Origin of the sequence: Streptomyces sp. DI166, from assembly GCF_900091315.1 — a bacterium.
In the GTDB taxonomy this organism is placed as follows: Bacteria; Actinomycetota; Actinomycetes; order Streptomycetales; family Streptomycetaceae; genus Streptomyces; species Streptomyces fuscus.
In genome coordinates, this window is the sequence record NZ_FLSP01000047.1 from 1 (window position 1) to 56570 (window position 56570).

The window sequence follows — 56570 nt, forward strand, 5'->3', positions numbered from 1 at the left end:
ATGCGTCAGGAGGTCTACCGGGACGACCGCCCGGCGTCGGACTGGGCCGGACAGCCGTCGGGGCGGGTCTTCGTCCATCTGGTGACGCCGCCGCAGTGGCGCCGGATCACCGGCGAGGAGCCGCCGCCGTCGCCCGTGGACCGGGCGGCGTACACGCGGGCGGGGCTGCCCTGGTTCGACTACTACGACGACGAGGCCCAGGATCTCGACCCCACCGGCACGCTGGAGGCGGTCGAACCGGTCGGCGAGTGGCTCGGCGACGACCACGAGCCCTGGGAGGCTCCCGCTCCGGGCCAGGTCGAGCACCTCAAGGGGCAGCCGGTCGAGGACGGCGACTGGTAGCGGCGGCGCCCGCGGTTGCACCGGGCCGGTGAGCCACGCCAGGGTGGCAGGCGCCGGACTACGGACGACCTGAGGGTGTGGGCATGGGCAGTGGGGGCGTGAGCAGGCGCCGGTTCGTCGGCGCCGTCGCGGGAGGCGCCGCCGCGGCGGCCCTCGCGGGATGCCAGGACCCGCCGCCTCCGCCGCCCCCGGTGCGGGGCACTGCGACACCGGGCCCTTCCCGGGAGGCCACGCCGGGTCCCCGCGCGCTGTACCTCGGCACGTACACCTCCGCCGAGGGCGGCGGCGAGGGTATCGGGGTCGCCTCGTACGACGTGCGGACCGGCCGGGTCACCGGTTCCGGCACGATCTCGGGCGTCGGCGATCCGTCGTTTCTGGCGGTGCACCCGGACGGGCGCACGCTGTACACGGTGAACGAGCGCGAGGACGGAGCCGTGACCGCCGTTCGCCTCGCCGACCGCAAGGTGCTGGGCAGCCGGAGCACCGGCGGGTCGGCGCCGTGTCATCTGTCGGTGCATCCGAGCGGGCGCTGGCTGTTCAGCGCCAACTACGGCACCGGCAGTGTGGCCGTGCACCCGGTCGCGGCCTCGGGCGCGCTGGGCGAGCGCACGGACCTGGTCACGCACTCCTCCCCCGCGCCGGGCCCGGGCCGGCGGGGTCCGCACGCCCACCAGGTGATCACCAGCCCGGACGGCGGCCATGTCCTCGCCGTCGACCTGGGCACGGACACCGTGTACACCTACCGTCTCGACGAGACCGGGGGCACGCTCAGGGAGGTCTCCCGGGCCCGTACGCGGCCGGGCGCGGGGCCACGCCATCTGACCTTCCATCCGGGCGGCCGGTACGCCTATCTCGCCAACGAGGCCGACAACACCGTGGCGGTCTGCGCCTACGACCCCGGCAGCGGCCGGGTCACCGTCGGCGAGGCGCGGTCCACGGGCACCGGGCCGGGCACCAGTTACCCGGCGCAGATCGTGGTGACGGCCAACGGGCGGTACGCGTTCCTCGCCAACCGGGGCCACAACAGCCTGTCCAGGTACGCGGTGGAGGCGGACGGGGCCCGGCTCGGGCTGCTGGGCACCGTGCCGGTGGGCGGGGACTTCCCGCGGCAGATCGCCCTGTCGCCGGACGGCGGGCTGCTCTTCGCGGCGAACCAGCGGTCCGGCGACGTGACGGTCTTCCACGTCGACGAGGACAAGGGTGAACTGCGGCGCGCGGGCGCCCCGTTCGCCTCACCCGTCGCGGTCTGCGCGCTGCCGCTGTAGGGGCCGCGGGCAGGTGGCCGCGGCGGCCTGGCCGAGCAGGACGTGCATGCGCTCGGTGAGTTGCGCGACGTCGTCGGCCGGGCGGTGGAAGGGCAGACGTACGTCGCCGTGGGCGCGGGCGCGTTCGATGCGCAGGGTCAGTCCGTGCCGGTCGACGGCGAGGGGCTGGACGCGGACGGCGCCGTGCAGGCTGTCCGGTTCGACCAGCCGGGTCAGCCGCTCGACGGCGTCGGGGTGGCAGTCGGCGAGGTGGGTGAGCAGGCGGGCCTCGGCGAGGGCCAGCGGGTCGGGGCGGGCGGCGGCGAACTCGTCCAGCTCGACGATGAGCGCGCCGCTCGGCCGGCGCAGTACGACCCGGGTGGCCCGGAAGACGAGGTGGCCGTCCTCGGGGGCGAACCATCCGGCGAGCCACAGCCGGGCCCGGATGCGGTTGCGGACGGGGACGGGCGCGACGTCGGCGAACTCCAGCACGGCGGACGGCTCTCCGCGCGGGGCGCAGATTGCGGCCGCGGCCAGCACGCTGTCCTCGGGTACGGCGAGCAGTATCCGGCCGTCGTCGGTCACGGAGTGCGCGCCGACGAACTCCTCCCGGGTGCCCTCCGCGGTCACCGCGCAGGACCACGCGGTGGCGAGCACCGACCGGGCGCGTTCCGCCGCGGCCGGAGCGGCCGTCCAGCTCTGGCTGTCACCCATTCCCGAACCTCCTTAGGTAAGCCTTGCCTAACCTATCGAAGATCGGGGCGCGCGCCAACCACCCCACGCGATCGTGCGCGGAGTCACTCTCCGACGACCCCCAGCAGCGCGCGTGCGCACAGGTCGCGGACCTGGTCCCGGGTCAGGTCCTCGGTACCGCTCAGCCATTCCAGGCAGACGGCGGTGGTGAAGGCCAGCCAGCCGCGCACCGCGAGACGGATGTCGGGGCGGGCCTCGCAGACCGGGCCGAACTCCGGGTCGGCGGCCATGGCCGCGAGGATCTGCCGCTCCTGGGCGGCGAGCGCGCGCTGGTAGACCTCGCGCACGGCGGGGTCGCCGGACGCCTCGGCGCGATGGAAGGCGCGGAAGCCGTGCGCCTGCTCCTCGGCCCAGGCCAGGTAGGTGTCGAGGCTCGCGGTGAGCTGCTCGCGGACCGGGACGCCGGGCACGGCCGCCGTCATCCGCAGCATGCGCGCGCTCTCCCGCTCGACGACGGCGGCGAAGAAGTCCCGCTTGGTCGGGAAGTAGTGGTACAGCAGTCCGCGCGACACCCCGGCGATCTCGGCGACCTGCTCGATCCACACCTCGTCGTACGGGCTCTCCGAGAACAGCCGCGCCCCGACGGCGAGAAGCTGCTCCCTGCGCTCCTCGGTGCTGAGCCGACGCCTGGTGCGCGCGCCGCTCTGGTTCGCGCTCATGCCCGCACCTTACTTGACGCGGGTTCAACAACCGGATCACACTGAGGCCGCGCGCTATTGAACCGACGTACAACAGACCCAATCTGCCGGAGGATCAAGGGAGATCGCGCCATGGCGGAGACGACGACCCGGTCCGCGTCGCCCAAGGGGTTCCGCAGCGCCGACCAGGGCTGGCCCGCACTGCACCGCATCCCGCACCCGCCGCGCCGGCTCCCGCTGCTCGGCGATGTGCTGGGCGCCAACCGGTCCCGGCCGCTCCAGGACTCCATGCGCCTGGGCCGCCAACTGGGGCCGATCTTCCGGCGCAAGGCGCTCGGCAAGGAGTTCGTGTTCGTGTGGGGCGCGGCGCTGGCCGCCGATCTCGCGGACGAGACACGGTTCGCCAAGCACGTCGGCCTCGGCATCGCGAACCTGCGGCCCGTGGCCGGGGACGCGCTGTTCACCGCGTACAACCACGAGCCGAACTGGCAGCTCGCGCACGACGTCCTGGCGCCCGGATTCAGCCGGGAGGCCATGGCGGGGTACCACCCGATGATGCTGGACGTGGCCGGGCGGCTGACCGACCACTGGGACCGGGCGGCACTGGCCGGTCAGCCGGTGGACGTGCCCGGCGACATGACCAAGCTGACCCTGGAGACCATCGCGCGCACCGGGTTCGGACACGACTTCGGCTCCTTCGAGCGGTCCCGCCCGCACCCCTTCGTGACCGCGATGGTCGGCACCCTCGCCTACGCCCAGCGGCTCAACACCGTCCCGGCGCCCTTCCTGCTCAGCTCCGCCGCGCGCCGCAACGACGCCGACATCGCCTACCTCAACCGCACGGTCGACGACCTGGTGCGCAGACGCCGGGGCGGTTCCGGCGGGAGCGGGGACCTGCTCGACCGGATGCTGGAGACCGCCCACCCCGAGACCGGGGAGCGCCTCTCCCTCGAAAACGTCCGCCGCCAGGTCATCACCTTCCTGGTCGCGGGCCACGAGACGACCTCCGGCGCGCTGTCCTTCGCGCTGTACTACCTCGCCCGGCATCCGGAGGTCGCCGCCCGGGCCCGCGCCGAGGTGGACCAGGTGTGGGGCGACACCGAACGGCCCGGCTACGACCAGGTGGCCAAGCTGCGGTACGTACGCCGTGTGCTGGACGAGTCCCTGCGGCTGTGGCCGACGGCGCCCGCCTTCGCGCGGGAGGCGCTGGAGGACACCGTGCTGGCCGGGGAGCACCCGATGCGGCGCGGCGCCTGGGCGTTGGTCCTCACCCCGCTGCTGCACCGCGACCCGGCGGCCTGGGGCCCGGACGCCGAGCGCTTCGACCCCGACCGCTTCGACCCCAAGGCGGTACGGTCCCGTCCCCCGCACACCTTCAAGCCCTTCGGCACCGGCGCCCGCGCCTGCATCGGCCGCCAGTTCGCCCTGCACGAGGCGACGCTGGTCCTGGGTCTGCTGCTGCGGCGCTACACCCTGCGCCCGGACCCCGAATACCGGCTCCGGGTGACGGAGCGGCTGACCCTGATGCCGGACGGGCTGCGGATGGGGGTGGAGCGGAGGGCGGTCGGAGCGGAGGCACGGTGTCCGGTCAGTGGCGTGGAGGGCTGACGTTCACTCCTTCGCGTCCCAGTGCGCGGGCCGTTCCAGCGACCCCGGCAGCCCGGTGCCCGCGCTCCCCCGTGCCGCGTTCACCTGCGGCTGGGTGAGGAAGAGGGCGTCCGTCAGGTCGGCGTCGGTCAGATCCGCGTCCCTCAGGTCCGCGCCCAGCAGGTCCGCGCCTCGCAAGTCCGCTCCGGTCAGGTCGGCCGCGATGAGGTAGGTGCCGCGGAGGCTGATGCCGCGCAGGTCGGCGCCCTTGAGGCGGGCGCCCATCAGATCGGCGCCGCGGCGGTCCTTGCGGCGGCCGCGCAGGCCTGCCCGGGTCAGTTCGCTGGCCCGGAGCAGCAGCTCGCCCACCTGCTGCCGGTGCGGGCCCACGTCCAGGGCGGACAGCTCGTCCGGAGTGCCTGCCGCCAGGTCCTCCGTCGCGCGCAGCAGGCGGCGCAGGTCGGCGTGGACGGGGCGGGCGGCGGGGAGGGTCAGGGCCTGGGTGAGGTACCAGAGCAGTTCGTGGAGCTGGCGGACGGCCGGGAACACGTCGAACATGCGCCGGGCGTGCTCGGCGGAACCGGTGCGCCAGTCCTCTCCGCCGAACGTCGCCTGCGAGACCCGCTGACCCGCGCCGAAGCAGTCGTAGACCGTGCAGCCGGACCAGCCCCGCTCCCGCAGCCGGTCGTGGATGCCGCAGCGGTGGTCGTCCCGGAGGTTGCGGCAGGGCGTCCCGGCCCGCTTGTCGACGGGGAAGTCGGCGGACTTGGCGAACGGCAGGGCGACACAGCACAGCCCGAAGCAGTTCGCGCAGTCGCCGCGCAGGCCGGCCGGATCAAGGGACAGTTCTCGCATGCCGACCAGCCTACGGGCGTCCGCCGTGCTGTCCGGCCAGGTCAGGCAGGTCGAGCCCGGCCGGCCGCGCGGGGTCGGCGAGGATGCACATACCGGTGATCCGGCCGTCGGCGACGGTGAGCGCGGTGACCGACATCGGCTTGTCATCGGGCGCGTTGACCATCCCCAGCTCACCGTTGACCAGCACGAACCGCGCGTAGGGCGCGAACGCGCGGAACAGCAGCGCCTGTTCGGCCACGGCCGCGCCCCGCGCACCTGCTTCGACGCCGCCGCCCCGCGGACCAGCGAAGCGGGCGAGCGAGCATGCGGTGGGCGACGGCGTTCAGATGGTCGCGGTGCTCCTAGAAGCGTTCGGCGAGTATCGCCCCGCCGCCGCCCTCGTCACCGCTCATCGGGCGAACACCTCGAAGGCGACCGCGGGCTTGCCGTCAAACCGCTCCCCCGTCGCCGTCGCGGTCTCGGTGAGGAAGCGGCGGGCGTACGTCTCCGGGTCCTCGTCGGTCAACGCCTCGATGTAGGTGCGGTGTTCGAGCAGGGAGTGCACCGCCCGCTCCAGTCCGGCGGTGGCGTCCACGGCGTGAGTGGGCGAGCTGGAACCGGCCACGGCGACCCAGCGGACACCGTTCCAGGGCTCCAGGCCCTGCTCGGTCAGTTCGGGGAAGATCCACCGGTTCCCGGCGTCGGCGGCCGCGTCCAGCGTGGCGCGGCCCACCGCCACATGGTCGGGCGTGTTCCAGGCGACGCCGCCCCAGGTGTCCCGGTGGTTGAGGGTGATGACCAGTTCGGGCCGGTGGCGGCGGATCGCGGCGGCGATGTCCCGGCGCAGGGCCGTGCCGTACTCGATCACCCCGTCCTTGTGGTCGAGGAACTCCACCACCGACACCCCGACCACCGCCGCGCTCGCCCGCTGCTCCCGCTCCCGCAGCACGGCGCAACGCTCGGGGTCGAGGGTGTCGATGCCGGCCTCGCCGCGGGTCGCCAGGACGTACGCGATCTCGCGTCCCTGGTCGGTCCACGCGGCGACGGCCGCCGAGCAGCCGTACTCCAGGTCGTCCGGGTGGGCCACCACGGCGAGGGCGCGCTGCCAGTCCTCGGGCATGGGGCGGAGTCGAGTGATCATCGGGTCTGCCATGCCCGCAGACTAGTCAGCGGCGCCCCGCGATTCCTCACATTTCGTCACGCATCAGCGCCAGCAGCCGGTCCAGGACCCGGGGTCCGCCCGCGCGCACGCCGTCGTGCTCGAACTCGTCGGTGACCCAGGTGCGCAGGCCACGAATGGTGCGGGCGGTGCGCAGGGAGTGGGCGGTGTCGACGTACATGTCGTCGTGGTAGATCGCCGCCGCGACCGGCACCTCGTTGGCGGCGAGCCGCGCGGGGTCGTACAGCGGTGTCCAGTCCGTGCGGGAGGCGAGCAGTTCGGCGGTCTCGCGCAGCGGGCGCAGCGCCGGGTCGCACTCGAACATCCAGGGGTGGATGGTCTCCCCGGTCAGCAGCACCGGCCCGTCCCCGGCGAGCGCCTTGGCCGCGTCGAACTGCGGGAACTCGGCGCGCACCCGCTCGGCGGACCAGTTGGTGGGGCGGGCGTCCTGGGCGTAGATCGCCTCGTGGACGAGGGCGTACAGGGGGTGGCTCGCGTACGACAGCAGGCCCTGCATGTCCTCCTGGAAGGCGTCGGAGAGGGCCGTGCCCTGCGCGGTGCGCACGAAGGCGTGCTCCAGCAGGAAGTGCAGGCGGTGGCTGCCCTCGCCGCCGCCGAGCATGATGCCGGCGGACTGGAACGCCTCGGCGGTGAGCCGGTAGCCGTTCGGGAGCACCACGTCGTGGCCGAGCAGGTGGTCGACGATCCGGCGGACCCGCTCCACGTCCTGCGGGTAGCGCTCGTAGTGGGCGAGGACCTTGCGCTCGATGCGCGGGTAGGCCGCGCGGTAGACGTCGTCGGCGTGCGCGTCGAGCGAGGGCAGGCCGCCGGTGATGACGGCGCCGTTGAGGCCCTCGGGGGCGGTGGACAGGTAGTTCACGGTGCAGAAGCCGCCGAAGCTCTGTCCGAGGACGGTCCAGGGGGCACCGCCGGTGACGGCGGGCCGGATGGCCTCGCAGTCCCGGACGATGGAGTCGGCGCGGAAGCGGGTGAGGTAGTCGGCCTGCTCGGCGGGGCCGCCGCGCAGCGGCAGTGTCTGGCGGTTGGCGGGTGTGGAGTGGCCGGTGCCGCGCTGGTCGAGCAGGAGCACCCGGTACTCCTTCAGGGCGCGGCCGAGCCAGGCCGGTTTGCCGACGAACCGGTTCGCGCCGAAGCCGGGGCCGCCCTGGAGGTAGACCAGCCACGGCAGGTCCTGGCCCGCCCGGTCACCGGCGACCACCTCGCGGGCGAAGAGTTCGATGGTCTCCCCCGCCGGGTCGTCGTGGTCGAGGGGCACGGTGAAGCGGCGGTCGGTCAGGACGACGCCGGGCTGGCGATAGGTCGCGGTCAACAGGGCTCCCGGGACGGACGGATGGTGCGGGACGCGTCCCAGTTCAGCACATGTCCGTCCGATATCCGATCCCCCGATCATGAATTTGTACTGAACGACCGGTCAGCGGGCGGACAGACTTGAGCGCCGCACCACCAGTTCGGGCTGGAGCACCACCCGGCGGTGCTCGTGCCCGCGCGCTCCGTCCTCGTCCTCCGTCTCCTCCAGCAGCAGCTCGGCGGCGAGGGCGCCCATGGTGACGGCGGGCTGCCGTACGGAGGTCAGCGGGACGGCCGCGGCGGCGGCGAACTCGATGTCGTCGTAGCCGACGATGGCGAGGTCGTCGGGGACGGAGACCCCGGCCGCGTACATGGCCTGGAGCACGCCGAGGGCGAGCAGGTCGTTGGCGCAGAACACGGCGGTCGGCCGCTCGGCGAGACCCAGCAGGCGGGCGCCCGCGTCCCGGCCGGCGGCCACGTCGAGCCGTTCGGTGGGCAGCTCGCGCAGCGCCTCGGGGCCGAGCCCGGCCTCGGCGAGCGCGTTCAGGGCGCCGGTACGGCGGTCACGGACCTGGTTGAGGCTGGGCGGGCCGCTGACGTACGCGATCGAGCGGTGCCCGGCGTCGACCAGGTGCCGCACGGCCAGGGCGCCGCCCGCGACGTCGTCGACGGAGACCGAGCACTCGGTGGTGCCCTCGGCGACCCGGTCGACGAGGACGAAGGGGATGGTGTGCCGCCGGAAGGTCTCGATGTTGCGGCCGGTGGCGTCCGCCGGGGTCAGCAGCACTCCGCGCACCCGCTGCTCGGCGAAGAGCGACAGGTACTCGGCCTCCTCGCTCGCGCTCTGCGCGCTGTTGCAGACCATCACGCCGAGCCCGGCCTCCCGGGCGGCCCGCTCGGCGCCGCGCGCCACGTCCACGAAGAAGGGGTTGCCCATGTCCAGGACGAGCAGCCCCATGATCCGGCTGCGGCCCGCGCGCAGCTGGCGCGCGGACTCACTGCGGACGTAGCCCAGCCGGTCGATCGCCGAGAGCACGCGGGCGCGGGTCTCGGTGGCGACCGTGTCCGGACGGTTGATCACGTTCGACACCGTGCCCACCGAGACTCCGGCGGCGCGGGCGACGTCCTTGATACCCACCGACTGGGCCATCGGGCAGGGACCTCCAGGGATGAAACGAGGGGCGGCGGGCGGGAGGGTCTTCACATTACCGTCACGCCTCCCTGGTACGGCATGGGTCAGACGGGGAGCCGGAAGTCGACGACGCGGAGTGCCGACGGTGTCGTTCCGGTGGATCTCACCTGGTACATCACCGACAGCACATGGTCCTGGGCGACCCGCGTCTCGTCGATCACGACCTCGCCGAAGGCGTTCAGCCCGGCCCCGTCGTACAGCAGGGTCCAGTCGGTGTACCCGGACGCCTTGGAGGCTCCGGCTATCCGGCCGAAGGGGAACACTGCATAGGCGTTGTCGTACTTGTCCAGGACCAGCTTGGTGCGCTGGCTGGAATTGAGCGGGACCGGGATCTCGGTTTTCTGCCAGGTTCCGGAGGCGTTCCTACGGACGTGGAAGGCGCGTCCGTTGGCGGTGCGGTCGGCGACGTAGTTCGTGGTGCACTGGCCGAAGCGGCCCGGGACGTAGGAGATGATCGCGTGCGGGCGGCCCGCGGAGTCGGTGGACTGGCTCTCCTGGTTCATCAGGGAGTGGTCCGGGTTGAGCGGGTCCACGACCAGTCCGGCGTCGGTGACGGCGACCCGGTCGGAGCCGCCGGTGGTGCCGACGACGGTGCCCGCGTTGTTCCGCCAGGTGCGTCCCCGGTCGTCGGAGTAGACGTAGCCGGTGTCGTGGTTGGTGATCCCGCCGCCGTTGCACATCACGGCGCCGTTCTGCTCCCGCCAGGTGAAGAAGGAGTGCAGCCGGCCGTCGCGGTCGTAGTCGATGCCGTGCAGGTACATGTTGCGGGCGGTCGAGGAGCCGTGCTCGCTGCTGTACGTGCCGGTGGAGCTGGTCCACTCCCCCAGCGCGGTCCACGTCGTGCCGTCGTACTCGGCGAGGGCGTTGCGGCCGTTGCCGGAGATCCCCACTCGGTAGCTGAGCTGGAGGCGTCCCTCGGGGGTGGCGATGAACTGCGGGTACGTGAACTGGCTGGTCAGCGCCAGGCCGTCCAGGGTGGACTGCGGTGCGCCGAAGCGGCTCGTGGCCCAGGACAGTCCGCCGGGGTTGTCCATCAGCCCGGCGGCCGACTTGACGTAGGTGAAGCCGTCGCTGTGCGAGTCCATGTTCAGGTGCAGGCGTCCGTCGACGCGGGAGACGCCCATGGAGATCACGTTGTGGGAGTCGTTGTAGCGCAGGGTGTGGCCGACCTTCACCGTCGACCAGGTGCTGGAGCCGAGCGGGCGGCGGCCGACGACGGCGTTGCGGTCGGCGGTGTACCAGACGGCGTACTGGTAGCCCTTGTAGGTCAACAGGCCGTTCTTCTGGAAGGAGTTGTTGTTGACCAGGCCGTCGTAGGAGACGAAGAAGATGGCCTGCGGGTCGAGGGTGGTGGTGCCGGTCGGGGTGACGGACGGCCCGGGATCGGCGGCCCGCGCCGTGCCCGGGGTGGCCACGGCGGCGAGCAGGGCGGTCGCCAGTACGGTGCGTCTTCTCATGGAAAGCGGCTCCGGCTCAGGCTAGGTGGAAGACTTCGGTGAGGGGTTTCATCGATTCGTCCGGGCGGGCGCCGTCCAACTGCTCGAAGAACGACGCCATTTCGGCCTGCCAGCGGGCGTTGACCTCGGTGGCCTCCATACCGGCCAGGGCGGCGGCGAAGTCCTCGGTCTCCAAGTAGCCGACGAGCAGGCCGTCCTCGCGCAGGAAGAGCGAGTAGTTGTGCCAGCCGGTGGCGGAGAGCGCGGCGCGCATCTCCGGCCACACCTCGGCGTGCCGTTCGCGGTACTCGTCGAGCCGGTCCGCCCGGACCTTCAGCACGAAGCACACACGCTGCATCAACAGCCCCCTGGGGATCAGAAGTTGTACTGGTCGATGTTCTTGGCGTCGAACACGGTGGGCTTGCCGAGGCTGATCACGCCGTCCTTGCCGATCGTGTACTCGCCCATGTCCCCGGCGGTGAAGGTCTCGCCCTCCTTGCCGGTGATCTGCCCCGACACCAGCGCCACGGCGGTACGGGCGGCCAGCTCGCCGAGCTTGGCCGGGTCCCACAGCTCGAAGGCCTCGACGGTGCCGTTCTTGACGTACTTGCGCATGTCGTTGGGGGTGCCGAGGCCGGTCAGCTTGACCTTGCCCTTGTACTTGGAGCCCGACAGGTACTGGGCGGCGGCCTTGATGCCGACGGTGGTCGGGGAGATGATGCCCTTCAGGTCCGGGTACTCCTGGAGCAGGCCCTGGGTCTGCTGGAAGGACTGCTGGGCGTCGTCGTTGCCGTAGGCGACCTTGACCAGCTTCATGTCCTTGTACTTGGGATCCTTGAGCTCGTCCTTCATGAACTCGATCCAGGTGTTCTGGTTGGTGGCGGTCTGCGCGGCGGACAGGATCGCTATCTCGCCCTTGTAGCCGATCTGTTCGGCGAGCAGCTGCACCTCGGTGCGGCCCAGGTCCTCGGCGCTGGCCTGCGAGACGAAGGCGTTGCGGCAGTCGGCCTTGGTGTCGGAGTCGTAGGTGACGACCTTGATGTCGTTCTTCATGGCCTGCTTGAGCGCGGTGCACAGGGCGCCGGGGTCCTGCGCGGAGACGGCCATCGCGTCGACCTGCTGCTGGGTGAGCGTGTTGACGTAGCTGACCTGTCCGGCGGTGTCGGTGGCGCTGGAGGTCCCGACCTCCTTGTAGCCGGAGCCCAGTTCCTTCAGTGCCGCTTCGCCGCCCTTGTCGGCGGAGGTGAAGTAGGGGTTGTTGACCGCCTTGGGCAGGAAGCCGACGGTCAGCCCCTTCTTCAGTTCCGCGTTGGGGTCCGCCTTGCCGCCGGCAGCGGCGGAGGCGTCCTCCTTGGCGACGTCCTCCTTGGTGGTGCCGCCGCAGGCGGTGGCGGCGAGGGAGAGCGAGGTGACGAGGGCGAGGGCGACGGAGACCTGCCGGAGGGATGACTTACGCATGGAGGGGTTCCTTTGGACGAAGTGAGCGGGAGCGCAACAGAGAGGGAGTGGGGGCTGGGCCGATGTGCGGCCCGGCCGTACGGGCGCGACCGGCCGCGGACGGCGGTCAGCCGGACGATCGGGCACGCGCGACGGCGAGTTGCCGGGCGACCCGGGGCCCGAGAACGGAGAGCACGAGCAGCACACCGGTGACAAGGATCTGCGTCTGCGCCGAGACGTCCTGAAGACTCATGACGTTCTGCAGCGCGCCCAGCAGGAACACCCCGGCGATCGCGCCGCCGAGCGTTCCCTTGCCACCGTCGAAGTCGATCCCGCCGAGCAGCACGGCGGCCACGACGGACAGTTCCAGCCCGGTCGCGTTGTCGTACCGGGCGGAGGCGTAGTGCAGCGCCCAGAAGATCCCGGTCAGCGACGCCATGAACCCGGTGACGGTGAACAGCATCAGTTTCTGCCGCTTGACCCGGATCCCGGCGAACCGCGCCGCCTCCTCGCTCGCCCCGATCGCGAACAACGACCGCCCGAAGGGCATGGCGTGCAGAACGATCACCGCGATCGAGAGGAGCACGAGGAAGGGCAGGAGCGCGTACGGGATGAACGTGTCGCCAATCCGGCCGGAGGCGAAGTCCAGGTACGGCGTGGGAAAGTCGGTCACCGCGTCGGAGCCGAGCACGATCTGTGCGATGCCCCGGTAGGCGGCCAGCGTGCCGATGGTCACGGCGAGCGACGGCAGCCCCAGCCTGGTCACCAGCAGACCGTTGATCAGTCCGCACACCACACCGAGCAGCAGACAGATCGGAATGATCGTCTCGATCGTCATGCCCTGGTTCCACAGGGCGCCCATCACGGCACCGGACAGACCCGCGGTGGAGGCGACCGAGAGATCGATCTCGCCCGAGACGACCAACAGGGTCATCGGCAGGGCGATCAAGGCGATCGGAAGGGTGTTCCCGATCAGGAACGACAGATTGAGCGCGTTGCCGAAGCCGTCGACGAATCCGAAGGACAGCAGAAGCACGACGATCAGGAGGGCGCCGACCACCGTGTCCCAGCGGACCGCGCGGGTGAGGGAGTCAGGCATGGCGGGCGTTCCTCTTCTTCAGGGCCGAGGCCACGCGCAGCGCGACGATCCGGTCGACCGCGATGGCGAGGATGAGCAGGATGCCGTTGATGGCGAGCACCCAGACGGAGCTGACGCCGAGGGCGGGCAGCACGCTGTTGATCGAGGTCAGCAGCATCGCGCCGAGGGCGGCGCCGTAGACGCTGCCGGAGCCGCCGGTGAAGACGACGCCGCCGACCACGACCGCGCTGACGACGGTGAGTTCGTAACCGCTGCCGGTGCCGGAGTCGACGTTGCCGAACCGGGCGAGGTACATGGCCCCGGCGAGCCCGGTCACCGCTCCGCAGAAGGTGTACGCGGCGAGGATCCGCTTGCGCACGGGGATGCCGGCGAGGCGGGCGGCCTCGGGGTTGGAGCCGAGCGCGTACAGTTCGCGGCCGCTGCCGTAGTGCTTGAGGTAGTAGGCGGTCGCCACCAGGACGGCGAGGGCGATCAGCGCGAGGTACGGCACGGCGGAGACACCGCCGGAGCCGAAGTCGACGAAGCCGTCGGGGAGATCGGCCGCGGTGATCTGGCGGGAGCCGACCCAGATGGAGTCGATGCCGCGGATGATGTACAGCGTGCCGAGGGTGACGACGAGGGCGGGCACCTGGCCGAGGCTGACGAGCAGTCCGTTGAGCAGCCCGAAGCCGACGCCCAGCAGCACGGCGAGGACCACGGCGACGACCGGGTCTCCACCGCCCTGGAGGTACGTACCGGCGGCGAAGGCGGTGATGCCGAGGGTGGAGCCGACCGACAGGTCGACGTTGCGGGTGATGACGACCAGGGACTGGCCGACGGCGACCAGGACCAGGATGGTCGCGTTGAGCAGCAGGTCCTTGATCCCCTGCTCGGTGAGGAACTCGCTGTTGCCGGCCTGGGTGACGGCGATCATCACCAGGAAGACGATCAGGATGGCCAGTTCGCGCATCTTGAACACGCGGTCGACGAGCCGGGTCGCGCCCTCCTTGGGCACCTCGGCGACGGGGGCTTGCTCGGGGGTGGTCACCGTCATGCGGCGGCCCTCCCGGTGGCTGCGGCCATCACGGTTTCCTCGGTGGCTTCGGAGCGGGGGATCTCGGCGGTGAGGCGGCCCTCGTGCATGACGAGGACGCGGTCGGCCATGCCGAGCACCTCGGGCAGGTCGGAGGAGATCATCAGGACGGCGACGCCGTCGGCGGCGAGTTCGGACAGCAGTCGGTGCACCTCGGCCTTGGTGCCGACGTCGATGCCGCGGGTGGGTTCGTCGACGATCAGCACGTCGGGCCGGGTCGCCAGCCATTTGGCGAGCACGACCTTTTGCTGGTTGCCGCCGGAGAGGGTGGAGACGGCGTCGGCGATCCGGGCGTACTTGACCTGGAGCTTGACCGCCCAGTCCAGTGAGCGGCTGCGTTCGGCGCCGCGGTCCATCAGCCCGGCCTTCACCGTCGTGCGCAGTCCGGTGAGACCGATGTTCCGCTCGATGGACATGTCCATCACCAGGCCCTGGGCGCGCCGGTCCTCCGGCACGAGCGCAAGCCCCGCCGCCATGGCGGTCGAGGGAGCACCGTTGACCAGGGCTTTTCCGCCCACGCTCACCTCACCCGCGTCCCAGCGGTCGACCCCGAAAACGGCCCGGGCGACCTCGGTGCGGCCCGCGCCGACCAGTCCGGCCAGGCCCACGATCTCGCCGCGCCGCACCTCGAAGGAGACATCGGTGAAGACGCCCTCGCGGGTCAGCCGGCGCACGCTGAGCGCGACCTCGCCCGGCACGACGTCCTGCTTGGGGTACAGCTCGTCCAGGTCGCGGCCCACCATCCGCCGCACCAGGTCGTCCTCGGTCATCCCCGCCAGCGGTTCACTGGCGATCCAGGCGCCGTCGCGCAGGGTCGTCACCCGCTCGCAGATCTGGAAGATCTCCTCCAGCCGGTGGGAGATGAACAGGACGGCGGCGCCCTGTTCGCGCAGGGTGCGGACGACGTTGAAGAGGCGGGCGACCTCGCTGCCGGTGAGAGCGGCGGTCGGCTCGTCCATGATCAGGACGCGGGCGTCGAAGGAGAGCGCCTTGGCGATCTCCACGATCTGCTGGTCCGCGATGGACAGTCCGCGCGCCGGCCGGTCCGGGTCGAGCTGGACGTCCAGGCGCCGCATCAGGGCGAGTGTGGCGGCGTGGGTGGCCTTGTGGTCGATGCGGCCGAGGGAGCGCCGGGGCCGGCGGCCCATGAAGATGTTCTCGGCGATCGACAGGTCGGGGAAGAGGGTCGGCTCCTGGTAGATCACGGCGATGCCGGCGTCGCGGGCGTCGCCGGGGCCGTGGAAGGCGACGGGCGCGCCGTCGAGCAGCACCTGGCCGGAGTCCGGCCGGTGTACTCCGGCGAGGGTCTTGATGAGGGTCGACTTGCCCGCGCCGTTCTCTCCGGCGAGGGCGTGCACCTCCCCGGGGAACAGCTCCAGGGAGACGTCCCGCAGGGCGCGGACCGCGCCGAAGGACTTCGAAACGTCCCTGAGCGCCAGGACCGGGGCCGGACCCGTGGTGGACGGGTGGGTCATGGGGGCTCCTCGACGACGTCGGCGGGACGGCCCTCGCGACGTCGTGAAAGGTTTCAACTCGGTTGCCGGGGACGTTAGGCACGGGCCCCATGTCACGTCAATGGGTCCGTATCGAAAAACTTTCGAGGTTTGAAGGTCACGGCGGAGTCACGAGCGATCACCTGCGCCACGGGGCTTGACACCCCTTCGGAGGGCTCATAGCTTCCCGTCTTGAATCGTTTCACAGCGATGCGTTTCTGAAGACTTTCCGAACCGACGTCACAGGAGCCCGAAGTGACCGAGCTCGCCGCGGTGAAGGCCGCGCTCAAGACCCAGGCCGTCGAGACGCCGTCGTGGGCGTACGGGAACTCCGGGACCCGGTTCAAGGTGTTCGCCCAGCAGGGAGTCCCCCGGACCCCGCGGGAGAAGCTGGAGGACGCGGCCCAGGTCCACGCCTTCACCGGGGTGGCGCCGACGGTGGCGCTGCACATCCCCTGGGACAAGGTCGACGACTACGCGGCGCTGGCCAAGTTCGCCGAAGAGTGGGGGGTGAAGCTGGGCGCGATCAACTCCAACACCTTCCAGGACGACGACTACAAGCTGGGCAGCATCTGCCACCCGGACGCCGCCGTGCGCCGCAAGGCCGTGGACCATCTCCTGGAGTGCGTCGACATCATGGACGCGACCGGCTCCCGGGACCTGAAGCTGTGGTTCGCCGACGGTACGAACTATCCCGGCCAGGACGACATACGCGCCCGGCAGGACCGGCTGGCCGAAGGGCTCGCCGAGGTGTACGAGCGGCTCGGGGACGGGCAGCGGATGCTGCTGGAGTACAAGTTCTTCGAGCCGGCCTTCTACACCACGGACGTCCCGGACTGGGGCACGGCGTACGCGCACTGTCTGAAGCTCGGGCCAAAGGCGCAGGTCGTGGTCGACACGGGGCACCACGCGCCGGGCACGAACATCGAGTTCATCGTCGCCACGCTGCTGCGGGAGGGGAAGCTCGGGGGGTTCGACTTCAACTCGCGGTTCTACGCCGACGACGACCTGATGGTCGGTGCCGCCGACCCCTTCCAGTTGTTCCGGATCATGTACGAGGTGGTCCGGGGCGGGGGGTTCACGCCGGACGTGGCGTTCATGCTCGATCAGTGCCACAACATCGAGGCGAAGATCCCGGCGATCATCCGGTCGGTCATGAATGTGCAGGAGGCCACGGCGAAGGCGCTGCTGGTGGATCGGGCGGCGCTTGCTGCTGCGCAGGCCGCGGGGGATGTGCTGGGCGCCAACGCCGTGGTGATGGATGCCTTCAATACGGATGTGCGGCCGCTGCTTCGGGACGTGCGGGAGGAGATGGGGCTGGACCCCGAGCCTCTTGCCGCGTATGCCCGGTCCGGGTGGGCGGAGCGGATTGTGGCCGAGCGGGTGGGTGGGGAGCAGGCAGGGTGGGGGGCGTGAGCGTCTGCCGGGATTGTTTCGTGGAGGGGTGCGGGCCGCGTGTGGCCGGTCGCGCCCACGCGGCGGAGCCGCACATCGACACGGCCCCGCGCCCCTGAACACCTTCACCTCGCTTCTCCGTAAGGAACTCCTCGCTATGTCAACCCACCCTGAAGCCGCCGCCCTCCTCGCCCGTTCCCACCGTCTCGGTGCCGACCCCCGCAACACCAACTACGCCGGCGGCAACGCCTCCGCCAAAGGCACCGCCACCGACCCCGTCACCGGGGGTGATGTGGAGCTGATGTGGGTCAAGGGGTCGGGAGGCGACCTCGGCACTCTCACCGAGAGCGGACTCGCCGTACTGCGGCTGGACCGTATGCGGGCGCTGGTCGACGTCTATCCCGGTGTCGATCGCGAGGACGAGATGGTCGCCGCGTTCGACTACTGCCTGCACGGCAAGGGCGGGGCCGCGCCCTCCATCGACACCGCCATGCACGGGCTGGTCGAGGCCGCTCACGTCGATCATCTGCACCCGGACTCGGGCATCGCGCTCGCCTGTGCCGCCGACGGGGAGAAGCTGACCGCCGAGTGCTTCGGGGACACCGTGGTGTGGGTGCCGTGGCGGCGGCCCGGGTTCCAGCTCGGGCTGGACATCGCGGCGGTGAAGGCGGCCAACCCGCAGGCCATCGGGTGCGTGCTCGGCGGGCACGGCATCACCGCCTGGGGCGACACCTCCGAGGAGTGCGAGCGCAACTCCCTGCACATCATCCGCACCGCCGAGAAGTTCCTCGCGGAGAAGGGCAGGGCCGAGCCCTGCGGACCCGTCATCGAGGGGTACGGGGCACTCGGTGAGGCCGAGCGCAGGGAGCGGGCCGCCGCGCTCGCACCGTACGTACGTGCCCTGGCCTCGCAGGACCGGGCCCAGGTCGGACACTTCACCGACGCCGAGGTCGTACTGGACTTCCTCGCGCGCGCCGAGCACCCGCGACTTGCCGCGCTGGGTACCTCGTGCCCCGACCACTTCCTGCGCACCAAGGTCCGGCCGCTCGTCCTCGACCTGCCGCCGACCGCCCCGCTCGACGACGCGATCGCCCGGCTGAAGGAACTGCACGCCGAGTACCGCGAGGAGTACGCCGCCTACTACGCGCGGCACGCCCTGCCCGACTCCCCCGCGATGCGCGGCGCCGACCCGGCGATCGTGCTGATTCCCGGGGTGGGCATGTTCTCCTTCGGCAAGGACAAGCAGACCGCGCGGGTCGCGGGCGAGTTCTACGTCAACGCCATCAACGTGATGCGCGGAGCCGAGGCGGTGTCGACGTACGCGCCCATCGAGGAATCGGAGAAGTTCCGCATCGAGTACTGGGCGCTGGAGGAGGCCAAGCTCCAGCGGATGCCGAAGCCGAAGCCGCTCGCCACGCGGGTCGCGCTGGTGACCGGGGCGGGCAGCGGGATCGGCAGGGCCATCGCGCACAGGCTTGTCGCCGAGGGGGCCTGTGTGGTCGTGGCCGATCTCAACGGGGACAACGCATCGGCCGTTGCCGAGGAGTTGGGCGGGCCGGACAAGGCCGTGGCCGTGACCGTCGACGTGACGGACGAGGCGCAGATCGCCGACGCCTTCAAGGCCGCCGTGCTCGCCTTCGGCGGCGTCGACCTGGTGGTCAACAACGCGGGGATCTCCATCTCCAAGCCGCTGCTGGAGACTTCTGCGCGCGACTGGGACCTTCAGCACGACATCATGGCGCGCGGTTCCTTCCTGGTCTCACGGGAGGCGGCGCGCGTGATGATCGCCCAGGAGCTGGGCGGCGACATCGTGTACATCGCCTCCAAGAACGCCGTCTTCGCCGGGCCGAACAACATCGCCTACTCCGCGACCAAGGCCGACCAGGCGCATCAAGTGCGGCTGCTCGCCGCCGAGTTGGGGGAGCACGGTATCCGGGTCAACGGGGTGAACCCGGACGGTGTGGTGCGCGGCTCCGGGATCTTCGCCGGTGGCTGGGGCGCCCAGCGGGCGGCCGTGTACGGGGTGGAGGAGGAGAAGCTGGGCGAGTTCTACGCCCAGCGCACCATCCTCAAGCGCGAGGTGCTGCCCGAGCATGTCGCGGCTGCCGTCTTCGCCCTGACCGGCGGGGACCTCACCCACACCACCGGGCTGCACATCCCCGTCGACGCCGGCGTCGCCGCCGCCTTCCTGCGGTGAGCGGGTCCGTGAGCCGGTCCGTGAGGAGGTATGCCGCCGTCGACCTCGGCGCGTCCAGTGGGCGGGTCATGGTCGGCCGGGTCGGCCCGGACAGTCTGGAGCTGACCGAGGCGCACCGGTTCCCGAACCGTCCGGTGCGCCTGCCGGAGGGGCTGCGCTGGGATGTCCTCGGGCTGTACGCGGGTGTGCTGGACGGACTGAGGGCGGCGGGCCAGGTGGACTCCGTCGGCATCGACAGCTGGGCCGTGGACTACGGCCTGCTGGACGCCGACGGGGCGCTGCTGGGCAATCCGGTGCACTACCGCGACACCCGTACGGAGGGTGTGGCGGAGAAGGTGTGGGCGAGCGTGCCCGCCGAGGAGCTGTACGCGGCGACCGGGTTGCAGTACGCGCCCTTCAACACCCTGTACCAGCTCAGGGCCGAGCGACTCACCGGTGCGCACCGGCTGTTGCTGATCCCGGATCTGCTGACGTACTGGCTGACCGGTGAGCAGGGCACGGAGCTGACCAACGCCTCGACCACCCAGCTCATCGACCCCCGCACCCGCGACTGGGCGTCGGACCTGGCCCAACGGCTGGGCGTCGACCTGGAGTTGTTCGCACCTCTGCGCAGGCCGGGTGAGGCGGCCGGGTTCCTGCGTCCCGAAGTCCTGGAGGAGACCGCGCTCAAGGGGCCCGTCCCCGTGACCGCCGTCGGTTCGCACGACACGGCGTCCGCGGTGGCCGCGGTCCCGGCCGCCGCCGGTGAGCGCTTCGCGTACATCTGCACCGGCACCTGGTCGCTGGCCGGTCTCGAACTGCACGCTCCGGTACTGACCGATGAGAGCCGGGCCGCCAACTTCACCAACGAACTGGGACTGGACGGTACGGTCCGGTACCTGCGCAACATCATGGGCCTGTGGCTGCTCCAGGAGTGCGTACGGGCCTGGGGCGACCCCGACCTGGGCGCGCTGCTGCTGGAGGCGTCCAAGGTGCCGGCGCTCAGGTCGGTGGTGGACGCGGGTGACGCGGCGTTCCTGGCGCCGGGCCGGATGCCGGAGCGGATCGCCGAGGCGTGCCGGGTCTCGGGGCAGCCGGTGCCCGAGTCGCCCGCCGAGATCACGCGGTGCATCCTCGACTCCCTCGCCCTGGCCCACCGGCGTGCCGTGGCGGACGCCCAGCGGCTCGCCGACCAGCCGGTGGACGTGGTGTACGTGGTCGGCGGCGGCACCCGCAACGCCCTGCTCTGCCAGCTCACCGCCGACGCCTGCGGGCTGCCGGTGGTGGCGGGCCCGACGGAGGCCGCGGCGCTCGGCAACGTCCTGGTGCAGGCCCGGCCGCACGGCCTCGTCCGTGATCTGGCCGACGGGCGGCGCCTGCTCACCCGTACCCAGCCGCTGACCCGCTACGAGCCGCGCGGACGGGCGGACCGGTGGCGGGAGGCGGAGGCCCGGCTCGCCGGGCGGTGAGTGGTCTCGCCGGGGCCGTGGGCCCGCACTACCCTGCAACCGTCCGATGATCGAAGAGAGGGAGCCGCGATGCGTGTCGCACTGTTCCTGACCTGCGTGAACGACACGCTCTATCCGGACACCGGCCGCGCCGTGGTGAGGCTGCTGACCAGGCTGGGGGTCGAGGTCGACTTCCCGATGGCCCAGACCTGCTGCGGGCAGGCGCACTACAACACCGGCTACCGGCACGGCGCGGAGCCCCTGGCCCGGCACTTCTCGGAGGTCTTCGGCGGGTACGAGGCGATCGTCACCCCGTCGGGGTCCTGCGGGGCGATGGTGCGGGAGCTGTATCCGCGGATGGGTGAACGGGCGCGCGCGGAGGGGCGTGGGGAATCCCTCGCGGCCACGCTCGCGCCCGTGGTGCCGAAGACGTACGAGCTGACGGAGTTCCTGGTGGACGTGCTGGGAGTGACGGACGTGGGGGCGTACTACCCGCACAGGGTGACCTACCACCCCACGTGTCACGGGCTGCGCGGCCTCGGACTCGGTGACAGGCCGCTGCAACTCCTGCGGGCCGTCAAGGGATTGGAGCTGGTGGAGCTGCCGGGTGCCGAGGAGTGCTGCGGCTTCGGCGGCACCTTCGCGGTGAAGAACGCCGAGGTGTCGGCGGCGATGGGCGCGGACAAGGTGCGCAACGCCGAATCCACGGGAGCGGAGGTGCTGTGCGCGGCCGACAACTCCTGTCTGACGCACATCGGCGGCACGATCACCCGGCTGCGCACCGGTGTGCGGCCGGTGCACATCGCCGAGATCCTGGCGAGCACAGAGGAGGAACCGGCGCTGTGAGCGGGACATTCGTCGGCATGCCGGCCTTTCCCGAGGCCGCGCGGGAGGCCGTGCACAACCGGACGCTGCGGGGCAATCTGCGTCACGCCACGCACACGATCCGCGCGAAGCGGGCCAAGGCCGTGGCGGAGGTGTCCGACTGGGACGCGCTGCGCGAGGCGGGTGCGCGGATCAAGGACCGTACGCTCCGTCACCTCGACCGCTATCTGGTGCAGTTGGAGGAGTCGGTCACGGCGGCGGGCGGGGTCGTGCACTGGGCCGCCGACGCGGACGAGGCGAACCGGATCGTCGCCGAACTGGTCAAGGCGACCGGGGAGACGGAGGTCGTCAAGGTCAAGTCCATGGCCACGCAGGAGATCGGGCTGAACGAGGCCCTGGAGGCCGAGGGCATCCGCGCCTACGAGACCGATCTCGCCGAGCTGATCGTGCAGTTGGGCAAGGACCGGCCCTCGCACATCCTGGTCCCGGCGATCCACCGCAACCGGGGCGAGATCCGGGACATCTTCGCCCGCGAGATGAGCGAGTGGGGCCGCCCGGCCCCCGAGGGGCTGACCGACACGCCCGCCGAACTCGCCGAAGCGGCCCGTCTGCATCTGCGGGAGAAGTTCCTGCGCGCCAAGGTCGGCGTCTCCGGCGCCAACTTCATGGTCGCCGAGACCGGCACCCTGGTCGTGGTGGAGTCCGAGGGCAACGGCCGTATGTGCCTGACCCTCCCCGAGACGCTGATCTCGGTGGTCGGCATCGAGAAGGTCGTGCCGACCTGGCGGGACCTGGAGGTCTTCCTCCAGACCCTCCCCCGCTCCTCCACGGCCGAGCGTATGAACCCGTACACCTCGATGTGGACCGGCACCACGGACGGCGACGGCCCGCGCGCCTTCCATCTGGTCCTGCTCGACAACGGCCGCACCGACACGCTCGCCGACGAGGTCGGCCGCCAGGCCCTGCGCTGCATCCGCTGCTCGGCCTGTCTCAATGTGTGCCCGGTGTACGAGCGGGCGGGCGGCCATGCCTACGGCTCGGTCTACCCGGGCCCGATCGGCGCCATCCTCAGCCCCCAACTCCGGGGCACGGCAAGCGAGATCGACGCCTCCCTGCCGTACGCGTCCTCCTTGTGCGGGGCCTGCTACGAGGTGTGCCCGGTCGCCATCGACATCCCCGAGGTGCTGGTGCATCTGCGGGAGCGGGTCGTGCAGGGCGGGCCGGTGATCCGGGGCGGCAACAAGGTCGTGCTCAAGCCGGCCAAGGGGCACGCGGCGGAGCGGGCGGCCATGCGGGCGGCGGGCTGGGCGCTGGCCCGCCCCGGCGCCCTGCGCACCGGCCAGCGGCTCGCCTCACGCACGCGGCGACTGCATCCGCGCACCCTGCCCGGCCCCGGCAAGGCGTGGACCGGTACCCGGGATCTGCCCGCGGTGCCGTCGGAGCCGTTCCGGGACTGGTGGCAGCGTACGCACGGCGGAAAGGACGGCGCCAAGTGAGCAGCAGGGAACGGATCCTGGGCCGGGTGCGGCGCGCGCTGGCGGATGGACCGCCGGGTGAGGACACGGCCGTCGAGCGCGGGTATCTGCGGCAGCACGGCGACCTGGGTACGGCGCAGACGGTGGATCTGCTGGCGGAGAATCTGGCGGACTACCGGGCCATCGTGCACCGGACGGACACGGAGGAACTGCCGTATCTGGTCGCGCGGTTGCTCGCCGAGCGCGGCTCGCAGTCCGTGCTCGTGCCCCCTGGGCTGCCGCCGGAGTGGATGTCGGCCGCCGATGCCACGCGGGTGCACGACCGCGAGGTGAACACCGCGCGGGAACTGGACAAGGTCGAAAGCGTGGTGACCGGCTGTGCCGTGGCCATCGCCGAGACCGGCACGATCGTCCTCGACGGCTCCCCCGACCAGGGGCGGCGCCGGATCACCCTCGTCCCCGACCACCACATCTGTGTCGTACGGGTCCCGGAACAGGTGGTCTCGTCCGTGCCGCAGGCCCTCGAACGCCTCGACCCCGCCCGCCCGTTGACCTGGATCTCCGGCCCTTCGGCGACCAGCGACATCGAGCTGGACCGCGTTGAGGGCGTGCACGGGCCGCGCACGCTGGAGGTGGTCCTGGTGACGGCCGGGACGTGACCGTCAAGCGCCCTCGGCCGACGGCCTTGGCGACGGCCCGCACGTAACCGTCAGGCGCCCTTCGGCCGACGGCCTTGGTGACGGCCCGCACGTAACCGTCAGGTGCCCTTCGGCCGACGCGTCGCCTCCCGGCCCAGGATGCCGAACGCCCACCGCTCGTTGAAGCCCGCCACGAAACCGATGGCGCACCAGAAGCCCCAGAAGTCCGTGCCCTTGGCGGCCGATCCGGGGCTGCCCGGGGCCGCGCAGACCTCGGCGGCGGTGGCGGGCACCTCGAACACGGGCACCAGGCCGCCGCTGAGCAGGAAGTACACGGCCAGCGCGAGGATCCAGCCGACGCACACCCGGTACACGCCCTCGTGGCGCATGCCGCGCGCCATCTGCCCCGGCACCACGAACCCGTCCCGCGCGCTGTTCTGACGCCGGGTCAACTGCTCGCCGTTCCCGCGCACTCGGACCAGCACGCTCAGCACGGCGCCGAGCGCGCCGACCCCACCGCACACGAACGCGCCCAGCAGATGCCAGCGGTTGGTGCAGTTGAGGGTGACGCCGAGCGCCCGGAGCAGATCGACGCCCCACAGCAGCGGCACCGTGAGCAGCACCAGGCTGGCGGCCGAGCCGAGGGTGAGACCGACGTTCAGGCCCCGGCTGACGGCGGTCGCGCTGTCCTGCGCGAGCCGTCCGCGCAGGTCGGCGATCTCCTCGTCGAGGTACTCGGTGAGATGCTCGTTCGGCTTGACGTCGTCGATCCGCGGATCGCGCAGCGCGTTGGCGAGCACGCGCTCCACCGTGACGCGCGCCGCGACCCGCGTGTTGCGCTCGAACGCCCGCTGCGAGGCGCCGTACAACAGCTGGAGCTGGAGCTGCTGTTCGGGATAGAGATCGCTGAACTTCGCATACGCCGGGCCGAGTCCGGCCGGTACCACATCGGTGAGTCCCTCGGGGCGCAGCTCGGTGTCCGCCCCCTCGACCGACTCACGCATCTGCTGCCACCACGTGGTGTGGAGGCGTCCCCCGTCGACCGTCATGAGGTAGCTGTACCGCCGCGCCCGGCGGCCTGGAAGGCGGCGCGCCGCACCAGGTCGGTGACGGTTGTCACGGGCGCGTCACCCTGCCCCGTCGATCGAGGTCCGCCGGACCATCCCGTGACAGATCGGCTGAACAAGCGCTTAGATAGGAACGAGTACCCGAGCAGGAGGCCCCGTGTTCACATCTGTCGACGACGTCGCCGCGCGTCTGGCCGAGACCGGCTACCTCGCCTCGCCCGCGGTCGCCACCACCGTCTTCCTCGCCGACCGGCTCGGCAAGCCGCTGCTGGTCGAGGGCCCCGCCGGGGTCGGCAAGACCGAGCTGGCCAAGGCCGTCGCCCAGGTGGCCGGGGCCCGGCTGGTCCGCCTGCAGTGCTACGAGGGCGTCGACGAGTCGCGCGCCCTGTACGAGTGGAACCACGCCAAGCAGCTGCTGCGGATCAGCGCGGGCCGCGACGAGACCTGGGACGAGACCCGCACGGACATCTTCAGCGAGGAGTTCCTGCTCCCCCGCCCGCTGCTCACCGCGATCCGCGGCGACGACCCGAAGGTCCTGCTGATCGACGAGACGGACAAGGCGGACGTCGAGGTCGAGGGCCTGCTGCTGGAGGTGCTCAGCGACTTCCAGGTCACGGTGCCCGAGCTGGGTACGGTCACGGCGACCCGCCGCCCCTTCGTCGTCCTCACCTCCAACGCCAGCCGCGAGCTGTCCGAGGCCCTGCGCCGCCGCTGTCTCTTCCTGCACATCGGCTTCCCCGACGAGGAGCTGGAGCGCCGGATCGTCCGGCTGAAGGTGCCCGGCCTCGACGAGGCGCTGGCCCGCTCGGTGGTCCGGGTGGTGGGCGCGCTGCGTGCCATGGACCTGCGCAAGCTCCCGTCGGTCGCCGAGACCATCGACTGGGCACGCACCCTGATCGCGCTCGGCGCCGACACCCTGGACGAGACGGTCGTACGGGACAGCCTCGGCGTCCTGCTCAAGCATCAGGAGGACGTGCTCAAGGCCACCGCCAAGCTCGATCTGGACGCGCTGTGACCAGCCCGGCCACCGGTGTCACCGGTGTCACGGACGGCACCGGGGTCGCCGACCGGCTGACGTCGCTGGTCGCGGCGCTCCGCGCGCACGGCATCCGGATCGGCACCGGGGAGACCGTGGACGCGGCCGAGGCGGTGGCGGCGCTCGGGCTCACGGACCGGGAGCTGCTGCGTGAGGGCCTGGCGGCGACCCTGCTGCACAGCCCGGCGCAGCGGCCGGTGTTCGACCCGGTCTTCGACCTGTACTTTCCGCGCGGTGTCGGCGCCCCGGAGGGTGAGGCGGCGGGCCGGGACGACCTCCGGGACCGGCTGGCGTCGGCGCTGGCCGCGGACGACCGGGCGCTGATGGGCCGGCTGGCGGTGGAGGCGGTCGACGGGTACGGCGGCTACGGCTCCTCCCCCGGTTCGGACGGCTGGTCGTCGTACCAGACCCTGGACCGCATCCGTCCGCAGACGCTGCTGGCCCGGGTGCGGGACGAGATCCGGGCGCGGGGCGGGAGCGCGGGGTTCGCCGACCGGCTGCTGGAGGACGAGATCCGGCGGCGCATCGAGGCGTTCCGGGCGCTGGTGGTCGCGGAGGCGCGGCGCCGGGTGGCGGAGCGGCGCGGGCGGGACGAGATCGCCCGGCGGGCGGTGGCCCCGACCGCCGACCGCGTGGACTTCCTGTACGCCGGGAAGGCGCAGGTCGCCGAGTTGCGCAGGGCGGTCCAGCCGCTCGCCCGCAAGCTGGCGACCCGGCTCGCGGCCCGTCGGCGGCGTGCCGCGCGGGGCTCGATCGATCTGCGGCGCACCCTGCGCGGTTCGCTGTCCACGGGCGGCGTGCCGATGAAGCCGGTGCTGCGCAGGCGCCGCCCGGCCCGGCCCGAGCTGGTGCTGCTGTGCGATGTGTCGGGCTCGGTGTCGGGGTTCTCGGACTTCACGATGCTGCTGGTGCAGGCGCTGCACGACCAGTTCAGCAAGGTGCGGGTGTTCGCCTTCGTCAACCGGGTCGACGAGGTCACCGGCATGCTGGTGCACGGCCGGGCGGACCCGCAGGGCCTGGGCTCCCGCATCCAGGCGGAGGCCACGCTGACCGGCTGGCACGGCAGCAGTGACTACGGCATGGCGCTGGGCGAGTTCGCCGAGCGGTACGGCGACGCGGTGGGCCCGCGCAGCACGGTGTTCGTGCTCGGTGACGCGCGCACCAACATGAGCGACCCGAACCTCGCGGCCGTCCGGCAGATCCGCGAACGGGCGCGCCGCGTCTACTGGTTGAACCCCGAGCCGATGAGCAGTTGGGGCACGGGCGACTCGGCGGCGCCCGAGTACGCGGCGCTGGTCGAGATGCACGAGTGCCGCAACGCCCGCCAGCTCAGCGAGCTGGTGGCGCGGCTGCTGCCGGTGTGAGCCGGGGCCCTGCGGCTGCTGCCGATGTGAGCCGGGATCCCGCGGCTGCTGCCGGTGTGAGCCGACGTCCCTGAGGGACCCGCGCGTCTTCCTCAGGGCCTTCTCCGGGGCTCCCCGGGATGAATCAGGGTTCGCCCCCGATGCCCCGCGGTGCCCGGATCCCTACTGTCGAAGATGACGAAGGGGGCGGTCATGAAGGCAGTGGTGCAGGAGCGGTACGGCTCGGTGGACGCGCTGGAGTTCCGGGACGTGGAGCGGCCGGAGCCCGGCCCGGGCGAGGTGCTGGTGCGGGTGCGCGCGGCCTCGGTGAACGCCTACGACTGGCACTTCCTGCACGGCGACCCGGTGGTGGCCCGCGCGATGATGGGCTGGCGCGGGCCCAGGGCGCGCATCCGGGGCCGTGATTTCGCGGGCGTGGTCGAGGCGGTGGGCAGCGGCGTCGACGGCCTGGCGCCCGGCGACGAGGTGTACGGGGAAGCGGACGGCGCCTTCGCGGAGTACGTGTGCGCTCCGGGCGACAGCGTGGGCCCGAAGCCGTCCAACCTCACCTTCGAGCAGGCCGCGGCGATACCCCTCGCCGGGAACACGGCACTGATCGGCGTGCGGGACGTCGCGGGCGTCCAGCCGGGGCAGACGCTGCTGATCAACGGGGCTTCCGGGGGCGTCGGCACGTTCGCGGTGCAGCTCGGCAAGGTGTACGGCGCCGAGGTGACGGCGGTGTGCAGCGCGCGCAACGCCGACCGGGCCCGGTCGCTGGGCGCGGACCACGTCCTGGACTACGCCCGCGAGGACTTCACCCGCGGCGGCCGGCGCTATGACGTGGTGCTGGACCTGGTCGGCAACCACTCACTGACGGCGTTCCGGCGCGCGCTCACCCCGTCCGGCACCCTGGTGCTGTCCGGGGGCGGGATCTACGAGGGCGGGAGCGTCCTCGGTCCCATGGGGCTGTTCATCAAGCGGCGGCTGACGGCGCCCTTCGTGCGTCAGCGGCTGCTCGAACTCCCGGCCAGGCAGAGCAGGAAGAATCTGGCCGCCCTGCGGGAGCTGACCGAGTCCGGGCGCATATCGCCGGTCGTCGAGCGGACGTACCCGCTCAGCGAGGCGGCCGAGGCCATCCGGTACGTGGAGGTGGAGCACGCCCGCGCGAAGGTCGTCATCACCGTCTGAGCCTGGCCGTCACTCCTTGGCCTTGGCGTACTCCTTGGCCATCGCGCCCGCGAAGTCGTAGACGATCACCTGCTCGTCGCCCACGACCCAGGCGTCGTGTCCGGGGGAGAGGACGAACACGTCGCCGGGGCCGACCTCGCCCTCACCGCCGTCGTCCATCGTGACGTGCATCCGGCCCTGGACCACATAGCCGTTGTGGTGGACCTCGCAGCTCTCGGTCCCCGCGAGGGGGCCGATGCACTCGGACCAGCGCCAGCCGGGTTCAAACGTGGCCACGGCGAAATCCAGTCCGGTCATATGGACGGCTTCCAGGTGCCCGCGGGGAAAATCGCGCCGCTCGTCCGGCTTGTCGAGCGTCTTCACTTCCATCATCACGGCTCTCCTTCCGGCCGCGCTGTGTGCCCAGGTCTCCATCCTCCGCCTGTCCACTCGGCGCCGCCATACGGGTGACAGGAGGGCAGCGTCCGGCGCGAGCGCGGCGTACCGGTGGCGCATGGAGTGAATCCGTGACCCCTGCATGCGCCCCCTGTCCCGCGGGGAGAATGCGGTCGGCGTTTGACCGGAATCGATCGGAAAGCAGGGCCGCTCGTGTTGTTGCATCTGCCCACGTCCGTGTCCGAGGTCCAGCAGCACATCGCCGAGGGGGCGTTGCCGATCGGCGGCGCGACCTTGGTGTGGGCGTCCTTCCAACGGGACGGCTTCCCCGAGCGGGCCGTCTCCCTGCGCAACCTCCCGGAGGCCAATGTCCTGGAGGCCGAGGCGCTGGGCTCCGCGGTGGTCCTGCAGCGCATCGACGACCGAGTGCCGCTGGTGCTGCGCCGCGCGGCCTCGACGATAGGCACCGGGGCGGTGCGCCGGGCGGCCACCGTCGGCGGCAACATCGTCGGCAGCACACTGCGCTGTCTGCTCCCCGCCGCGCTGGTCCTCAATGCCCGCGCCACGGTCCTGGACTCGGCCGGCGTCTACGAGACGGACCTGACCGAACTCCTGGCCAAGCGCCCCGTCCTGCTCAGCATCAACTGGCAGACCCCGCTGGTCAGCGGCTACTACAAGGAGGACGCCCCGGCCGGCGGGCCGCCGCCCCTGGTCATCGCCACCGCGGTGCACGCCGACGCCGACGGCGCGCACCACCTGCGCCTGGCGGTGCGCGACGGCTACGAGTTCCTGACCGCCACCGCGCCGTGCGCCCCCGGTCTCGACTCGGTCCTGCACACGGTCGAGTCCACCGACATCGGCGGCCTCCCCGCCGTTGTGCGCGCCCGGATCCGCGAGGAGATCACGGACGTGCTCTCACGCACCGACGGCAGCTGACGGGACCGCCCCCGAGGCCTCGATCTCGTGCCGCCACGCGGGCGCCTCGAACGCCTGGGCGTAGAGCAGCGCGCAGGTGGCCAGATGGTCGCGGAACGCGGTGTGCAGCCGGGCCGTGTAGTGCGCGCACAGCCGGTCCGCGGGGGTGCCCGCGGCGGTGGAGTCGATCACGGCGGCGGCGAGCACGGCGGTGCGCAGTGCCTGGGCGGTACCCGTGCCGCTGAGCGGGTCGTACCGGATGGCGCCCGCGCCGACCAGCAGCGTTCCGGGGGCGCTGTCGGTCGGTGGGGTCGCCGGGGCTCGGTGCAGGCGTGGCGCGGCGGGCAGGGCGACCGCGGTGGCGGGCGGTGCCGCGAGCCGTCCGGCCAGCGGGCTCCGCGCGAGGAGACAGCCCAGGTGCCGGGCTGGGTGCTCGACCGGTCCCGGGACCATCGCCTGGAGCAGGGCGGTGCCGTCGCCGAGCGGCATCAGGTGCAGCCAGGCGTCGTCGGTGCGCTCCAGCCGGGCGGTAGTGCTGTCGTCCGCGTCGGCGCAGGGTGCCTCCCCGGCCAGCACATGGCGCCGCCCGGCGGTCCGGTAGGCGTTCTGCGGGGCGGCGGTGACGGTCCAGTGCGCCGAGGCCGGGTCGGTCGGCACGTCGGACGCCACCGCGTCCGGGTACCGGTCCGTGAGCCGGTCGAGCAGTCGCCCGGCGAGGCGGGCGCCGTCCACGACCGCCGCGGGCCGGTGCAGGGGCGGGTCGGCGGCGGTGCCGGCCGTCCAGTGGGCGTGCCGGTGGGTCAGCCGGTGGCTGTCGGCGGTCGGGCTCTCCGGCGGGCCGATCTCCCACAGGGAGTTGAGCAGCGCGAGGGTGTCGTCGCCGAGCAGCAGGAGGCGGGGGCCGCCGGGCGGCCGGGGCCGGAGCCGGACCCGGTGACCTCGCGCCAGCAGCAGCCGGGCGCAGGTCAGTTCGGCGAGTCCGGATCCGGCGACGGTGGCGACGACCGGCCGCCCGGCGGGGCTCACAGGATGAGGTCCGCGATCAGGGCCTCGGTGGTGGCCCGGTGGCGGGTCATCATGCTGCTCAGTTCGGCGCCGTCGAGTGAGCCGATGGTCTCCTGCGCCTGCCGGGCCGCCCGGGCGGCGGCGAGGGTGGCCCGGCCGTCGGCGAGCGCGGTGGCCCCGGACTGCGGCAGCCGGAAGCGGGGCGCGACCCCGCGGGAGGCGAGCAAATGGTTGACCTCGTGCAGGTTGCCCATGGCGCGCCGGGCGTGCTCGATCAGTACGCCCCCGGCGCGGTCGCCCAGCGCGAGGGTCTCCTTCATCGTGCCGAGCAGCACCGCGTAGTTGAGGTCCGCGAGTTCCAGCAGGCGCTGGTCCAGTGTGTCCGGGGTCTTGCCGAACCGGCGCAGGTACTCGTCCTCGGAGAACTCCGCGAGGTGCCCCTTGACCGCCCGGAACCGTTCGTAGTGGTCCACGCCCTCGTCGATGATCAGCTTGACCAGGTGGGCGAGCCGGTCGGACTGGGGGAACAGGTCGGGCCGTCTGACGATGGTGTGGTGGAGGCGGACGTACATGCCGTCGATGCCGTCCAGATCGAGCTGGTCACTGGTCTTCTCCACCCTGATGAACCAGTCCAGTTGCTCGGCGGTGAGCGGCTTCAGCTCGAAGACCTGCCCGGTCTGCTCCTGGATGACCAGGTCCGGGGGCGGCGGGTCGAGCTTGATCGGTCTGCCGAGCACGCCGAGGGCCTCGTTGACCCAGCGCAGGTGGCGCATCTCGTCCACGGCGACCGAGAAGACCTCGGCGGCGGCCGCGTGGAACCGTGCGACGGGCGACTGGGGGTTGGTGCCGGGGGCGAGGACGGTCGGGGCGTTCAGCGAGTAGTGGGCGTAGAGGTACTCCAGGCACAGGGCGTGCTCGACGTCGGCGAGGTGCTCCAGTCGTGCGACGACCTCCTCGCGGGACATCTCCCGCAGCTCGAACGGCACGCCCGGGCCGAGTGCGTCGTCCTCGCGGCCGTTGAGGACGACCGGGAGCACGTTCCAGTTGGTGATCAGTTCGGGGTGGTCGAGTTCCAGGGCGCCCCGCTCGGCGATGTTCGGGGTGTCCAGTGGGGGCGGGGTCGAGCGGTCGGCGCGCTGGAAGTTCAGAGGGCGGAACCGGCCGTCGGGGCTGGCGGAGATGTCGGGTTTGGACGCGGCCCAGTAGTAGCAGCCGCATTCGCGGAAGTCGTACTGCCACGGGGCGCACAGGCTGCGTGTGAGGTCGCCGGGGAGGTAGACCTCGGGGTCGATGACTCCGTCGGGGTCCAGGTAGGCGGCCCGGTCGGCGATGAGGACGGCGGCCTCCACCCGTCCGTCGTCGCCGCGCTGCACGGTGGTGCGGTTCTGCGTCCGCCAGGAGTTGAGGCCGCCGGGCACGATGTTCGCGCCCGGGGACTCGCTGCCCGGGGTGGGGCCGAGCAGGATGGCGATCCTGCCCGGCAGCAGGTCGTGCACCCGGCGCCACAGGGCGAGCCCGGAGCGCTCGGTGGCGTGGAAGACGGGTGCCTGTGCCTCCGTCTGGTCCACGGTGGTCCGTCCGCACACCGCCCACAGGTGCAGCCGCCAGGGGTCGCTCGGGGTGCCCGCGCCCAGGTCGGCTGCCGTGAGGTCCAGTACGGCCGGGTCGCCCTCGGTGACGCCGATCAGCCGCGAACCGCTGCCGTGGTGGAAGTCGAAGAGCAGCCCGGGGAAGAACGCCTTGTCCAGGTTGCGCTGGTCGAATTCGAGGCCGGGGAAGCAGTTGTCCACGCCGCTCTCGGGGCGGGAGCCGGAGGGGTTGCCCCGCACCGCGTAGTCGGCCCGCGCGGTGAGGTTGCGGGGGAAGACCTTCCCCTCGGGTACGGGCAGGTCCACGCTGCCGGGAATCGGGTTGTTCACGGTCGGCTCCTTCGTCCGGGTGGGTCGCGGATACGGTCAGCGGGCCAGTCCGGCCGGGTCACCGGGCAGGTCGGAGGGTGTCGTACGGCGGAAGAACTCGGGTGCGCGCTCGGTGAGTTCGACGTAGGCGCGCAGGCAGAAGGCGAGCCAGCCGCGGATGTAGTCGCAGCCGGGGCGGCCCCGCCGGGCCACCTCGTGGTAGCAGCCGCCGCCGCACAGGTAGCGGGCCCAGCAGGTGCGGCAGGGCTCCGTACGGTCCACGTGACGGGCCGCGAGGTGCTCGGCCCGCGCCGCCCGGTCCGGCCCGCCGGCGACGGAGCCCATGCGGAACCCGGGGTCGTCGACGAGCCGGTGGCAGGCGTACAGGCCGCCCTCGGCGGAGGCGCTGAGGTAACCGGCCCCGGCTCCGCACGGGTAGGGGCGGTGGCCGCCGGTGTGGAGTTCGAGCATCGCGGTCTGGAAGTTGCCGAAGGGGTACGGGCGGCCCGCGGCGAGTGCCGCCAGTGCCGCCTCCCCGCACTCGGTCATCTGCTCCAGGAACCCGGAGAACGCCTCGGCGCCGATCTCGTAGGCCGGGTCGGGGGCGCTGACCACCGCGGCGAAGCCGACCTCGTCGAAGCCGAGGTCGATCCCGTGCTCCAGGATGCCCTTCAGCTTCCCGGTGTACGGGGTCACGCTGACCCGGGCGGAGAGGTGGCGGGGTCGTCCGTGCCGGTTGAGCACGTCGAGTCCGGCGCGCAGTCTGTCGTAGGCGCTGCCGCCGCCGGGGGCGGTGCGCAGTGCGTCGTGTCCGGCGCGGTCGCCGTCGAGGCTGACGGCGACGGTGAAGGGGTGCGCGGCGAACAGCGCGGCGTCCTCGGGCCGGACGGTGGTCAGGTTGGTGGTGAGGGCGAAGCGGACCGGGTGCCCGGTGGCGGCGCCCGCCCGGGTGGCGTGGTCGACGACCTCGTGGACGAGGTCGCGGGCCAGGAGCGGTTCACCGCCCATGAAGCCGACGACGACCGGGGCGCCGGGTGCCGCCTCGGCGAGCAGCCGGTCCACGGCGGCGAAGGCGGTGGCACGGGGCATGGCGCGGGCGGAGCCGCCGAAGCGGCCCTCGTCGGCGTAGCAGTGGCCGCAGCTGAGGTTGCACGCCTGCATCACGTTGAGGGAGAGGGAGGACAGCGGCGGGACCTCGGCCGGGGTGCCGTCGATGCGCGGGGCGGGGACGCCCGCGCCGCCCCACAGGGGCAGTCCCAGTTCGGCGGCGAGGGCGGTCTCCGCCGCCGGGTCGTGGGGCGCCGCGTCGGCGGCCGCCGTCCAGGCCTCCAGCCGGGCGGCGGTGGACTCGGGCAGGTCGTAGATCCGGCTGCCGTCGGCGACGAACAGATGGGCACCGTGGGCGCTGCGGAAGACCCTGGTCTCGGCGGCGAGGCCGGGCGGGCCCGCCGGACCCCGCTCGGGCGGACGCCTACCGATCTGCACAAGGACGGTCACGAGCCCTCCTCCACGCCCGCGCGCACGGACGCGGCCCACGCGGTGAGCAGGTCGTACTGTCGGCGGGTCACATGCATGGGGAAGGCGTCGGACCCGCGGTTGGCGACCGGCATACGGCGGTCGTACCAGGGTTCCTCCAGGGCAGGCGGCCGGACGAACCGCTGGATGAAGTCGGGCTGCTCGCGGATCAGGTCCTCCAGGACCTCCAGGGCGAGGAAGCGGCGGTGCTTGCGTCGCCCGCGTTCGGTGAGCGCGAGGGTGATCCCGGCCAGGGGCACCGGCGCCGGGAAGGTGCGGGCGCGGGCCTCGGCGACCGGGCTGCCCTCCGCCTGGGCGTTGGCGATGTTCTCACCGGTGGCCCGCTGGTTCTGGGCGTCCACGTTGACGGATTCCATGGCCTCCAGGGCCCGTTCGAACAGGTCGCGCACCTCCAGGGCGGTGAGCTGCGGATTCGCGGAGATGTAGGCGGGGTCGCGGACCTCGGCGCGCTTGACGCGGTCGGCGAGGCCGTCGGCCAGGGAGGTGAAGGGTCTGCGGTCGGGGGCGAAGTCGGGCGGGGTGACGACGACCCGGGCCCGCGCGGTGAGATCGCCGATGGTGACACTGACCAGGCCGTCGCAGACGTCGTCCACAAGTCCGAAACTGGTTCCGCCGTCCTCGGCGGACGCTCCGGCAAACAGGCCGGAGGGCGCGGTCCGCGGGTCGAAGCGGACGGCCCGGAACTCGCACCAGCGTGACTCCGGCGAGAGGAACAGCCGCTCGGCGGGAAGCGGGTACCGGTTGGTGCGCTGGAGCAGGTCGGTGGGTCCGTAGACGAGTCCGGCGGCGGGGGTGAAGCGCAGCCGCAGTTCGGGGAAGTCGTCGCTGGGGCGCGGGACTTGGACGGACCCTAGGGGGATGTGGCGGCCGGGGGGTACCAGGGGCCGGGCCGCGCCCTGCGGGGAGCGGCCCTCCAGGGGGCGCCGCCGGTGCTCGTTCCCGGCCACCTCGACGGTGGCGTCGATGCGGTCGTCGTCGGAGCGGGTGCAGTGGTGCGCCTTGAGGTTGGCGACCTCCACCTTCCATGCGACGTCGGCGAGGGTGAGGCCGAAGGCGTCCAGTACCTGCGTGGTGATGGGCCCTTCGGCGCGCTCCCCGTCGACGGCCCAGGTGCCGTGCACCTCGAAGAACGGGCAGATGGGCCGGAAGCCCCGCTCGTCCTTGAAGCGGACCCGGTTGCCCTGCGGCCGGCGCTCGGTGAGCGTGCCGTCCTCGGCGACGACGAGCGAGGGGGCGGGCTGGGCCACGGTCTTGCCGGTGCCCCGGGCGGTCAGGTCGTTGGGCCCGTAGCGGTAGTTCTCGCAGGGCTCGGGGGACGGACCCAGCCGGGCGAAGGCCAGCGGCGGGTACAGCCACATCGTCTCGATCACCGTGCGTCTCCGTTTCCATCGGGGAGAGGGACGAGTCCACCCGAGGACCTCGGCTCCCGGCGGCACTGCCGCCCGGTCGGGCCGGAGCGTGGGGGCGGGCCGCAGGGGTTGCCGGTGAGGTCCGGCTCGATGGCCGTTACGCACCGTATCCACTGCGGTCCGCCGAGCGACGACAGACGGCGCCTACGCTCCGTGACTGTCCCGCGTTCGGCGTAGGGCTGACAGGGCGCCAGATTCAGCCAATCGCACGAGACTTGCTCAATCGTGCTCGCAACTCCTTCTTTTCGAGCACCTATTGACATGTCGAGTTGGCATGGACAGAGTCATGCGGCAGCAAGAGCAGCCGGCCGCCACGCATTAGGGAGCGATCCGCGCCATGCCTGAACACGCTGCTGTCTCACGCCGAACCCTCATGGGCGGGGCCCTCGCCTCCGGCGCCGTGGTCGCCGGACTGGGTTCCCCGGCCGCCGCCGCATCCTCGGAAGGCGCCCCCGCGCGCCGACCGGGCCAGAGATCGATGATCGGGGTCCCGTTCCAGGAGCACCCCACCGTCCGCGTCGGGCTCGTCGGGCTCGGCAACCGGGGTCATGGCATGGCCTCGGGCTGGGCCGCCGTCCCGGGCTGCACCGTCCGCGCGGTGTGCGACATCCGCTCCGAACGGGCCAGACGTACCGCCGACAAGCTGGTCGCCGAAGGGCGCCCCCGGCCCGTGGAGTACGGGGGCTCCGCCGACGCCTACTCCCGCATGCTGCGCCGGGACGACATCGACCTCGTCTACATCGCCACGCCCTGGGAGTTCCACTACGAACAGGGCCGCGCCGCACTCCTCGCAGGCAAGCACGTACTCGTCGAACTGCCCGTCGCCACCGAGCTGAAGGAGCTGTGGGACCTCGTCGACACCAGCGAGCGCACCCGCCGCCACCTGATCCTCTCCGAGAACTGCTCCTACGGCCGCAATGAGCTGGCGATGCTGAAGATGGCCCACGACGGGCTGTTCGGCGAGGTCACCAACGGCCACGGGGGCTACCTGCACGATCTGCGGGCCCTGCTGTTCTCGGACACGTACTACACCGACGCCTGGCGCAGGCTGTGGCACACCCGCAGCACCGCGTCCTTCTACCCCATGCACGGTCTGGCGCCCATCGCCGCCGCCATGGACATCAACCGCGGCGACCGTATGACGACTCTGCGGGCGACCTCCACCGAGCCGCGCGGGCTCGCCGACTACCGCGAGCGTTTCGTGCCCGAGGGCCACCCGAGCTGGAGGGAGACCTACATCAACGGTGACCTGGTCACCTGCCTCATCGACACCGCGCAGGGGCGGGTGATCCGCGCCGAGCACGACGTCAGCTCGCCGCGGCCGTACAGCCGTATCAACTCCCTCGCGGGCAGCCGCGGCATCTTCGAGGACTACGCGGGCGTGGACTCCGCGGGCGGCGGTCGGGTCTATCTGGAGCCGGACCACGGCGGTCACACCTGGCGGGCGTTCGACGCCTACCGCAAGGAGTTCGACCACTGGCTGTGGCTGAAGATCGGTGACGACGCCGAGAACAACGGCGGGCACGGCGGCATGGACTACGTCCTGCAGTGGCGCACCGTGCAGCAGATGCGCGCCGGGCTCGTCCCCGACATCGACGTCTACGACTCCGCCGTGTGGTGCTCCCCCGTCCCGCTGAGCGTCAAGTCCCTTGCCGCGGGCGGCCGTCCGGTCGCCGTCCCGGACTTCACCCGGGGCGCCTGGGTCAACCGCCGCACGGGCCTGGACTCCCGCCCCGGCGAGATGCCGCCGCTGTGACCTACCCGGCGCCGCCCGGTTCCGGCACCGGGCGGCGCTGCAGGTAAAGACCCGCCGTCGACACCAGCAGCGCCATGCACGCGATGAACACCAGCCCGGCGCCCTCCAGTCCGAGCGGCGCCACCAGCAGGCCCACGCCGATCACCGGTACCGAGATCCCGGCGTAGGCCACCACGAACAGGGCCGAGATCACCGCCGCCCGCTTGTCGTCGTCGGACACCTGCGCCACCGCGGCCAGGGCGGCACGGAAGGACAGCCCCTGTCCGGTGCCGCCGACGACCGCGCTCAGGACGACGAGGGGCAGCAGGTCCCAGTACAGGGCACCGGCGAGCAGCGCCAGGCCCGCGAGCAGCAGGGTGCAGCCGAGCGGCAGCGAGCGGGGCACCCCGACCCGGCCGACGGCGAGCTGACCGGCCGTCGAGGAGAAGAAGGCCAGCGCGACCACGAGTCCGCTCACCGCGTGGTTGTGCACGTCCAGGGACTGGGCGAGGAACGACGGGCTGACCGAGGTGAACACCCCGAACAGGGCGAACCCCACGAAGGACGCGGTCGCCGCCGGACCGAACACCGGCCGCACCCGCGGCGGCAGGCTGGGGCGCTGCGGCCGTACGGTGCTCAGCGGCCGCCGCTCGCGCACCGTCTCCGGGAGCCGGAGCAGGACAGCCGCCGAGATGACGACCAGGGCGAGGTGGACGGCGAACGGCAGGTACAGCGGCCGGTCGGCGTACTGCGCGAGCACTCCGGCGAGCAGCGGGCCGCAGCCGAGGCCGCCCATGTTGGCGGCGGTGGCCACCAGCGTGCCGCGTGGCGACCCGCGCGGGGCGAGTTCGATGACGTACGCCGAACCCGCGCCGGTGAACAGGCCCGCGGACAGCCCCGACAGCAGCCGTCCCACGTACAGCCAGCCCAGCGCTGAGGCGAGCAGGAAGCAGACGGCGCTGGCCGCCGAGCAGACCAGGCCCCACCACAGTACGGGCCGTCGGCCGACCGCGTCCGAGGCGTTCCCGGCGAGCAGCAGGACGCCGATGACCCCGAAGGCGTAGACGGCGTAGACGACCGTGACGGTCAGCTCGGAGAAGTCGAACCTCTCCTGGTACAGGCCGTAGAGCGGGGTGGGCAGTGTGGTCCCGGCCATGCAGACCGCGAAGACCGCTCCGGCGAGCAGGCACGCGCGCCAGCCTCGGGAATCACCGTGCATAGGGCCGACCGTAACCGCCGGCGGTGGCCTCGGCTGGGATCATGGAGCGGGCCGCGCCGCACAAGCACCGCCCGCTTCTTCGTTTCTCGCAGGGGGATCTCGTATGACCGCAGGTGACGCTGTGATCGGGCTGGCCGCCAACCGGTCCGCGCCCGCCGATGTACTGCTGCGCATCGTGCCGGAGGACTACGACTGGGACATCGTGCAACGGCTCACCTGGCGCGAGTCGCTGCCGGACGAGGTCGGGGAGGCGCTGGTCAGACACCCCGTGCGCCTGGTGCGCGGCGCGATAGCGGACAGCTGGGTGGCCTCCCCCGAGCTGAAGGCCAAGCTGCTGGACGGCCCGGAGTCCGACGCCATTCTGGTCGCCTGCGGTGCGTTTCCGTACCGGGCGACGGTCGAGCCGATGCCGGACTGGGCGTACGAGCGGCTGCTGAACCACCCACGGCCCGACATCCGGCACGAGACGGCCCTGTCGTTCCACATCCCCGTCCACGTCCTGGCGCCGCTGGCCACGCACGAGGACCCGTTGCTCCGGATGGCCGCCTGCCGTCGTCTGTGGACGGAGCTCCCCGAGGACGTACGCGCCGCACGCCTCCACGACCCGGACGACCGGGTCCGGCAGGCCGCCGCACTGCACGTCATGCACGAGGACGCCGAGCAGACGGCATGGCTCGTCGAGACGGCCAAGGGCGGGTACGAGTACCAAAACGTACTCGAATCCGGGCTGCTCACCAGGGAGTTGGCGGAACGCCTGATGGCGGAGGACAACTACGGTCTGAGCCTGCTCGCACTCAATCCGACGCTGCCCTCCGACCTCGCCGCCCGGCTGGCCGGCCACGAGGACCCGAGGGTGCGGCTCGCCGTCTCGGCCCGTCCGGAGCTGACGGAGGAGCAGCGGGCCGCCATCGACTGGAAGGTGCGCCCCGAGGACCGGTTGACCCCACTGCAGTGGGTGCGGCGCGCCCGCCACGACGTGGACGTGCTGCGCCGCTGCGCCCACTCCGGGCACACCTGGCTGCGCCGGAGCGCCGCGGTGTGCGAGGAGTTGCCCGAGGACTGCGTCCAACTCCTGGCCGAGGACGAGGACTTCGCCGTACGGCTGCTGCTCGCCGAGTTCCACCCGAAGGCGCCTCCGGAGCTGCTGCTCGACCTGTACCTGCATGGTGACCACCGCGCCTGCGCCATGCTCGTCGCCCGTCCGCAGTTCCCGTCGGCGGGTCTCGCGGCGCGCTGCGCCGACGCGGAGAGCTCACGGGAACGCGCCCTCGCCCTGCGCGATCCGGACGCCTCACCGGCCCTGGTGGAGCGGCTGAGCCAGGACCCGAGTGTTTGGGTGCGCCAGGCGGCGGCCTACGACCCCAGGCTGCCGGTGCGCCGGATCGTCGAACTGCTCGACGATCCGGACGTGTGCCAGTCGGCGGCGGCCAACCCCTCGTTGCCGGTGGCGGAGATGCGGGCGCTGCTCGACCGGGTGGGGGTGCCGGAGCTGCCCGCGCGCGGCTGAACAGGGCCTGCGTGAAACGATGTTGCTCGTGACACAGGAGATACAGCAGCGCGGCGAGGCCCTGGTCGCCGCCGCACGCGCCGGGGACGAGAAGACCGCCCGTCGGTACACCGACTACTTCGTGCTCAACCACCTTGTGGACGAGGGCATCCCGTACTGGGAGCAGGCGGTGGCGGCGGGCGACGCGTTCTCTCACTACACCCTCGCCCGGTACCGGAAGATCCGCGGCGACCGGCCCGCCGCGGCGGATCTCTACCGCGCCGTCGCCGACCGCCATCCCGGCAGCGCCTACGGACTGGGCATCCTGCTCAAGGAGATCGGGGACCCGGAGGCCGCCGAGTGGTTCCGGCGCGGTTGGGAGAACGGCCGCGACCTCAGCTGCAAGATCGAGCTGGGCAAGTTGCTCGCCGCCGAGGGGCAACTCGACGAGGCGCCCAAGTTCTTGATGAGCAACGTCGACATCGGTGACATCGCGGTCTTCCGCTGGGTGCAGCTCTTCGAGTCGATCCGCGAGGAGTTCGACAAGGTCGCCGCCGCGCTGGACGCCGCCGAGGCCGACCGGGACGCGGACGCCGCGGCGGCGGCGCTGCGTCCGCTGTTCGACCTGGAGAAGTACTTCCGTGACTACCCCGGTCTGACCGCCGAGGCCGAGTCCTACTACCTGCGGGCCGGTGAGCTGAGTGTGCCCGCCCGCGTGGACTACGCCGTCTTCCTGGACGAGACCGGCGGCGACGCGGACTGGGCCAAGGCGTGCGAACTGCTCACCCGGGCCCACGAGGAGGGCCACCACGGAGCCGCCTTCGTGCTGGGACTCGGGCACGAGCAGCGCGGCGCCCTCACCGAGGCCGAGCACTGGTACGTCCTCTCGGCCGGTCTCGGGCATCCGGCCGCGCAGTACAACCTCGGTCTGCTGTGCAAGCGGCAGCGGCGCTACGACGAGGCGGAGCGCTGGTTCCGGCAGCTCGCGGAGGACGACGAGGACGCCGTCACCCAGCTCGAACGGCTGGCCGTGCTGCGGGAGTCGGGGAGCACCGCGCCGGGCAAGGACCTGCGCAGGCTGCCCGGACTGCGTGAGCGCGCGGAGGCGGGGGATGTCGGCGCCGGGTACGCGTACGGGAAGATCCTTCACGACTGGGGCGGCGCCTCGGAGCGGCATGTGGTCCGGTGGATCGAGCCGGCCGCCGAGGCGGGCGATCCGGAGGCCGCGTACGAGCTGGCGGAGCTGTACCGGGCGATGCGGTACAAGCCCGCGGTGCGCGACGACTGGTACCGCAGGGCCGCCGAGGCGGGGCACCCCGGCGCGTGCAACGAGATGGGCTGGCTCTCCGAGCACCACCGGGACTACCAGGAGGCCGAGCGCTGGTACGTGCGGGCCGCCGAGGACGGTTCGTCGCTGAACGCCATGCTCGCGGGCAAGCTGATGGCGCAGCGCGGCGCGTACGCCGAGGCGGAACCGTATCTGCGTCAGGTCTGGGAGGACGACCGGGACGCGGCGTACCGCACCGAGGCCGCCGGGTACTACGGACTCGTACTGCACCGGCTGGGACGGCTCACGGAGGCCCGGGAACCCCTGCGCGCGGCCGCCGCGCGCTGGCGGGAGGACGTGCGCTCCCGCTACAGCCCCGACGACTTCGCCGTCATGGCCCGGATGGCCGACCCGGCGAAGGAACTGGAGGAGGTGGAGGCGGCGCTGGCGGGCTCCGCTTAGGGGCCGCTCAGGGGTGCGGCGGCAGGGTCGGCAGTCCCGGTGGCGGTTCCGGCCACACCAGGAGCACCGGGCAGGGCGCGTGGTCGACGACGAAGCGGCTCGCCGGGCCCAGGCTGTGCGGGCCGAGGTGGGTGCGGTCGCCGTCGCGGGCCAGGATCAGCAGGTCCGAGCCCTCGGACGCGGCGACGACCTCGCGTTCCACGCGGCCGGTGCGCTCGACCCGGGTGCAGGCCCGTCCCAGCCGGTCGGCCGCGGTCTGGAGCAGTTCCCGCGCGGAGGAGGCGGCGAGCTGTTCCAGGCGTGTGCCCGGGTCGCGCTCGGGGTGGCCGCGGCCGAGCAGCCCGGCGAAGGCGCCGTGCGCGGCACCGGGGACGTCGGCCGGGGTGACGTGCAGCAGGACGATGTCGGTGTCCGCCGGGGCGTGGGCGCGGGCGGCGTCCACGCAGGCGTGCCAGGTGCCCTCGACGATCCAGACGACCACGGCCATGGGGTCAGCCTCCTCCGATCACGGACAGCGAGGCCCACAGTGCCAGCACCGCGGCCCCCAGACTCGCCGGGACCGCGTACACGCCGAGCCGGGTGAACTCCCGCAGTTCGACCTCGCCGTCGTGGGCATGCACGATACGCCGCCACAGCAGGGTGGCCAGGGAGCCCGCGTAGGTGAGGTTGGGGCCGATGTTCACCCCGAGCAGCACGGCGAGGACGGCGCCGGGACCGGACGGGGCGGTCAGCGGCAGCAGCACCAGGACCGCGGGCAGGTTGTTGATGACGTTGGCGAGTACGGCGGCCAGCGCGGCGACGGCGAGCAGTTCCGGCAGCCCCGTACCGGCGGGGATCAGGTGACCCAGCGCCTCGTCGAGCCCGTTGTCCACGACCGCGCGGACCACGATGCCGAGCGCCAGCACGAAGGCGAGGAAGGGCACGGAGGCGGCGCCCAGCAGGGCCCGGGGTGTGGTGCGGCGCCGGATCAGGGCCCGCACGGCGAGGGTCAGCGCGCCCGCGAGGGCGGCCCAGGCCGGGTCGACGCCGACCGCCGAGGTCAGGACGAACCCGGCGAGCGTGCATCCCACGGTCACCAGCGCGAACCTCGGCAGCGGCGGCGGTTCCCCCACGTCCGCGGTCTGCGCCCCGGCGTCCAGGTCGGTGGCGAAGAAGCGGCGGAAGACCAGGTACTCGACGGCGATGGCCGCCGCCCAGGGCAGCGCCATCAGCGCCGCGAACCGGGTGAAGCTCAGCCCGCTCGCGGTGAAGGCGAGCAGATTGGTGAGGTTGGAGACCGGCAGCAGCAGCGAGGCCGTGTTCGACAGATGGGTGCAGGCGTAGACATGCGGTTTGGGGCGCGCACCGAGCCGGGCGGCGGTGGCGAACACGACCGGCGTCAGCAGGACCACGGTGGCGTCCAGGCTGAGCACCGCCGTGATGGCCGAGGCGGCGACGAACACCTGGGCCAGCAAGCGGCGCGGACGGCCCGCCGCCGTGCGCGCCATCCACGCCCCGCAGGCACGGAACAGCCCGTCGTCGTCGCACAGCTGGGCGAGCACCAGCACGGCCGCCAGAAAGCCGACGACCGGCGCCAGATGTTCCACTTCGTCGAGGGCGGCGTCGAACGGGATCGCCCCCGTGACGACCACCAGGACCGCCGCGGGAACGGCGACGACTGCCTCCGGCCAGCCGAAGGGGCGGACGATCGCACCGGCCAGGACCAGTACGAGCAGGGCCACGGACAGCGTCTCCGCGAGCTGGGTGTTCAGGATCGGTTCCTTCCGCGCGGCGGCACCGGCCGCCTGTACATCACGGCGAAAGGTACCCCGCGCGCAGCGCCGTACCGCTCAGGGCGGTCAGCGTACGGCGCGGGCGCGCTGAGCCCCCTCGACGATTCTCCGCAGCACCTCGGCCATCGCGCTCAGGTCGATCCCTTCGAGCTGGTCGAAGAGGGTACGCCGGACGAGCCGGAGATGCTCCGGCCCCGCCTCCTTCAGCACGCTCGCGCCGCGCTCCGTGAGCACCGCCCGTACGGCACGGCGGTCGCTGGACCCGCGTCTGCGTTCGACCAGGCCCCGGGCCTCCAGCCGGTCGACGGTCCTGCTCATCGCGCTGAGGGACTGCAGGCAGTCCTCGGCGAGCAGGGAGAGCTGCCTGCCCTGCCCGTCCGCCTCCGACAGCACGCGCAACGCCGTGTACTCGACCTGCGAGAGCCCGTGCCGTCTGGTGAGGTCCTCGTCCCACGCCTTGAGCAGGGCGTCGATCGCCTCGGGCAGGGTGCGCAGCACCTTTTCCTCGGTGGCGCTCAAAGGACGGAGATCGTCAGTCATCTGCCTCATGCTAGATCAGGCCTTGAACTAACCCGGCGGCACCGGCGGTTGCTTCCGCGCGCCCGCAAAGCCGGTGCGTCCGGGCGGAGTTGACGGGACCGGTGGTGAAACGGTCCCGATGCCGGTCACTCGGCGTCGAACCAGTCCTTGTTCTGCGCCCAGTGCCGTACCCATCCCGCGAATCCGGGCTCCCCGCCGGTGAACCCGGAGTGTGCGCCGAAGGGCAGGGCACCGACATCGGTGACCTGCCAGATGTGGCCGCGCTGCGGACCGGTGACGACGAGGTGCCAGTTCATCGCGCAGCCGTCCGTGCCGAGCACGAGAGAACCGTGGTTGTGGACCTGTTCGATGCGCTCCTCGATGTCGTCCGCCGGATCCTCGTCCTCCTCCCATATCCAGGTCTCCGTCAGCGGGAACGGCGTGCCGAGGTCACGGTCCCGCCCGTCCCCGGCCCAGTCGACCGGCAGCTCCACCAGGGGCAGCAGCCCGTACGCCGGTGGTCCGGACGGAGAGCCGTCCGCTGTCTCGGCGACGAAGGTCCGGTAGGGCTCGGGCAGGACGATCCCGTGCTCCGCCTCGAAGGCACGGACCGCCTTCCACCCCAGCGGCGGCGCGCCCTTGCGCTCGGCGTCGAACGCCGCGCGCAGGGCGGCCAGCTCGGTGGGGTCGGCGTGATCAACGTTCATGGGGCATGGATAGCACCCCGCTCGGACGGATGTTGCGGTTGACCCGGAAGAGGTTGTCGGGGTCACAGTCCGCCTTGACCTGCTGGAGGCGTTCGTACGTGCCCCGGTACGCGGCGGCGGTCCGGTCGGGGCCGTCCTCGGGCAGCTGGAAGTTGACGTAGTTCCCGCCGGTCGAGTACGGGCGGATCCTCTCCCAGCCCGCGCGGACCGCGCCCACGATGCGTTCGCCGTCGTCCCCCGGTGGCCACACCCCGGAGAAGCCGCTGATGAAGCGGGCGTCCCGGTTGCCGACCGCGCCACCGTCCTCGTCGGCCTCGTTGATCGCGCCGGCGAGATGGAAGACGACGGAGAAGGACAGCGGGGACGCGACGTCCAGTGCGGCGTCCCGGAAGGCGGGGAGGTAGTCGGCGGGCAGGTCCGGGAGGAACTCGGCCTTCCAGTACTGGTTCAGGCCCTTGGGTTCCGTCTCGTCGAGCATGGACTGCTGGGCCGTGTAGGGCTTCTCGCCGATGAGGTCGAAGATCGGATCCCCCAGGGACCTCAGCGGTGCGAGATCGGCTTCGGCGCCCTTGCCGCTGTGGCACACCAACACCCCGGCCACGGGCTTGAGTTGCCACTCCTCCGGTACGAACGGCGCGGGCGGCGCGAGCCGTACGACCACCGCCGCGGTCAGCTCGCGGGGGGCGTTCGCGGTGAGTTCCCGGTACGTCGCGAGGACGTCGTCCACGCGGTCGGCGCCCCAGGCGGCGAGGCCGCCGGTGATGACGGGGCCGACCCGGTGCAGCCGGAAGGTGAAGCGCGTGACGATGCCGAAGTTGCCGCCACCGCCGCGCAGCGCCCAGAACAGGTCCGGGTGCTCCGTGCGGCTCGCGGTCCTGATCCGCCCGTCCGCCGTGACGATCTCGACCTGCTCCAGGTTGTCGGCGGCCCAGCCGAACCGGCGTGCCAGATAGCCGAATCCGCCGCCGAGGGTCAGTCCGGCGACCCCGGTCTCGGACACGAAGCCGAGCACCGTCGCCAGCCCGTGCCGCTGGGTCGCCCGGTCCACGTCCTGCAACAGGCACCCCGGGCCCACGTGGGCGAGCCGGGCGGCCGGGTCCACGGTGACCTCCCGCATACGGGACATGTCCAGGGTCAGCCCGCCGTCGGCGAGTGCCGTGCCGCCGATGTTGTGGCCGCCGCCCTTGACGCTCAGCAGCACACCGTGGTCCGCGGCGAACCGGACGACCGTCGCCACGTCCTCGGCCGAGACCGGTTGGACGACCAGTCTCGGTACCGCGGTGACCATGGCGTTCCAGACCAGGACGGCCTCGTCCCAGCCGTTGTCCCCGGCCGCGAGCAGCGGGCCCGCCAGCCGGGTGCCAAGCTTCTCGATCTGTGTGGCGGTCAGGCCGACGCCGCCGTCTTCGAGGCCGGTGACCTCCAGCATGCGCGCGGTCATGACGCGCCTCCGTTCTGACGTGACTCCCCTGTCGCCGTGCGCAGCGCCTTGAGGAACGCGTCCGGCTGCTCGGCGGCCGGGTCGTCGCGGCAGTCTTCGATCACATGCAGGGGCCAGCCGTAGCGGGCGCTCGCCGCCTGCGCCGTGCGCAGCCGGACCTGGAGGTCGTGGCGGCCGTGGATCAGGTCCGTGGGTACGTCGATGCGGGTGAGATCACCGGATGCGATCGGCCGCATGCCGACCTTCGGGATGAGGGTGCGAAGTGCCGCCTGGACGCTCGGGGTGCGGGCGCGGTCCAGGGCGTAGGCCCGCAAGGGTTCCCACTGCTCCCCCGTCCGCTCGCCCACGTGCTCCATGTCGTAGAAGCACCGCTTGAAGACGCGGTCGCGGCTCTTGGGGGTCGGCCGGGCGACGAAGCCCATCATGGGCAGCGCGAAGCTCGGCGCGGGCCGGAACCAGGCCAGGCCCATGGTGTCGACCAGGACCAGGCGGGCGAGGCGCCGGCTGTGGTGCACGGCGTACCGCGCGGCGATGGCACCGCCGAGCAGGTGGCCGACCAGCACGGGCGGCCGGCCTTGGCAGGTCCGGTCGATCAGTTCGTCGAGCCAGGTCATGACCGCGTCGCTGTCGAGCGGGCCGTCGCTCACCTCCGATTCCCCGTGGCCCGGCAGGTCGGGAACGATCACCCTGTGCGTCCTGACCAGGTCGGGGACCACCATGAGCCATACGGCGGCGAACTCGCCCTGGCCGTGCAGCAGCACGAGGGGAGGTCCGTCGCCGCCTTCCAGGACCGCGGTGGAGACGGTCCCGAGTTGAATGCGCCGTTCGGTCAGGGGCATGGCCGCCAGCAGCCGGCCGCGGTACTCCTGCCCGGTGGACGGCTCCCGAGTGTCGTGAGTGCTCATCACGGCCTCCTTCCTCGGTGCCTGCGGGGGTTCCTACGGACAAGGGTCCGAGTCGAGGAGGGGTGAGCGCTTCGGTCGTATCACCCACTGCGCGGGTGCGCGGCCTGTGGGTATTTCTGTGTACTCCGGTGTACGCGCCCTAGACGAGGTCGTGCTCGTAGGCGTAAGCCGTGGCGGCGGCCCGCGAGGAGACGCCGAGCTTGGTGAACATGTTGCTGACGTGCCGGGCGACGGTCCTGTCGCTGATCACGAGCCGGTCGGCGATCTGCTGGTTCGACGCACCGGTGGCGATCAGCCGCAGCACCTCCACCTCGCGCGGGGTCAGACCGCCGACGCCCGCCCGCACCGTGTCGCCCATCAGCTCCCGCACCTGTTCCAGGGCCGGTACGGCGCCCAGCCGCTGGAAGACCTCACGGGCGGCCCGCAGTTCCATACCGGCCGTGTCGTGATCGCCGACCTGGCGGTAGGCGCGCGCCATCTGGAGCCGCACGCGGGCCGCTTCGTAGGGGGCGCCGTTCTCCTGCCAGGCGGTCCATGCCCGGCGCAGGGCGATGCACGCGGCCTCCGGATCACCGGCCGCCAGCAGCACGGAGCCGTGCGCGTAGGCGGCGACCGCGCGCAGATACGGCGAGTCGAAGGCGTCCGCGATCTTGTCGAGCTCGTCCACGGCCAGCTGTGCGTCCTCCACGGCTCCGGCGGCCAGCTCGATCTCCACGTACCCGACCAGCACCCTGAGGCGCTCCTCCCCTCCCTCGGTCTCGACCAGGGTCCGGCGGATGGCGGTGGTCGCGTCGGCCGGCCGCCCCTGGGCCAGCCGGAGCAGGGCCAGCCCCGGCTGCGCGGAGTGCCCCCGGTCGCGGGCCTCGCGGTAGCAGTCCTCGGCACGGGAGAACTCGCCCCGCAGCCGGAACAGCTCGCCCCGCTGGTACAGCGCCATGCCCATCACCGGGTCACCGGGCAGGGCGGACAGGTGCTCGCAGGCCCGGGCCGCCTCGTCCATGGCGTCGGCCCACTCGCCGCGCACCTGCATGATCTCCGAACGGTGCACCATGCACTGCCCCCGGTAGGGCTGGAGATCCTGCTGCCGGGCGCACCAACGGCTCAGCGCGGCGGTCCACTCGTGCATCCGCCGCAGGTCGTAGATACCGCGGCAGGCGAGGATCACAGCGCAGTAGACAATCCCGGAGACGATGGGCGACACCTCTCCGGTGGTCACGGCCACCATCGCCTCGTCCAGCCGCGCCACCCCCTCCGCGGCCCGCCCTTGCGCCACGAGCGCCTGTCCCTGCCCCAGGGTCCCGAAGGCCCGCAGATCGGCGTCGTCGAACCGCTCGGCGATCTCACCGATCTCGACGAACCCCCGATAGGCCCCTTCGGGGTCCCCGGCGTCGAGTGCCCCGACGGCCAGGGGGACGCGCAGGTATCCCTGCTCGGCACAGTCGAGTGCCGCCTTCTGAAGAATGCGCTGCGCCCGTCCCAGCCAGCCTCCGCCGCGGGCGTGCTCGCCCTGCAGGAAGAGCGTGAGACCGAGCCAGAACGCGCACCGCGCGGCTGCGGCCGCGTCGCCCCGGTCGAGGTGTGCGTGATGGCTCCGTTCCCAGGCGCCCATCGCCGCGTCGAGTGCCCCCACCAGGTACGCCGCCTGCGCCAGCCGTTCGAGATCACCGCTGTCGAGCGGTTCCCGCCGGTCCGCGTCCGCCAGTTGCTCGTACGCATCCCGCCAGGCCAGCCGCCCGTACGCCTCCCGGCCCCGCACCAGAGGATCCACGGCGCCCATGAGCACTCCCACCGCCGACCGGCCCGCCCGGCCCGCATTCGCAGCGTACGCGCGCGGCGGGCCCGGTGCGCGGCGCCGGTCAGGGAGCGACCAGCCCCCGCCACTTCTCCGCGTGCAGCAAGGGGGTCACGGCGATGGCCCGGAACCGGGTGGGGGTGCGGAAGGTGATCACCAGTTCTCCCGGCTGCTCGCACGCACGGACGTCCTCGATCTGTGACTGGGGGATGCGCCAGCCCTCGGTCCACGAGGGGAGTTCGGTGTTCGCCTTGAACTGGAGGATGTCGTCCCAGCACTCCACCACACCCGGTATCGCGGCCTGGTCCCCGGCCGCCTCGTACGCGGTCGCGTCCGCGATGAGGGCCGTGCCGGAGCGGACCGCCTCGGCCAGCCGGTCCAGCTGTGCGCTGACTCTGCGATCACGCCACCACGCGAAAATCCCCACTTCAGCCGCCTGTCTCGGGTTCGGGAGTGCCGAGGCAGTGTCCCCCTCCGAGACGATCATGGCAAGCGGCAGCGCCCCGGGGACCACCAGCGGAGAGCGCTACCCGAGGATCACTCCCTGACCGCCTCCACTCCCCTGGCCGCGTACCGGATCGTCCCGAGCACGGAGAATCTGCGGACGCCGGCTCGACGACTCGCTGATCGACCTAAAGCGCCGTTAGCTGCGTCTGACCCTCAGCGCACCCGCCCCCGCGGCTTGAGCGGCGTCACCGGCAGCTCCGGCGCCGGCAGCGGTGCCCCGTCGTACCCCTTCACCTCCCCGAACCGGGTCCCCTCCATCCAGTCCCGGCGGGCCTGTTCGATCTCTTCCTGGGTGCGGCCGATCCAGTTCCAGAACATGATCAGTTCCTCCTCGAACGGCTCGCCGCCGAGGAGCATCAGGCCCGCCTCGGACTCGGCCCGCAGGGGGAGTTCGGTGCGGCCGCAGCCGAGGTAGAGCATGGAGCCGGGGAGGACGGGGACGCCGTCGACGTACGACTCGCCGGACATGGACAGGACGGCGTACTCGAAGTCCGGTTCCAGGGGGAGGCGGACGTCCGCGCCGCGGGCGAGGGCGAGGTCGGCGCCGACGAGAGGGGTGTACGTCGTTCCGGGGGAGGCCGCGCCGTCCAGGGAGCCGAGGATCAGGGTGGCGGTCAGGCCCGGCGCGGTGATCACCGGCAGGTCGGCGTGGTGCTCGAAGCGCGGCTCGGTGTGGCGGTCGCTGTCGGGCAGGGCGACCCAGAGCTGCGCGCCGTGCAGGAAGCGGGCGTGGGACTTGGGGCTCTCCTCGGAGTGGCTGATGGCCCGGCCGGAGGTCATCAGACCCAGTTCGCGGGGGCGGATCGTCTGGAGGCTGCCGGTGGAGTCGCGGTGCAGGACCTCGCCTTCGTGCAGCCAGCTCACCGTCTGCAGGCCCATGTGCGGGTGCGGGGGCACCTGCATGCCGGGCTCGTCGGCGATGTCGTCGGGGCCGTAGTGATCGACGAAGCACCAGGCGCCCACCATACGGCGGCCCAGGTTGGGCAGCAGGCGGCGGACTTCGGAGGACTCGCCGAGCTTGACCCGGCGCGGGCTGAGGAGTTCGCGGACCGGCTCCGCGACGACGAAGCCACGGCCGCCGCACACCGCGGGCACGGCCTCGCGATCAAGATTGCTCATGTCGCCCAAAGTAGCCCTGCCGGGGGCACTCCGTCAGTCCGTCATTCCGGGCGGTTTCGAGTACCGCCGTTCGAAAATAGTAGCCATGGCTATAGTCGCTATGTACAGTATCTGCCATGAGCAAGGTTTCCGAACAGGCCACACCCGGGTTCCTGGTGTGGCGGCTGTCCACGAAGTGGCGGGTCGCGGTCGACCGCGCCGTCGCCCCGCTGGGGCTCACCCACGCGCAGTACGCGATGGTGGCCTCCCTGTACGGCATGCACCGCACCGGAGAGCGGCCCAGCCAGCGACGGCTCGCCGACCACACCGGGCTGGAGGCCCTCTACGTCTCCAAGCTCGCCCGCTCCCTGGAGAGCGCAGGCCTGCTGGAACGCACCCGGGACCCGCGCGACCCGCGCGCCGTACAGCTCGCACTGACCGAACTGGGGCGCGAGCGCACCCGCCAGGCCATCGACGTCGTCCAGGGGCTGCACCGGCAGCTGCTGGCCCCGCTCGGCGGCCTGGACAGCGAGCGCACGCAGGAGTTCCGGCGGACGCTCGCCACCTTGCTCGACGTATCTCTTGAGCCCGACGCACCCCGTGAGACCGAGGAGCAGTCATGACCACCACGTCCACTCCCCCGTTCAACCCCCGCGACATCGCCCTCGCGCACTACGCCTCCCGCGCGCTGCTGGAGAACGTGCTGTCCCGGCACGGCGCCACCTTCCAGCAGTCCGTCACGCTGCGGCTCGTCGCCGTGGCCGACGGTCCGGTCGAGCGGGACGTACTCGTCGGCGGTGTCGTCGAGGCGCTGAAGATCGACGCGGCGGAGGCCGGGTCGGTCGTCGACGAGCTGATCGGCGGAGGGCTGCTGGCACCCCAGGAGCCCTCCGCCGTGCGGATCACGGACGCCGGGCGCGAGCTCTTCGACCGTACGTCCGCCGAGACCGCCCCCATCAGCGCGCGGGTCTACGCCGGTATCCCGGCCGAGGATCTCGCCGCGGCCAGGCGGGTGCTGGCCCATGTCACCGAGCGGGCCAACGCCGAACTCGCCGCCCTGGCCGGGTAGTTATCGCGACTCCGCCGTCCTGCCACGACGGTGGTCGATCTCGCCGAGCACGATGTCGACGGCGAGGAAGGCCAGCAAAGAGATCCCGAGCAGGGGTACGAAGTAGCCGACGACGGCGACCGCCACCGCCAGCGGCACCAGGATCTGCGGGGGTACCTGCTGCCATGCGCCGCGCGGGATCGGGCGTCCGAATGCGGAGCCCCGGCCGCGCTGCCACCACATGCGGTAGCCCCAGAGGATCAGCACGATCAGCGCCAGCGCGAGCAGCATCAGGGCGATCTGGCTGACCAGGCCGAACAGGATGCCGGTGTGCAGGTCGATGCCCCAGCGGGTGAGCTTGGCCAGCACCGGGTAGTCGGCGAAGCGCAGTTCGTCGGTGACCTCGCCGGTGGTGGGGTGGACGGCGACGGAGTCCTGCTTGGTGGGCCAGCTGCGCTGGATCTGCCGTACCACGTACGCCGACTCCGCGTCCGCGGGCGGCACGATCTCGACCGGGTCGCCGAGTCCCTTCGCGCGGGCAGCCGCGAGCACCTTGTCCAGGCCGGCACCGTCCGCCGCCTCCCCGGTGCCGCCCGACGAGGCGCCGTGCCCGGAGTGGTCGCCCGCGCTCGCCGAGACGGAGGGGGTGGCGCCGCCGAGCGAGGTGCGCAGTTCGTCGATGTGGGCGCCGGTGTACTGCGACCAGGTCAGCCCGGTCGCCGACAGGAACAGCAGCCCGGCCGCCGCCCAGGCGCCGACCGTGCCGTGCAGACTCAGGGTGCGGCGGCGACCGGAGGTGCCGCGCAGCTCGCGGCGGGCCCGGCTGCGGGCGAACCACAGCACCAGCCCGCCGAGCGCGACCACCCACAGCCAGCTCGCGGCGAGTTCGCTGTACCAGCGACCCGCCTCACCGAGCCGCAGGTCGCGGTGGAACTCGTCGATCCAGGTGCGCAGCGGCAACGCGCCGGTGGAGCCGTACTGTTCGAGCGAGCCGCGCACCTCGGCGGTGTAGGGGTCGACGAAGACGGCGAGGGTGTGGTCCTCGTCGACGCCCTCGACGCCGGAGAGCATGACCCTGGTGGTCGCGTCGTCCTCGGGTGAGGGGCGTACGGCGGCGACCGTGCCCTCGGGGTGCGCCTTGCGGGCCGCGGCGACCTGCTCGGAGATCGGCAGCTTCTCCTCGCCGACGGGAGCGGTCAGTTCATGGGAGTACACCACCTTCTCGATGGGGAACGAGGCCGCGTACAGGAAGCCGGTCGCGGCGGCGACGAGCAGGAACGGCGCGATGAGCACTCCGGCGTAGAAGTGCAGCCGCAGGATCAGCGGGCGCAGGGGCGCCCAGGTGCGGCGGCCCGGCGCCGGGGCGGAGCCGGAGGGTGGGGCCTCGTCCTTGGTGGTCGAGGGAGCGGTGGACATCGACGGGCCTCTCCTGACTGGGGGGTGCGTAGCGGTCCAGTAGTCGGGCCGCGCCCCGCCCGAGTTCCCGACCGCCGAAGTGACCTGCGCCACACCCGCCCCCCGTCATGGCATCCTGACCCGATGGCATCCCCCACTGACCCCGCGCGCCTGGTCGACCTGGTCGAACAACTCCTCTCCACGGACGGCCCGTTGCCGATCGTCGCGGCCGGCGACCCGGTGCTGCGGCGCGGAACCGAGCGCTACGACGGCCAGTTGGGCCCCGCCCTGCTGGCCCGCCTCATCGAGGCCATGCGTCTGACCATGCACACGGCGCCCGGTGTCGGCCTCGCGGCCCCGCAGGTCGGCGTCCCGCTGAGGATCGCCGTACTGGAGGACCCGGCACCGGTGACCGAGGAGGTACGGCTGGCCCGCGGCCGGGTGCCGCAGCCGTTCCGGGTCCTGGTGAACCCGTCGTACGAGCCCCTGGGCGCGGAGCGCGCCGCGTTCTTCGAGGGCTGTCTGAGCGTGCCCGGCTGGCAGGCGGTAGTGGCACGCCCCGCCCGGGTCCGGCTGACCGGCGAGGACGAGCACGGCCGTTCCCTGGACGAGGAGTTCACCGGCTGGCCCGCCCGTATCGTCCAGCACGAGACGGACCACCTCGACGGCACCCTCTACCTCGACCGCGCCGAGCCCCGCTCCCTGTCCTCCGGTCAGGCGATGGCGGAACGCTGGTCCCAGCCGACCCCCGCGGAGGCCGCCGCGGCCCTCGGGTTCGACCTGCCGGGGTGAGCCCCGGGACGGCCGGAGCTTCTACTCGTAGGGCCGGATGGCCACCCTGACCTTCATGTCGAACGCGTTCGCCCCCGACGCGGACGGCAGACCCAGGGCGTGGTCGAGCATCCGGCCCAGATGACCGCAGCCGCCGGTGCGCGGGGCGGTGAACTCCGTGTCCTGGGCGCCGAAGGTCACGACCAGGGGGTTCGGGGATATCACCCGGGTGGGCTCGGTGTCCTTGAGTATCAGGTGGATCGGGGCGGTGTCGCGCCCTACTGAGCAGCCTCGCGGCAGGACCGGCAGGCCGTGGGTCGGGCGCACCGCGAACTTGATGGCGAACTCGCCGCGCCGGGTGTCGTCGGACTCGAAGTCGGAGTAGCCGCCGTACTGCGGAGTCAGGGTCAGCGGGGTGCGCCCGACCCGGACGGGCGCGGCCTTCATCCCTCCGAAGACCTGGGCGAATTCGCCGTTCACGCGACCCTCGGCGAAGGTGATCTTCATCGGCTCGGTGAGCGGCACGTCGACCCTTCCCATGCGCAGGTGGCCCGTGGCGTGCATGACTTCGCAGCGCCAGGTCCCTGGGTCCGCTTCCGCCGGGAACTCGTCCACGGGCGGGCACGCGGAGAAGTCGAACTCGGGCGGATCCGCGGCCCGTTCACTGCCCTGCGCGGGCGCAACGCCCAGGCAGAGTCCGGCGAGCAAGGCTCCCGCGGCGGGCAAAACGGCTCGGTTCGTTCGGCTCGGTCGCTTCGTCTTCATGCGCCCAGCATTACAGACATTTCTCTGCAGAGGAAGCTCTGCAGAGAAAATTCCGCCGTCCGGGTAGACTGCCGCCATGACGCGGGAACGGGGTACGGACGAACAGCGAGCGGAAGTCGGCGCGCGGCGCACCGTCGACAGCCCCGAGGTGCTCAAGGCCCTCGCGCATCCCCTGCGCCTGCGCATCCTGCGCCACCTCGGCGCGAAGGGCCCGGCGACCTCGACGACCCTCGCCGCCGCGCTCGGCGAGAACACCGGGACGCTCAGCTATCACCTGCGCATGCTGGAGCGCGCGGGGCTGATCGAGGACATCCCGGAGCGCTCCGGCGGGCGGGAGCGCTGGTGGCGCGGAGTGCGCGGGCTCGACATCCGCCGCCCGCCGCAGGGGGAGCTGACGGACGCCGAGCGCGCCGTGTCGGCCGAGCTGGATCGGCTGAGGCTGGAGGAGGACGTCGAGCTCGCGCGGAGGTTCACCGCGGAGCAGGCCGAGTCCGAGGGCTGGATGCGGGGGTCACGCAGCCTCGTCCACCTGACGAAGGACGAACTGAACGCGCTGCACGACGACTACGTGGCCCTGCTCGCGCGCTACGCCCGCGGCCCCGAGGAGGCGCCCCCGGACGCCCGCCCCGTACTGCTGCGCTGGTTCGGGCTTCCCGCGGACCTGGACTGACCCCGGCCGTCAGCTGTCCCGGTACGTCTCCAGCAGGCGCAGCCACACCTCGCTGATCGTCGGATACGAGGGCACCGCGTGCCAGAGCCTGCTGAGGGGCACCTGGCCCGCGATCGCGATGGTGGCGGAGTGGATGAGTTCGCCGACGCCGGGGCCGACGAAGGTGACACCGAGGAGGATTTCGCGTTCCAGGTCGACGACCATGCGGGCGCGACCCCGGTAGCCCTCGCCGTAGAGGTAGGCGCCGGAGACGTTCGCGAGGTCGTAGTCGACGGCGCGGACGCGGTGGCCGGCCTGTTCGGCCTCGGCGAGGGAGAGGCCGACGGCCGCCGCCTCGGGGTCGGTGAAGACGACCTGCGGGACGGCAGCGTGGTCGGCGGTGGCGGCGTGGGCGCCCCAGGGGTCGGTCTCCAGGAGCGGGACGCCCGAGGCGCGGGCGGCGATCGCGGCGCCCGCGATTCGGGCCTGGTACTTGCCCTGGTGGGTGAGGAGGGCGCGGTGGTTGACGTCGCCGACGGCGTAGAGCCAGTCGCTGCCGGTGACGCGGAGGCTGTCGTCGACGGGGAGCCAGGAGCCGGGCTCCAGGCCGATCGTGTCGAGGCCGATGTCCTCGGTGTGCGGGGCGCGGCCGGTGGCGAAGAGGATCTCGTCGGCCTCGATCCGGTCGCCGCCGTCGGTGACGACCACGACGGTGCCGTTCTCACGGGTCACCGAGCGGACGGAGGTGCCTGTGCGTACGTCGGCCCCGGCCTCGGTGAGGCCCTCGGCGACCAGTTCACCGGCGAAGGGTTCCATGCGGTTCAGCAGGCCCTTGCCGCGCACCAGCAGGGTGACCTGCGAGCCGAGGGCCTGCCAGGCGCAGGCCATCTCGGTGGCGACCACTCCCCCGCCCACCACGACCAGGCGTCCCGGTGCCTGCTTGGCGCTGGTGGCCTCGCGGCTGGTCCAGGGCCGCACCTCGGCGAGTCCGGGCAGGTCCGGCAGGACGGCGCGGGTGCCGGTGCAGACGGCGACAGCGTGCCGGGCGGTCAGGACGCGCTCGGTGCCGTCGGAGCCGGTCACCGTCACGGTGCGGGGGCCCGCGATGCGGCCGTGCCCGCGGTAGAGGTCGGCGCCGACGCTGTCCAGCCAGCCGACCTGGCCGTCGTCCTTCCAGTGGGCGGCGACCTCGTCGCGCCGGGCTGTCACCGCCGCGGCATCGAGTGGACCCTGCACGGCGGCGCTGAGGCCGGGCAGGCGGCGGGCGTCGGCCCGGGCGATGACCGGGCGCAGCAGGGCCTTGCTGGGCATGCAGGCCCAGTAGGAGCATTCGCCGCCGACCAGTTCGCTCTCCACGACCGCGGTGGACAGGCCGGCCGCGCGAGTGCGGTCGGCCACGTTCTCCCCCACGGGCCCGGCTCCGATGATCACGACGTCGTACGCGATGGATTCCGTTTCCGTCATGGGGTCAGTCTGGTGGGTGGTGTGCGCCGTGGCCACACGGGTACGAGCGCCGGAGCATGACGGTTCGCGAACGTCCCGCGAGCGGAATACCTGTCCGTCCGACCGTGTTGTGCGGACGGCTCACCCCCGACCCAGGAAGAGGGATCACGCCATGAGCAGCACCGTGGAGCTCACCAAGGAGAACTTCGACCAGATGGTCACGGACAACGACTTCGTCCTGATCGACTTCTGGGCGGCCTGGTGCG

52 protein-coding genes and 1 pseudogene (1 of these 53 running past the window's edge) are annotated in these 56570 nt (G+C 72.2%); 21 read left to right on the forward strand and 32 right to left on the reverse strand.

The genetic code is table 11. The features are described 5' to 3' along the window. Positions 1-342 (forward strand): annotated as a pseudogene (locus tag GA0115233_RS22465) (hypothetical protein); the annotation flags it as partial. An 83-nt stretch (positions 343-425) separates the two neighbouring features. Continuing rightward, positions 426-1607 carry a lactonase family protein gene (locus GA0115233_RS22470; RefSeq protein WP_093722078.1) on the forward strand — a complete coding sequence of 394 codons (1182 nt, stop codon included), beginning with the start codon at positions 426-428 and terminating at the stop codon, positions 1605-1607. Here GA0115233_RS22470 and GA0115233_RS22475 read toward each other — a convergent pair. Both GA0115233_RS22475 and GA0115233_RS22480 read right to left on the reverse strand, forming a co-directional pair. Then, on the reverse strand, positions 1575-2300 hold the full coding sequence (locus tag GA0115233_RS22475; protein WP_093722079.1) for a DUF2470 domain-containing protein: 726 nt from the start codon (positions 2298-2300) through the stop codon (positions 1575-1577). The genes GA0115233_RS22470 and GA0115233_RS22475 overlap by 33 nt on opposite strands. Before the next feature lie 83 nt (positions 2301-2383). Beyond that, complete coding sequence (locus GA0115233_RS22480) at positions 2384-2998, reverse strand: TetR/AcrR family transcriptional regulator (RefSeq protein ID WP_093722080.1); 615 nt, start codon at positions 2996-2998, stop codon at positions 2384-2386. Between the two features lie 111 nt (positions 2999-3109). Between GA0115233_RS22480 and GA0115233_RS22485 the strand changes: the two genes are divergently transcribed. Then, positions 3110-4585: a cytochrome P450 gene (locus GA0115233_RS22485; RefSeq protein WP_093722081.1), complete on the forward strand. Its 1476-nt coding sequence runs from the start codon at positions 3110-3112 to the stop codon at positions 4583-4585. 3 nt (positions 4586-4588) lie between these two features. Here GA0115233_RS22485 and GA0115233_RS22490 read toward each other — a convergent pair whose 3' ends face one another. The 11 genes from GA0115233_RS22490 to GA0115233_RS22540 form a co-directional block, all read right to left on the reverse strand. Next, positions 4589-5419 (reverse strand): pentapeptide repeat-containing protein, encoded by an 831-nt coding sequence (locus tag GA0115233_RS22490; RefSeq protein ID WP_093722082.1) that lies wholly within the window; start codon positions 5417-5419, stop codon positions 4589-4591. Positions 5420-5429: 10 nt separating this feature from the next. Then, the gene (locus GA0115233_RS22495) at positions 5430-5657 is read right to left on the reverse strand and encodes a hypothetical protein (protein WP_176711902.1); all 228 of its coding nucleotides are present in this window, start codon (positions 5655-5657) and stop codon (positions 5430-5432) included. A 150-nt stretch (positions 5658-5807) separates the two neighbouring features. Continuing rightward, entirely contained in the window at positions 5808-6551 is a 744-nt protein-coding gene (locus GA0115233_RS22500) for a PIG-L deacetylase family protein (RefSeq protein ID WP_093722083.1), read from the reverse strand. A 34-nt stretch (positions 6552-6585) separates the two neighbouring features. Continuing rightward, complete coding sequence (locus GA0115233_RS22505) at positions 6586-7887, reverse strand: alpha/beta fold hydrolase (RefSeq protein ID WP_093722084.1); 1302 nt, start codon at positions 7885-7887, stop codon at positions 6586-6588. Between the two features lie 102 nt (positions 7888-7989). Continuing rightward, positions 7990-9015 carry a LacI family DNA-binding transcriptional regulator gene (locus GA0115233_RS22510; protein WP_093722085.1) on the reverse strand — a complete coding sequence of 342 codons (1026 nt, stop codon included), beginning with the start codon at positions 9013-9015 and terminating at the stop codon, positions 7990-7992. Between the two features lie 86 nt (positions 9016-9101). Next, positions 9102-10514: a BNR repeat-containing protein gene (locus GA0115233_RS22515; RefSeq protein ID WP_093722086.1), complete on the reverse strand. Its 1413-nt coding sequence runs from the start codon at positions 10512-10514 to the stop codon at positions 9102-9104. Between the two features lie 16 nt (positions 10515-10530). Continuing rightward, the gene (locus tag GA0115233_RS22520) at positions 10531-10851 is read right to left on the reverse strand and encodes an L-rhamnose mutarotase (protein WP_093722087.1); all 321 of its coding nucleotides are present in this window, start codon (positions 10849-10851) and stop codon (positions 10531-10533) included. A gap of 17 nt (positions 10852-10868) precedes the next feature. Further along, positions 10869-11951, reverse strand: coding sequence for a rhamnose ABC transporter substrate-binding protein (rhaS, locus tag GA0115233_RS22525; RefSeq protein WP_093722088.1), 1083 nt, complete (start codon positions 11949-11951; stop codon positions 10869-10871). Between the two features lie 106 nt (positions 11952-12057). Further along, entirely contained in the window at positions 12058-13029 is a 972-nt protein-coding gene (locus GA0115233_RS22530) for an ABC transporter permease (RefSeq protein ID WP_093722089.1), read from the reverse strand. Then, positions 13022-14062, reverse strand: coding sequence for an ABC transporter permease (locus tag GA0115233_RS22535; RefSeq protein ID WP_093722090.1), 1041 nt, complete (start codon positions 14060-14062; stop codon positions 13022-13024). The genes GA0115233_RS22530 and GA0115233_RS22535 overlap by 8 nt, the downstream gene beginning before the upstream one ends. After that, positions 14059-15576 carry a sugar ABC transporter ATP-binding protein gene (locus GA0115233_RS22540; RefSeq protein ID WP_093722091.1) on the reverse strand — a complete coding sequence of 506 codons (1518 nt, stop codon included), beginning with the start codon at positions 15574-15576 and terminating at the stop codon, positions 14059-14061. Before GA0115233_RS22540 ends, GA0115233_RS22535 begins: the two co-directional genes overlap by 4 nt. 273 nt (positions 15577-15849) lie before the next feature. On the opposite strand from GA0115233_RS22540, the gene rhaI reads away from it, so the two are divergent. The 6 genes from rhaI to GA0115233_RS22570 all read left to right on the forward strand — a co-directional run bounded on the left by rhaI (position 15850) and on the right by GA0115233_RS22570 (position 23572). Then, a complete protein-coding gene (gene rhaI / locus GA0115233_RS22545) occupies positions 15850-17010 on the forward strand; it encodes an L-rhamnose isomerase (protein ID WP_093722092.1) in 1161 nt (386 codons plus the stop codon). A gap of 136 nt (positions 17011-17146) precedes the next feature. Next, positions 17147-19186, forward strand: coding sequence for a bifunctional aldolase/short-chain dehydrogenase (locus tag GA0115233_RS22550; protein ID WP_093722093.1), 2040 nt, complete (start codon positions 17147-17149; stop codon positions 19184-19186). 20 nt (positions 19187-19206) lie between these two features. After that, a complete protein-coding gene (locus GA0115233_RS22555; RefSeq protein ID WP_093722094.1) occupies positions 19207-20634 on the forward strand; it encodes a rhamnulokinase in 1428 nt (475 codons plus the stop codon). A 69-nt stretch (positions 20635-20703) separates the two neighbouring features. Further along, complete coding sequence (locus GA0115233_RS22560) at positions 20704-21459, forward strand: (Fe-S)-binding protein (protein WP_093722095.1); 756 nt, start codon at positions 20704-20706, stop codon at positions 21457-21459. Further along, complete coding sequence (locus GA0115233_RS22565; protein WP_093722096.1) at positions 21456-22934, forward strand: LutB/LldF family L-lactate oxidation iron-sulfur protein; 1479 nt, start codon at positions 21456-21458, stop codon at positions 22932-22934. The genes GA0115233_RS22560 and GA0115233_RS22565 overlap by 4 nt, the downstream gene beginning before the upstream one ends. Further along, positions 22931-23572 carry a LutC/YkgG family protein gene (locus GA0115233_RS22570; protein WP_093722097.1) on the forward strand — a complete coding sequence of 214 codons (642 nt, stop codon included), beginning with the start codon at positions 22931-22933 and terminating at the stop codon, positions 23570-23572. Before GA0115233_RS22565 ends, GA0115233_RS22570 begins: the two co-directional genes overlap by 4 nt. A 98-nt stretch (positions 23573-23670) precedes the next feature. Here GA0115233_RS22570 and GA0115233_RS22575 read toward each other — a convergent pair whose 3' ends face one another. Beyond that, the gene (locus GA0115233_RS22575) at positions 23671-24600 is read right to left on the reverse strand and encodes a hypothetical protein (RefSeq protein ID WP_093722098.1); all 930 of its coding nucleotides are present in this window, start codon (positions 24598-24600) and stop codon (positions 23671-23673) included. Between the two features lie 175 nt (positions 24601-24775). Between GA0115233_RS22575 and GA0115233_RS22580 the strand changes: the two genes are divergently transcribed. The 3 genes from GA0115233_RS22580 to GA0115233_RS22590 all read left to right on the forward strand — a co-directional run bounded on the left by GA0115233_RS22580 (position 24776) and on the right by GA0115233_RS22590 (position 28185). After that, the gene (locus GA0115233_RS22580; RefSeq protein ID WP_093722099.1) at positions 24776-25633 is read left to right on the forward strand and encodes an AAA family ATPase; all 858 of its coding nucleotides are present in this window, start codon (positions 24776-24778) and stop codon (positions 25631-25633) included. Then, positions 25630-27018, forward strand: a complete 1389-nt coding sequence (locus GA0115233_RS22585) for a vWA domain-containing protein (RefSeq protein WP_093722100.1) — start codon at positions 25630-25632, stop codon at positions 27016-27018. Before GA0115233_RS22580 ends, GA0115233_RS22585 begins: the two co-directional genes overlap by 4 nt. A 192-nt stretch (positions 27019-27210) precedes the next feature. Continuing rightward, positions 27211-28185, forward strand: coding sequence for an NAD(P)-dependent alcohol dehydrogenase (locus tag GA0115233_RS22590; RefSeq protein WP_093722101.1), 975 nt, complete (start codon positions 27211-27213; stop codon positions 28183-28185). 9 nt (positions 28186-28194) lie between these two features. On the opposite strand, the gene GA0115233_RS22595 is transcribed toward GA0115233_RS22590, so the two are convergent. Continuing rightward, positions 28195-28557: a cupin domain-containing protein gene (locus tag GA0115233_RS22595; protein ID WP_093722102.1), complete on the reverse strand. Its 363-nt coding sequence runs from the start codon at positions 28555-28557 to the stop codon at positions 28195-28197. Positions 28558-28773: 216 nt separating this feature from the next. Between GA0115233_RS22595 and GA0115233_RS22600 the strand changes: the two genes are divergently transcribed. Next, positions 28774-29496, forward strand: coding sequence for an FAD binding domain-containing protein (locus GA0115233_RS22600; protein WP_093722103.1), 723 nt, complete (start codon positions 28774-28776; stop codon positions 29494-29496). On the opposite strand, the gene GA0115233_RS22605 is transcribed toward GA0115233_RS22600, so the two are convergent. From GA0115233_RS22605 to GA0115233_RS22620, 4 genes are read right to left on the reverse strand one after another with little or no spacing between them, the layout of a single operon-like run. Continuing rightward, on the reverse strand, positions 29476-30501 hold the full coding sequence (locus GA0115233_RS22605; protein WP_093722104.1) for a hypothetical protein: 1026 nt from the start codon (positions 30499-30501) through the stop codon (positions 29476-29478). The genes GA0115233_RS22600 and GA0115233_RS22605 overlap by 21 nt on opposite strands. After that, on the reverse strand, positions 30498-32399 hold the full coding sequence (locus GA0115233_RS22610; RefSeq protein WP_093722105.1) for a ferritin-like domain-containing protein: 1902 nt from the start codon (positions 32397-32399) through the stop codon (positions 30498-30500). Before GA0115233_RS22610 ends, GA0115233_RS22605 begins: the two co-directional genes overlap by 4 nt. A gap of 36 nt (positions 32400-32435) precedes the next feature. Further along, positions 32436-33875: a radical SAM/SPASM domain-containing protein gene (locus GA0115233_RS22615; RefSeq protein ID WP_093722106.1), complete on the reverse strand. Its 1440-nt coding sequence runs from the start codon at positions 33873-33875 to the stop codon at positions 32436-32438. Then, the gene (locus tag GA0115233_RS22620; RefSeq protein WP_093722107.1) at positions 33872-35284 is read right to left on the reverse strand and encodes a hypothetical protein; all 1413 of its coding nucleotides are present in this window, start codon (positions 35282-35284) and stop codon (positions 33872-33874) included. The genes GA0115233_RS22615 and GA0115233_RS22620 overlap by 4 nt, the downstream gene beginning before the upstream one ends. 376 nt (positions 35285-35660) lie before the next feature. Here GA0115233_RS22620 and GA0115233_RS22625 point away from each other — a divergent pair, with 376 nt between their 5' ends. Next, positions 35661-37079, forward strand: coding sequence for a Gfo/Idh/MocA family protein (locus tag GA0115233_RS22625; RefSeq protein ID WP_093722108.1), 1419 nt, complete (start codon positions 35661-35663; stop codon positions 37077-37079). A 1-nt stretch (position 37080) separates the two neighbouring features. On the opposite strand, the gene GA0115233_RS22630 is transcribed toward GA0115233_RS22625, so the two are convergent. Continuing rightward, positions 37081-38277, reverse strand: a complete 1197-nt coding sequence (locus GA0115233_RS22630; RefSeq protein ID WP_093722109.1) for an MFS transporter — start codon at positions 38275-38277, stop codon at positions 37081-37083. Between the two features lie 103 nt (positions 38278-38380). On the opposite strand from GA0115233_RS22630, the gene GA0115233_RS22635 reads away from it, so the two are divergent. Both GA0115233_RS22635 and GA0115233_RS22640 read left to right on the forward strand, forming a co-directional pair. Continuing rightward, positions 38381-39784, forward strand: a complete 1404-nt coding sequence (locus tag GA0115233_RS22635) for a hypothetical protein (RefSeq protein WP_093722110.1) — start codon at positions 38381-38383, stop codon at positions 39782-39784. 19 nt (positions 39785-39803) lie between these two features. Continuing rightward, entirely contained in the window at positions 39804-41492 is a 1689-nt protein-coding gene (locus tag GA0115233_RS22640) for a tetratricopeptide repeat protein (protein WP_093722111.1), read from the forward strand. A 7-nt stretch (positions 41493-41499) separates the two neighbouring features. On the opposite strand, the gene GA0115233_RS22645 is transcribed toward GA0115233_RS22640, so the two are convergent. From GA0115233_RS22645 to GA0115233_RS22685, 9 genes are all read right to left on the reverse strand, one after another. Continuing rightward, entirely contained in the window at positions 41500-41979 is a 480-nt protein-coding gene (locus GA0115233_RS22645; protein ID WP_093722112.1) for a universal stress protein, read from the reverse strand. Positions 41980-41983: 4 nt separating this feature from the next. Next, positions 41984-43243 carry an SLC13 family permease gene (locus tag GA0115233_RS22650; protein ID WP_093722113.1) on the reverse strand — a complete coding sequence of 420 codons (1260 nt, stop codon included), beginning with the start codon at positions 43241-43243 and terminating at the stop codon, positions 41984-41986. A gap of 87 nt (positions 43244-43330) precedes the next feature. Beyond that, positions 43331-43804 (reverse strand): MarR family winged helix-turn-helix transcriptional regulator, encoded by a 474-nt coding sequence (locus GA0115233_RS22655; RefSeq protein ID WP_176711903.1) that lies wholly within the window; start codon positions 43802-43804, stop codon positions 43331-43333. Between the two features lie 125 nt (positions 43805-43929). Next, positions 43930-44490, reverse strand: a complete 561-nt coding sequence (locus tag GA0115233_RS22660) for an SMI1/KNR4 family protein (protein ID WP_093722115.1) — start codon at positions 44488-44490, stop codon at positions 43930-43932. Continuing rightward, on the reverse strand, positions 44480-45931 hold the full coding sequence (locus GA0115233_RS22665; RefSeq protein WP_218063514.1) for an FAD-binding oxidoreductase: 1452 nt from the start codon (positions 45929-45931) through the stop codon (positions 44480-44482). The genes GA0115233_RS22660 and GA0115233_RS22665 overlap by 11 nt, the downstream gene beginning before the upstream one ends. Then, positions 45928-46836 carry an alpha/beta fold hydrolase gene (locus tag GA0115233_RS22670; protein WP_093722116.1) on the reverse strand — a complete coding sequence of 303 codons (909 nt, stop codon included), beginning with the start codon at positions 46834-46836 and terminating at the stop codon, positions 45928-45930. Before GA0115233_RS22670 ends, GA0115233_RS22665 begins: the two co-directional genes overlap by 4 nt. A gap of 139 nt (positions 46837-46975) precedes the next feature. Next, the gene (locus GA0115233_RS22675) at positions 46976-48613 is read right to left on the reverse strand and encodes a LuxR family transcriptional regulator (RefSeq protein ID WP_093722117.1); all 1638 of its coding nucleotides are present in this window, start codon (positions 48611-48613) and stop codon (positions 46976-46978) included. Positions 48614-48692: 79 nt separating this feature from the next. Then, on the reverse strand, positions 48693-49055 hold the full coding sequence (locus GA0115233_RS22680; protein WP_093722118.1) for a hypothetical protein: 363 nt from the start codon (positions 49053-49055) through the stop codon (positions 48693-48695). A 233-nt stretch (positions 49056-49288) separates the two neighbouring features. Beyond that, positions 49289-50254: a pirin family protein gene (locus GA0115233_RS22685; protein ID WP_093722119.1), complete on the reverse strand. Its 966-nt coding sequence runs from the start codon at positions 50252-50254 to the stop codon at positions 49289-49291. 116 nt (positions 50255-50370) lie between these two features. Here GA0115233_RS22685 and GA0115233_RS22690 point away from each other — a divergent pair, with 116 nt between their 5' ends. Beyond that, the gene (locus GA0115233_RS22690; protein WP_093722120.1) at positions 50371-50856 is read left to right on the forward strand and encodes a MarR family winged helix-turn-helix transcriptional regulator; all 486 of its coding nucleotides are present in this window, start codon (positions 50371-50373) and stop codon (positions 50854-50856) included. Next, complete coding sequence (locus tag GA0115233_RS22695; RefSeq protein ID WP_093722121.1) at positions 50853-51302, forward strand: MarR family winged helix-turn-helix transcriptional regulator; 450 nt, start codon at positions 50853-50855, stop codon at positions 51300-51302. Before GA0115233_RS22690 ends, GA0115233_RS22695 begins: the two co-directional genes overlap by 4 nt. Here the strand turns inward: GA0115233_RS22695 and GA0115233_RS22700 are convergent, their stop codons facing one another. Beyond that, entirely contained in the window at positions 51303-52697 is a 1395-nt protein-coding gene (locus tag GA0115233_RS22700; RefSeq protein WP_093722122.1) for a PepSY-associated TM helix domain-containing protein, read from the reverse strand. Positions 52698-52820: 123 nt separating this feature from the next. On the opposite strand from GA0115233_RS22700, the gene GA0115233_RS22705 reads away from it, so the two are divergent. Next, the gene (locus GA0115233_RS22705; protein WP_093722123.1) at positions 52821-53468 is read left to right on the forward strand and encodes a peptide deformylase; all 648 of its coding nucleotides are present in this window, start codon (positions 52821-52823) and stop codon (positions 53466-53468) included. A gap of 21 nt (positions 53469-53489) precedes the next feature. Here GA0115233_RS22705 and GA0115233_RS22710 read toward each other — a convergent pair whose 3' ends face one another. After that, positions 53490-54155, reverse strand: coding sequence for a hypothetical protein (locus tag GA0115233_RS22710; RefSeq protein WP_176711904.1), 666 nt, complete (start codon positions 54153-54155; stop codon positions 53490-53492). 133 nt (positions 54156-54288) lie between these two features. Between GA0115233_RS22710 and GA0115233_RS22715 the strand changes: the two genes are divergently transcribed. After that, complete coding sequence (locus GA0115233_RS22715; RefSeq protein ID WP_093722124.1) at positions 54289-54882, forward strand: ArsR/SmtB family transcription factor; 594 nt, start codon at positions 54289-54291, stop codon at positions 54880-54882. 9 nt (positions 54883-54891) lie between these two features. Here the strand turns inward: GA0115233_RS22715 and GA0115233_RS22720 are convergent, their stop codons facing one another. After that, positions 54892-56325 (reverse strand): dihydrolipoyl dehydrogenase family protein, encoded by a 1434-nt coding sequence (locus GA0115233_RS22720; RefSeq protein WP_093722131.1) that lies wholly within the window; start codon positions 56323-56325, stop codon positions 54892-54894. Positions 56326-56476: 151 nt separating this feature from the next. On the opposite strand from GA0115233_RS22720, the gene trxA reads away from it, so the two are divergent. Further along, on the forward strand, positions 56477-56570 hold the 5' portion of the coding sequence (trxA, locus tag GA0115233_RS22725; RefSeq protein WP_093722125.1) for a thioredoxin. The gene runs 293 nt beyond the window's last position; 94 of the gene's 387 nt are visible here — the first part of the coding sequence; the start codon lies at positions 56477-56479; its stop codon lies off the right edge, out of view.

Coding starts and splice junctions, on each gene's coding strand:
- GA0115233_RS22470 (WP_093722078.1), top strand. CDS start 426: ATGGGCAGTGGGGGCGTGAGCAGGCGCCGGTTCGTCGGCGCCGTCGCG.
- GA0115233_RS22475 (WP_093722079.1), bottom strand. CDS start 2,300: ATGGGTGACAGCCAGAGCTGGACGGCCGCTCCGGCCGCGGCGGAACGC.
- GA0115233_RS22480 (WP_093722080.1), bottom strand. CDS start 2,998: ATGAGCGCGAACCAGAGCGGCGCGCGCACCAGGCGTCGGCTCAGCACC.
- GA0115233_RS22485 (WP_093722081.1), top strand. CDS start 3,110: ATGGCGGAGACGACGACCCGGTCCGCGTCGCCCAAGGGGTTCCGCAGC.
- GA0115233_RS22490 (WP_093722082.1), bottom strand. CDS start 5,419: ATGCGAGAACTGTCCCTTGATCCGGCCGGCCTGCGCGGCGACTGCGCG.
- GA0115233_RS22500 (WP_093722083.1), bottom strand. CDS start 6,551: ATGGCAGACCCGATGATCACTCGACTCCGCCCCATGCCCGAGGACTGG.
- GA0115233_RS22510 (WP_093722085.1), bottom strand. CDS start 9,015: ATGGCCCAGTCGGTGGGTATCAAGGACGTCGCCCGCGCCGCCGGAGTC.
- GA0115233_RS22515 (WP_093722086.1), bottom strand. CDS start 10,514: ATGAGAAGACGCACCGTACTGGCGACCGCCCTGCTCGCCGCCGTGGCC.
- GA0115233_RS22520 (WP_093722087.1), bottom strand. CDS start 10,851: ATGCAGCGTGTGTGCTTCGTGCTGAAGGTCCGGGCGGACCGGCTCGAC.
- rhaS (WP_093722088.1), bottom strand. CDS start 11,951: ATGCGTAAGTCATCCCTCCGGCAGGTCTCCGTCGCCCTCGCCCTCGTC.
- GA0115233_RS22530 (WP_093722089.1), bottom strand. CDS start 13,029: ATGCCTGACTCCCTCACCCGCGCGGTCCGCTGGGACACGGTGGTCGGC.
- GA0115233_RS22535 (WP_093722090.1), bottom strand. CDS start 14,062: ATGACGGTGACCACCCCCGAGCAAGCCCCCGTCGCCGAGGTGCCCAAG.
- GA0115233_RS22540 (WP_093722091.1), bottom strand. CDS start 15,576: ATGACCCACCCGTCCACCACGGGTCCGGCCCCGGTCCTGGCGCTCAGG.
- GA0115233_RS22550 (WP_093722093.1), top strand. CDS start 17,147: ATGTCAACCCACCCTGAAGCCGCCGCCCTCCTCGCCCGTTCCCACCGT.
- GA0115233_RS22560 (WP_093722095.1), top strand. CDS start 20,704: ATGCGTGTCGCACTGTTCCTGACCTGCGTGAACGACACGCTCTATCCG.
- GA0115233_RS22575 (WP_093722098.1), bottom strand. CDS start 24,600: ATGACGGTCGACGGGGGACGCCTCCACACCACGTGGTGGCAGCAGATG.
- GA0115233_RS22590 (WP_093722101.1), top strand. CDS start 27,211: ATGAAGGCAGTGGTGCAGGAGCGGTACGGCTCGGTGGACGCGCTGGAG.
- GA0115233_RS22595 (WP_093722102.1), bottom strand. CDS start 28,557: ATGATGGAAGTGAAGACGCTCGACAAGCCGGACGAGCGGCGCGATTTT.
- GA0115233_RS22625 (WP_093722108.1), top strand. CDS start 35,661: ATGCCTGAACACGCTGCTGTCTCACGCCGAACCCTCATGGGCGGGGCC.
- GA0115233_RS22630 (WP_093722109.1), bottom strand. CDS start 38,277: ATGCACGGTGATTCCCGAGGCTGGCGCGCGTGCCTGCTCGCCGGAGCG.
- GA0115233_RS22635 (WP_093722110.1), top strand. CDS start 38,381: ATGACCGCAGGTGACGCTGTGATCGGGCTGGCCGCCAACCGGTCCGCG.
- GA0115233_RS22640 (WP_093722111.1), top strand. CDS start 39,804: ATGTTGCTCGTGACACAGGAGATACAGCAGCGCGGCGAGGCCCTGGTC.
- GA0115233_RS22645 (WP_093722112.1), bottom strand. CDS start 41,979: ATGGCCGTGGTCGTCTGGATCGTCGAGGGCACCTGGCACGCCTGCGTG.
- GA0115233_RS22655 (WP_176711903.1), bottom strand. CDS start 43,804: ATGACTGACGATCTCCGTCCTTTGAGCGCCACCGAGGAAAAGGTGCTG.
- GA0115233_RS22660 (WP_093722115.1), bottom strand. CDS start 44,490: ATGAACGTTGATCACGCCGACCCCACCGAGCTGGCCGCCCTGCGCGCG.
- GA0115233_RS22665 (WP_218063514.1), bottom strand. CDS start 45,931: ATGACCGCGCGCATGCTGGAGGTCACCGGCCTCGAAGACGGCGGCGTC.
- GA0115233_RS22670 (WP_093722116.1), bottom strand. CDS start 46,836: ATGAGCACTCACGACACTCGGGAGCCGTCCACCGGGCAGGAGTACCGC.
- GA0115233_RS22675 (WP_093722117.1), bottom strand. CDS start 48,613: ATGGGCGCCGTGGATCCTCTGGTGCGGGGCCGGGAGGCGTACGGGCGG.
- GA0115233_RS22685 (WP_093722119.1), bottom strand. CDS start 50,254: ATGAGCAATCTTGATCGCGAGGCCGTGCCCGCGGTGTGCGGCGGCCGT.
- GA0115233_RS22690 (WP_093722120.1), top strand. CDS start 50,371: ATGAGCAAGGTTTCCGAACAGGCCACACCCGGGTTCCTGGTGTGGCGG.
- GA0115233_RS22695 (WP_093722121.1), top strand. CDS start 50,853: ATGACCACCACGTCCACTCCCCCGTTCAACCCCCGCGACATCGCCCTC.
- GA0115233_RS22700 (WP_093722122.1), bottom strand. CDS start 52,697: ATGTCCACCGCTCCCTCGACCACCAAGGACGAGGCCCCACCCTCCGGC.
- GA0115233_RS22705 (WP_093722123.1), top strand. CDS start 52,821: ATGGCATCCCCCACTGACCCCGCGCGCCTGGTCGACCTGGTCGAACAA.
- GA0115233_RS22715 (WP_093722124.1), top strand. CDS start 54,289: ATGACGCGGGAACGGGGTACGGACGAACAGCGAGCGGAAGTCGGCGCG.
- GA0115233_RS22720 (WP_093722131.1), bottom strand. CDS start 56,325: ATGACGGAAACGGAATCCATCGCGTACGACGTCGTGATCATCGGAGCC.